Genomic DNA, 57,671 nt, shown 5'->3' with positions numbered 1-57,671 from the left:
GTTTTCTTGGCGGAGCGCTGGCACCGGTCGCGACCGGGTACATTGCCCAGGCTTCGTCGTTCGTGCCTGCTTTGCTGACCGGGGCCGGCATCGCACTCGTTGGTGCAATGGCATACCTTGTTCTGGTCCGCAAACCGATTCCCGAGCGTGAGCCCGAGACCGCGGCGCTGCATCTACCCGCCTGAGATAAACGCGCAAGCCATTGCGCAACCAGGTTTGATTCTGACAATAGAGAGAAAATATGGATACCGTATTAAATCCTGCCACTTCGATAGAAGGTATTGTCCCGGTCATGCTGACACCGTTCGACGAGGCCGGCGCGATCGATTACGCCGGGCTCGAACGCCTGATCGAGTGGTATCTGGCCCATGGCTCGGACGCGCTGTTCGCGGTCGCTCAATCGAGTGAGATGCAATTCCTGAGTCTCGCCGAGCGGGCTGCGGTGGCACGTTTTGTCGTCGATAAGGTCGCGGGCCGCGTTCCGGTCGTCGTGTCCGGCCATATCAGCGACGACCCCGATGCCCAGGTCGAAGAACTCAGCGCCGCTGCTGCGTCAGGCGCGCAGGGCGTGGTGCTGGTGACGAACCGGCTCGACCCTAAGCGTGAAGGCACAGCGACCTTTCTCGCCAATCTGGAGCGCTTGCTCAAACGCCTGCCCTCCGACGTACCGCTCGGCTTCTACGAATGTCCCGCGCCGTATCGCCGCTTGTTATCCGATGAAGAACTGAAGGCCTGCATCGACACCGGCCGCTTCATGATGCTGAAAGACGTGAGTTGCGATCTCGATACCGTCAAGCGGCGCGTCGCGCTCGCCAAGGGATCGCCGCTGAAGATCCTGAACGCCAATGCAGCGATTGCATGGGACGCAATGAAAGCAGGCTCGGCCGGCTTCAATGGCGTCTTCACCAACTTCCACCCCGATCTTTATCAGTGGTTGCGTACCAAAAGCGACGCCCACCCGGCGCTGGCCGAGGAATTGTCGACGTTTCTTGTGGTCGCGGCCGTGTCGGAAGCGTTGGGGTATCCGGCACTTGCGAAGATTTACCACCAGCGCATTGGCACCTTCGGCTCAATCCGCTGCCGCGTGATCGACTACGACGTTCGCGAGCGGTTCTGGGCGCTGGATGCGGTTCTCGACAAGATCGTTGCCGGCACCGAGCATTTCCGCGCGCGGATTGCAGCGCTGTAGTGCGTTGCACTTGAAGACGTTTTTATAAAAAAGAGTAACAGGAGAAGTCGAATGAAAAAACGCAGTCAATATATCGGAATGCTAATCGTCGCCAGCGCTTCTTGTATCGCAAGTTCCGCGTTCGCACAGAGCAGCGTGACGCTGTACGGGATCGTGGATACCGGTTTGGTGTATGCGAACAACCAGGCATCGCTCGGCTCAACCAGCGGCGGTCACTCGGTGACGAAACTCGCGTCAGGGATCTGGGCCGGAAGCCGCTTCGGCTTGAAGGGTGCGGAAGATCTCGGCGGCGGAACCAAGGCAATCTTCCAGTTGGAATCGGGCTTTAATCTCGACACCGGAGCACAGCAATATACGAACGCGGAATTCGGCCGTCAGGCGTACGTTGGTGTTACGAACCCGACCTACGGTACGTTCACGGCCGGCCGCCAGTACACGTCCTACTATTCGCTGCTGTCGCCGTATAGCCCGACCACCTGGCTCACCGGCTACTTCGGTGCACACCCCGGCGATATCGACTCGCTGGATACCGACTTCCGCGAAAACAACTCGCTCGTCTATACGTCGCCGAAATTCTATGGGGTCACCATGAGCGGCTCGTATTCCGTGGGCGGCGTTGCAGGCAGCCTCAATGCGGGCTCCACCTGGAGCGTGGCGTTGCAATACATCAACGGTCCATTCGGCATTGCGGCCGGCCTGCAGCGCATCAACAATTCGACACCGGGCGGCGGCGCCTGGGGAACGGACTCGACGACCAATTCAGGCGGGCAATCGGGCGTGTCGGCCCTCACCAACGGTTATCAGACCGCGGCGGCTCAGCAGCGCGTGGCAGTCACGGGAGGTTATGCGTTCACCCAGGCGCTCGATATCTCGGTGACGTATTCAAACGTCCAGTACATACCGGGTATCAACTCGAAGTTCACTGACGAAGCGGTCTTCAATACCTTTGGCACCGTGCTTCACTATCGCGCTGCACCCGCAATCGATCTTGCCACGGGCTACAGTTATACGCGCGCCACGAAGGCGAACCACATCGACAGCGCGGCTCAGTATCACCAGTTCAATCTGTCCGAGGCCTACAACCTTTCGAAGCGTACGACGCTGTATGCGCTGCAGGCGTTCCAGGTAGCGCACGGCAAGACGCTGGGCACGACGGGATCAGGAAGCATCATCAACGCGACTGCAACGCTTGGCGATGGCTTCCAGAGCAGCCCATCTTCGTCAGGCAAGCAGTTTGCCGCAGGGGTTGGCATCGTTCACCGGTTCTGATCAAGCTGCAGTCTGATCGGCGGCCAGAGGTTTGATTGTGGATCTCTGGAGCCGGCAAACGTGTGACGGGTTGATGGCCCTGTTTGGACTCGTCTACGGCGGTGGGGACTCGCCCGTTCTTCGTGCGCGTCAAGGACGCCTTCTCGTTTGGAGAGGTGTGTTTTCACGTGGCTGCCGGGATCGCGAAGTTCGCTTTTGCCCATGCGGCAAACTTCGTCGGCTGCTGGCCGGCGACTTTGTTGGCGAGTGTGATCGCGCCGCGCGAATCCGAGCCGAGATACGTGTGCGCTTCGAAGTAGGCGAGCATCGCCGCGATACCGTCGGCGTGCGGAAACCAGCCGGCAAATACCTCGCGCGGGACTTGCTTGAACGAGAGCGTGTTTCCTTGTTGATTCAGGGTGGCGATGATCTCGTTGAAGCTCAGGAAATCGCCGACCAGCGCCAAATGTTCGCCGCGCCCCGCGAGTTCCGGCTGCGCGAACGCGCCGACCACGAGGCGACCGAGTTCGGTGATGTCGCCCATATGGATGACGCGCCGCTCCGGATCAAGCGGCAGCGCCCAACCCGCGGTGCCATCCGCTTGTTTCTGCGGAGCCATGAGGCCGATCAGGTTTTGGTAATAGAACGGCGCGATCACGAACGTGTGGTACGCAAATCCGGCTTCGCTCACGATGGGTTCGACTTTCGCCTTCGCCGTGAAATGCGGGACATTGATCGTGCCGCCGCTGATCGCCTCCACATTGGGAAGCGTCGACCAGATGAAGTGCTGTACGCCGGCGTCTTTCGCCGCGTTGACAGCCGCGAGCGCCTGCTTGGGCTCGTCTGCTTGTGCTTCCCAGGAATTGGTCACTAGGAAAACTCCGTGTGCTCCGGCAAATGCGGCTTTAAGCGTTTCCGGACGATTGAAATCCGCCAGAACGACTTCGTCACCCAGCTTCGGGTGCCTGGCCGGATTGCGCGTCAACGCGCGCACTTTGAATTGACCGCTCGCCTGCAGCGCGCGCACAACGGCGCCGCCTTGCTGGCCGGTTGCACCCACGACGGCGATGAGCTTCTGGGTGTTCGACATCATTGTTCTCCAAGGAGTATTTGGTTAGGGCGGTGCTACCTCACGCAGCGAGCGCGGCGGTCTCTTGCTTAGCCGAGGCGATGGCCTCGCTGCGCGCCTCCGGACCCATCGCCACACCTTCCGCGCGAATGAAGGTGATATCCGTAATGCCCAGAAGGCCGAAGGCCGCCTTCAGATAGGTTTCCTGATGATCGAAGACGGCGGCCGGCGAGCCTTCGCTATAAACGCCGCCGCGCGACGAGGCAATGACCAGCTTCTTGCCGCCGCACAGTCCGACCGGGCCGTGCTCCCCGTAGCGGAATGTCCTCCCGGCGACGGAGATACGGTCGATCCAGGCCTTCAGTTGAGAGGGCACGCCAAGGTTGTACATCGGCGCACCGATGACCACGATGCCGGCTGCCAGGAACTCCTCAAGCGCGACCTGGCCCATGGCGACGTCGGCCTTCAATGCATTGTCGACCGGAGCGCCTTGCGCGGCCGCGAGGTGTGCAGCCATCAGATGGCCGATCGGTGTGGCGGCAAGGTCGAGACGAGTGAGCGCAAGGTCGGGATGGCGGCCCCGGAAGGTCGCGACGACATCCGCTGACAGATCACGGCTGACGGAGCCTTCGCCGAGGATGCTGGAATCTACGTGTAACAGTTTCATGAGACTTATCTCCGAACGGGATTACTGCTTCAGTGCTTCGGCCGAGATGAGCAGCCTGGTCTTCATACTGAAGCCGTACACCTTGCCAAAGTCGACGCCGAAGTCACTGCGATCGAATTCGCCCACCGCGTCGACGCCGCACACTTCGCGCTTGAGCATCGGATGTGGCATGCACTTGAACGAGTCGATCTTCAGCGTCAGCGGCTTGGTCACGCCGTGCATCGTCAGATTGCCGACGACCATGGCCGGCTGGTCGCCCTTGAACTTGATCGTGCCCTTGTAGGTCGCTTCCGGGAACTTCGACGCGTCGAAGAACTGATCCGACTGCAGGTTCTGGTCGAGCTTCGTGCTACCCGTGTGGATCGACGCAATGTCGGTCGTGACTTCAACGGTGCCGGTCTTTGCCGCGCGATCGAGCGTCACCGTGCCCTGCGACTTGTCGAACTTGCCACGCCAGACCGACAGGCCGCCGATGTGGTCGGCCTCGAAACTCGGGTACGTGTGGTCCGGATCAAGCTGGTACGTCGGCACGTCCGCGAATGCCGAAAACGATAGTGAGGCGGCGAGTGCACCAGCCGCAATCATCAGATGCTTCTTCAAATCAATTTCCTTGAATCATTAAGTTGCCGCGCCCGTGCGCGGTATCAGGTGATGCAACACCGTGAAACGAGGGAATGGCGTTTTACGGCCGCCTCCTGTGTGACACCTCAAGTATGGGGATCAAAGGCACTTCACACTAGATGGTAAAATAGGATTTGATTAATCCATTTATGGAGAGATGTCATGCTTGATCTGAATGATCTGGCGATGTTCGTCCAGGTCGTCCGTGCCGGCAGCTTTTCCGAGGCGGCGCGGCGTCTGGGCATGCCGGCGAATACGCTGAGCCGACGCATCGATCAACTCGAAGGGCAACTCGGCACACGTCTGCTGCATCGCTCGACTCGCAAGCTCGCGCCGAGCACGGAAGGTCAGGCGCTGTTCGAGCGCTATGCGCCGGCGCTTGACCAGATCCTCGAGATCGGGCGACTCCATGCAGATGAGCAGACACCGTCCGGCTCGGTTCGCGTCACCGCGATGGCCGGCCTGTTCGAATTCTTCCGCATTGAATGGTTGGTCGAGTTCTACGCGCGCTATCCACACATCAGCATCGACTTCCTGCTCGACGATACGCCTACCGATCTGATCGCCGAGCGCATCGATCTGGCCTTGCGCATGGGCATCGAGACCCGTAGCGGCCTTAAGGTACGTCGACTGGCGCCGAGTGCAATGATCCTCGCGGCGAGTCCGGCCTATCTGGAGCGGCGCGCTGGACCACGCACGCTGCGTGAACTGGCCGAACACGACTGTCTGACGATTTCTAATCGCCAGGGTCGCAACACGTGGCGTCTGCAGGGTCCACGCGGTAGTCAGGAAGTGTCGATCAACAGCCGGTTCGCGGTCAACGACATGCGAGTGCTGGCGCAGGCTTGTATAGCCGGACTGGGTATTGCGCTGCTGCCGCAGTTAATAGTTGAGCCAATCATCGCGCAGGGGAAACTGGTCCGTGTGCTGCCGACCTATCGGCGCGCCAGCACCGGCCTCGGCCTGCAGCTCGTCTACACGAGCCGCCCACCGGTACCACCTGCAGTAGCGGTCGTCGCCGAATTTCTTTTGGAGAAACTGGGCGAAGCGATGACAAACCCCTCACAGAACCATGCCATCCAATAAGTTCGTCACCTTACCCAGGGAGGGCGAAGCGTAAGAGTCGACTCACCGCCGAACAGATCATCGCGCGCTCATATCAGCGATACGACAGGTCAAGCTTGTGCCGACCGGTGGTGAGGACTTGAGACAATTGATTGTTCTCCGGGTAGCCTTGGTGAGTTATGCACTTGAGCAATCGATGCCGGACTTGCATGATCAGCAGAAGCGCAACTCGTCCGACGCATTAACAGCCCCTCGACTCACTTTGTCAACGCTATATTTACTGACACACCCGCCGGCAGCTTACATGCCGCCAAACGGTTTCTTCACTGTCAGCTTGTTGGTCACCGACGTCACTCCGGAAACGCCCCTCGTCATCGCCTCAACCTTGCCGATCTGGGCAGCGTCCGTGACCGTGCCATTCAATGTCACTGCGCCGTCTTTCGCGATGACACTGATGTCTCCGGCGCTGATTTCCTTGTCCTTCCCGATGGTGGCATAAACCCTGCGGCGCAGGGCACGGTCCGCTTTCCTGCCTACGGGAGCCACAGCGCCCGATGCCGCCATCTCGGACGCACCTTGCGCACCGGCGGGTGCACTGGCTGCTTCACCGGGCTGGGACCACGCGGTTGCGGACGCTGCAACGAACCATGCGGCGACCGCCAGCTCGAGTGCCTTGTTTGTTTTCATGGATTACTCCGGTTTATGAAGGTGACGAAATCAGAAGCTATGGCGAATGCCGACCATGGCCGCAGTGGTGGAGACACCCGGCGCAACCGGGGCTCCATAGATGATCGTCTGGTTCATCGTCCCCTTGTTGTTGACATACCCGACCTGCGCGTACGCCTTGGTCCTCACGGACAGGTTGTATTCCGCACCTACTGCAAACTCGCTCGAGTGATTCGCTGAATTGTTCCGGTCCTTCAGGTAGTAGTAACCGGACGTGATCTTGAAAGCCGGATTGAACTGGTAGCCAAGGCCGCCCGACGCCATTTCGAAGTCGACGCTATTGCTCTTCGCCGGGTTCTTGCCAATCGCGTACGAGGCGGATACCGAAAAACCGCTGATCGTATACATCGCACCGAAATAGTAGAAGCGGTTATTGGTCGCGCCAGTCGCCGGCGTAGCCGGAACCGCTGGATAAGTCAGCGGATACGGGTTGGTGTCATGCCCGTTGTAGTACACCGCGGACAGGTTCAGACCGTAGTTCGAATACTTGAGTACGGCCGACTCGCGCGTGCCGCCCTGGAACTGTCCCGCGACCCCGCCCGGCGCGTACTCGAGCGCAAGCGAGGTGCCATAGAATTTCGGCGAATTGTAGACCAGCGCGTTGCTGTCATACAGGGCGCCGATTGGAGCGTTCGTGCTGGTACCGGGCCAGCCGGCCGCCTGATTGATGCCCAGCCACGAAGTCAGGATGCTGCCGAAATACTGTGCGCCGCGTACGTCGGTTTCTGCCATCGCGTAGATCATCGGGATGATCTGCCGGCCGGCGTCGAACGTGCCAAACGGCCCGGTTGCGCCGACCGTCGCATACTGGTTGAAGAGCGCGGTCGTGCCCGGCGTATCGGACAGCCCGAACTTGCCGTTCGTAGTGTTGAACGTGCCTTGCAGCTTGAACGTGATCTTGTAGCCGCCGCCTATGTCTTCGGCGCCCTTCAGGCCCCAGTAGCTGGCATAGATACCGCCGTCCTTGAGTTGATAGACATGCCCCAGGTTAGGTGCGGTCCGCTGGAACGTTGCGGCCGAGGTGCTCTGATACAGTAATCCACTGTCGAGTACGCCATAGAGCGTAACCGACGACTGTGCATGGGCCGCCGCTGAAAAAACTATCAGCACTCCAAAGCTATATGATTTGAATTTCATTGCGTCTCCTCCAGGTGTGGGGCGCCCCGGGTGGACCCGGCAGCTTATGATTTTGTTGCTCGAATGAAACTGTGTTGTTGCCTTGCCGGTGTCTCAGGCCGACAGGTAGTAGTCGCCGAACTGATCCCGCAACTGGTTCTTGAGCACCTTGCCCGTTGCACCGAGCGGGACCGAGTCGACGAACACCACGGCCTCTGGCTTCCACCACTTTGCAACCCGGTCGTCAAAGAACGTGAGCAGTTCATCTGCGGCGAGCCCACTGCCGGGCTTCTTCACGATTAGCAGCAGCGGTCGCTCGTCCCACTTCGGATGCCGTGCGGCGATGCAAACCGCCGTCGCGACTTCGGGGTGCAGATACGCGACGTTTTCGATGTCGGTCGAACTGATCCATTCCCCGCCGGACTTGATGACGTCCTTGCTGCGATCCGTAATCTGCATGAAGCCGTCCAGGTCGATCTTTGCCACGTCGCCGGTCGGAAACCAGCCGTCGTGCAGCGGCGATCGGCCGTCATGGCCGAAGTACTCCTGCATGACCCAATGACCGCGTACGAGAAGGTCGCCGGTTGCCGTGCCGTCCCACGGCAAATCGTTGCCTTCCAGGTCGACGATTTTCATGTCGATGCCGAACACCGGGCGCCCCTGCTTCGCCTGAAGCGCGTAGCGCTCCTCCGTAGGCAGAGACACCTGATGTGCCTTGAAACTGCAGACGGTGCCGACCGGGCTCAATTCCGTCATGCCCCATGCGTGCAGGACGTCAACATGATGGCGCTCCTGAAACGCTGCCGTCATCGCAGTCGAGCAGGGAGCTCCGCCGATAATTGTGCGTTTCATCGATGAAAACGAACCCATGACCGCCTCGACATGCGCAAGCAATCCCTGCCAGACAGTCGGTACGCCGGCCGACAGCGTGACCTGTTCGTCCTCGATCAGTTCATGGAGCGACTTACCGTCCAGCGCCGGCCCCGGAAACACCAGCTTCGCACCCACCATGCAGGCGATATACGGCAGTCCCCACGCGTTCACATGGAACATCGGCACGACCGGGAGGATCACATCGCGCGCCGAACAATTCAGCGAATCCGGCAGCGCCGCCGCGTAGGTGTGCAGCAGGGTCGAGCGGTGGCTGTATAACACCCCCTTCGGATTGCCGGTCGTCCCGGATGTGTAGCACAGCGATGACGCGCTGTTTTCGTCCAGCAGCGGCCAGTCGAAAGCGTCGCTGTGACCATCGACGAGATCTTCGTAGCACAGCAGCGTGGTAGACAGGCCGTGGTCTTGCGGCATATGCGCACGGTCGGTCATTGCCACGAAAACCTTCGGGCTCTTGACCCGCGGCGCGACGCTCTCGATCAGCGGGAGAAACGTCAAGTCGAAGAACACGACACGGTCTTCCGCATGCTCGATGATGTACGCGAGCTGATCGACGTGCAAACGCGGGTTGAGCGTGTGCAACACGGACCCGGCCCCAGACACGGCGAAGTACAGCTCCATGTGCCGGTAGCCGTTCCACGCCAGCGTCCCGACCCGCTCGCCCGGCTGGATGCCGAGGCCTGCGAGGGCATTTGCCATGCGGCGCGCACGTTGCGCAAAATCCCGGTACCGGTACCGGTGAATGTCGCCTTCGACCCGTCGTGACACGATTTCCTGTTCGCCATGGTGGCGTTCAGCGTGCGTGAGCAGCGATGCGACCAGCAACGGTTGCTGCATCATCAAACCTTGCATCCTTGTTCCCCTGAATGACTGCATGTTCCCGCGCGGCCCGGATCACGGTTCCGCATTGCACGCCGGTTCCCTTGCGGGACTGGTGGCCGGATGCTCAAGACTCACGACCAGCTTTCCGTCGATGGCCCGAACCGGGAAAGTCGTCAGGCCCAACCCGCCCGCGCCCGGCACGCAGCCGGTGCGCAGGTCGAAGCGCAGACCGTGCGCGGGGCAGCGCAGCACGCGTCCCTCCAGCTGACCGCTTGCTAGCGAGGCCCCGTTGTGGGGACACGCGTTATCGATTGCGTGGATCGTGCCGTCGATGTTGAACAGGACAATGCTGCGGCCATCGACGAAGGCCAGTTTGCGCTGGCCTGGCGCGAGTTCATCGACCGCGCCAACCGGTACCTGATCAGACGAGTTCATGGATCAGTGTCTCCGCCATCGGCCATTCACCAAACCCTGCGGCGGGATTCAGGTGACCGACTTCGCCAAGGTCGACGAGCCGACTGCCCCAGTCTTTCGCCATCGCCGCGGCACGCTCGAACTGCGCGAGCGGATCGTTGCGGCTCGCACCGACGATGCTTGGAAACGGCAGCGGCTTTCGTGGAATCGGATGCCAGCCGTTCTGGGCCAGCACATCGATGCTCGGATAGCCTGCCGGCAACGGCGTCTCGAGGTCGGCAGGAGCGGCGAGCAGTGCGCCGTGAATCCTGCGGCTGTGCTGCTGGGCCCAGTGCACCGTGATCATCACGCCCGCGCTGTGCGCAACCAGGATGACCGGGCCGTCGATTTTCGCGAGGGCTGCATCGAGTGCTGCAATGCGTGCCGCGCAACTGAGTTTGTCGTGCTCAAGCGGCGGCACTGAGGCCGCTTTGGGCATCTTTTGCTCCAGCAGCGTTTGCCAATGCTCCGCGACGTAGTCGCGCAAGCCCGGCACCATCAGGATGGTGGGTGTCATATCGGCTTGTCACCGACAATTCCGGCGCGCTCCATCTTGCGGTGACACGGCGGGTAGTCCATCACGGCATAGTGCTGCGTGCTGCGGTTGTCCCAGATCGCGATGCTGTCGGGTTTCCAGCGCCAACGGACCTGATACTCGGGGATGTAGGCCTGGCTGATGAGATAGCGCAGCAGCTCACCCGCGCCCGGATTGGCGTCCTGCCCGAAGCGCACGCGCGCCGGTGTGTGGTAATTGCTGAAATGGGTGGCGTACGCATTCACGAACAACACCTTCTCACCGGTCTCCGGGTGCGTGCGCACAACCGGGTGCTCCGCGTCCGGGAATTGCGCCTTGAGAGCGAGGCGTTTTTCGATCGGCATTGCGGCACCGAAGCTCGCCTCGATGCTGTGGCGGGCTCGCAGGTCCGCGATCTGGGTCTTGATGTGGTCCGGCAGGTTCTCGTAGGCGAGGACCATGTTTGCCCACATCGTGTCGCCGCCGACCGGCGGGCACTCCACGCAGCGCAGGACAGCACCGAACGGCGGCGCCTCGCGCCAGGTGGCATCCGTGTGCCACGCGTTTTCATACCGGTCGCTGGGCTGATCCGGGTTCTTGTAGATGCGCACGAGGCCCGGATGTTCCGGGTCGCTGCCGGCAACAGGATGACCTTCCAGTTCGCCGAAGCGGCGCGCAAACGCAACATGCTCGGCGCGCGAGATGTCCTGGTCGCGCAGGAACAGCACCCGGTGTTTGAGCAGCGCCGCGCGGATCTCGGCAAACAGGCCGTCATCGTCGATGGCATCGGCGAGATTCACCCCGACCAGTTCGGCGCCGATGGCGCACGTCAATTGTTCGACTCGCATGGCGTTCTCCTCAGATGACGAAGACCGACGAGCCGGTCGTCTTGCGCGATTCAAGGTCGCGGTGGGCCCGCGCCGCGTCCTCCAGCGCGTAACGCTGGTTGAGTTCGATCTTGATGCGTCCAGCGGCGACATGCCCGAAGAGTTCGCCGGCGAGTTCGTCCTTCTCGGCGGGGTCGGCGATATAGTCCGCCAGCGCGGGGCGCGTCAGGTAGAGCGAGCCCTTCATCGCCAGAATCTGCGGATTGAACGGCGGGATCGGCCCGGACGCCGTGCCGACGCAGACCATCAGGCCACGGCGCCTGAGCGAATCAAGCGACGCCTCGAAGGTATCCTTGCCGACGCTGTCGAACACGACGTCCACTCCGACGCCGTTGGTCAGTTCGCGCACGCGCTTCACGACGTCTTCCCGGCTGTAGTAGACGATGTGATCGCAGCCATGCGCACGGGCCACCTCGCCCTTGGCCTCATTCGAAACCGTGCCGATCACGGTGAGACCCAGCAGCTTCGCCCATTGCGACACAATCAGGCCGACACCGCCGGCGGCGGCATGCAGCAGGATGGTGTCACCCGCCTTGAAATCGTGAATGCGGCGCATCAGGTACGACGAGGTCAGGCCTCGCATTGTCATGCCGGCAGCCGTTTTGCAGGAGATCGCATCCGGCAGCTTGATGAGAGGCGCCGCCGGGATCAGGCGTTCAGTGCTGTAAGCGCCGAGTGTGTTGAGAAAGCCGGTGTAGGTCACTCGATCGCCGACCGCGACGTTGGTCACGTCGGAGCCGATTGCCTCGACCACACCTGCAGCCTCGACACCCATGCCTGCAGGGAGCGGCACGGGGTACAGGCCGCTGCGGAAGTAGGTGTCGGCGAAATTCAGGCCCACTGCCTCATGGCGCAAGCGAACCTGTCCGGGGCCGGGGTCGCCCACTTCAACGTTTTCATATCGCAAGACTTCGGGACCGCCGGTTTCATGGAAGCGCACTGCTTTCGCCATGTCGAATCTCCTGTTATTTACTCGAACTGCAAATTTATATTTGGTCGGTGATGGTGCTGTCCGTCCCGCTCTCTGGTTCACTTGCCCGGCCTGAAGCTTTCCGGTGGCCGTTGGGTCAGCATCCGGCCTGTTCACGCAGGGCACTCACGCGATCGAGGTCGACGCCATAGTTCCGCTTGCCGATGAAGAAGGCGACTGCAGCGACCAGGGGTGCAAACGGCACGAGTTGCAACGCGCCGAGCAGCCCGATCCGGTCGGCCACGATGCCCGTCAGGACAGCGGCGGGCGCCAACCCCAGCAGGTTATTCGCCAACGTCAGGGTGGCAAACGCCGACGCATGGATCGACGGCGGGGTGAGGTTCGCCACCATCGCACCCGAGGGGCCGGTCGCGCCTGCGCAGAAGAACATGCCGGCGCCGATCACGACGAGCTGTGCCGGACCCGCCGGCATCCGGAAACCGATCGTTAGCAACACGAAGCAGATCAGGCAGAAGGCGACGGCAGTGCTCCACTTCCTTTCCCGCTCATGCTTGCTGAGCCGGTCAGCCAGAATTCCGCACACCACCATGCCGACAGCGGTTGCCAGCACGAACACCGCCGCACCCATTGCCGCCTTGCCGGTGGACATGTCGTAGTAGCGGTTCAGGAAGCTGGGCATCCACGCCCATACAGCTGCTGGGACCAGTAGATGGATACCGCTGCCGACGTAGGCACACACGACGGACTTCGTCGAAAAAAGCCCTTTCATCAGCGCGCGGAAGCTCATGCATACACCGCGGCCCTGCGCTTGCCTGCTCACACCTGCGGGCTGCAGTCGCGCTAGCTGTTTTTCGGTGACGGCAAACCGGTAGAAAACCAGCAGCACGATCCCCAGGGCCGCCATTGCGCCGAACGCCGCGCGCCAGCCAAGGTGAGCCGCAACCGTACCCCCGAGCGCCATGCCCAGCACTGAACCGAACGCCCCTCCGGCCATAAACGCGGCGGTGAGCGTGGAGCGCAGCCGTACCGGAAAAATGCTGAGGACAACCGCAATGCCCACACTGCCATAGGCGGCTTCACCGATACCGACGAAGGCCCGCGCGAGCAGCATCTCGTTGTAGTTCGTCGAGAGCGCACAGCCGAGCGTCGCGAGACTCCACATCGCCGCCATCAGGACAATGCTCTTCACGCGGCCCCATCGGTCGGCGAGCACCGACAGCGGAAAGGTGAGCACGCCGACCATCAGCGCGACCACACTGCTCAGCGAACCCAGCCGAGTGTCGGAAAGGTTCCACGTGGCCTTGAGCATCGGAAACACCGCGTTCAACACCTGCCGCGACATGTAGTCGGAGAGCAGCAATCCCACCGTCAGGACAAATACCACCCACGCATACGCGCGCACGTCTTTTTGCGTCGTTGAAACATCGGCCGTCGTGGGCTCAGCATGCGTGAACATGAGTCGTCTCCTTCGTGTCCAGCTTGTTGGCGACCGCCTTGCCTTGCAGGACAAAGCGGGCCTTTATGGATACCGCATGGATACCGCGCAACCCTCCCCGGCATGCCGGGGAGCCCTACCTTTGAAACCCGGCATGCGCGAAGCGTCAGCCGCGCTCCAATCCTTTACGCCGCGCGCAACGGCAGGTTCTTCACACCGGCCTTGCGATTCGGCGCCATCCCGTTCGCCGCGAGCGTCTCGTCGGCCGTTTCGTACTGCACGCCAATGCGGTAAATGTCGCGCGCTTCCTTGCCGGAGGCAATCTCGCGGCCCAGTTCGCGCGCCACGCGCACGCACTGTTCGATCTGCTGCACCGAAGTCATCCTGTTGCCGTGCTGGTCGATGATCGTGTCTTCGATGCCGCAGCGAGGATGCAGGCCCATGGCCAACGCCATCATGTTGAACGGCAATACGTTCTTCAGCAGCGACTCGGCCGTGACCGTGCAGCCGTCCGGCGCGCGGTGCACGAAGTTGAAGAAGTTGAACGGGTTCGGGCCGTCAAAGCCCCCGCCGATACCGATCCACGTCAGGTTGAGCGGACCCTTGTAGGCACCCTTGCGCACGAGGCGATCGAGTGTCTCGAGCGCATGGATGCCCGTGAGCTGGAAGTGCGGCTGGATGCCCGAGGCCTGCAAGCGACGCAGGTGTTCCTCAACCCAGGCCGGACCCGCGGGCACCGTCATTTCGCTGTAGGCAGCCATGAGCCCAGGATTGGACAGCGACGTGCCTTCCAGGTATGCCGGATAGAGCAACTCCATGATGTTCATCTGCGTGGTGTTGATCGCGACCGTCACCTGATCGGGCTTCGGGTCGAGATCGGCCAGCATGTGACGCGTGTCGTCGGACAGCCACTTCGCGGCCTGGCCGTCGTCTTCCGGTGCAAACGAGATCGAGCCGCCGACCTGGATGATCATGTCCGGCACGGCTGCGCGCACACCCGCGATGAGTTCGTTGAATTTCGACAGGCGCTTGGAGCCCTTGCCATCCAGTTCACGCACGTGCAGGTGCAGGACGGTCGCGCCGGCGTTGTAGCAATCGACGGCCTTCTGGATCTGCTGCTCCATCGTCACCGGAATGTCTTCCGGAAAGTCCTCGGGCATCCATTCCGGGCCGTACGGAGCGATCGTGATGACAACCTTGTCCTGGTTCTCGGGGTGCAGCGAATCGTCGAGGAATTGCATCGTGTTCTCCAATTAGGGGGACGGTATTCCGACGCTCGCGACACGGCTGGCCGCATGAAAACTGGTCGAAATATGATGAACCGTTGAGACCGCACGATACGGCAATCCTGCGTTACACTTTTATGATTGGGCGCCATCCTTTTAGCATTTCATGCCACTACGCGTTAACACCGGTATTGCGCGCGGGAGGCATTTTCATGACCGGACGGCAAGGCGTTGCCCGTAAGATGCGCGCGGAGGCATGACGATGGAATCGATGCTGCGCTCGGTAGCCATGAGCGGCTATTTCGATGTGACGCGGCGGGTCGGACTGAACCCGGTCGAGCTTGCGCAGCAGGTCGGGATCGATACCGCGGCGCTTGCGAATCCGGACGATCGCATTCAGGCAGCCGCCGCGTGCAGGCTGCTGGAACTGACGGCCGAAAAGGCGTCATGCCCGACTTTCGCGCTGCAAATGGCCGAGACCCGGCAGAAGTTCGGTACCGGTGTGGTCAATGTCCTGCTCGCGCACAAGCGCACGCTGCGCGAGGTGTTGCTGGCCACAGCCGAATACCGGCATCTGCTGAATGAAGCCCTGGCTGTGTACGTCGAGGACGCGGGCGAAACGGTCACCATCCGCGAAGAACTGGTCGTCGAACCGGGTACCCCAACGAATCAGGCGATCGAACTCGCGGTCGGTGTCCTCTGGCGCCACTCCAGCGCCCTGCTTGGTGATCACTGGAAACCACGGTCCGTCCATTTTGTTCATCAGGGACCTAAAGACCTGACGTTTCATCGACGGTTCTTCGGCTGTCCGTTGGAGTTCGGCAGCGATTTCAACGGCTTCGTGTGTGCGGCCGCCGATCTCGATTACCCGAATCCCGCCGCTGACCCGGAACTGGTGCGATATGCCGAGAGCCTCGCGGACTCACTCAACGTGACGGGTGTCGACTCGACCGCGCTGGAAGTGCGCAAGGCGATCTACTTGTTGCTGCCCCTCGAGCAGGCCACCGTCGAGCTGGTTGCCCGCCATTTACGTCTGAGCGTTCGCACCATGCAGCGCCAACTTGAACTGGCGCATACCAGCTTCTCGCGTCTGGTCGAGGAAGTCAGGGGCGAACTTGCCGTGCGCTATATGAGCAACCCACGTTATCCCATCGGGCGGGTTTCCGCACTGCTGGGCTACTCACAGCAGGGCTCCTTCACCAACTGGTTCAGTTCACGCTTCGGCGTGACCCCGCGCGCCTGGCGCAACAGCCATTTGAAATAACGGTGCTGCGCTTTGGGCCCTTCGGCAAATGTTCGTCCAAGGCCGTCATCGTGTAGTTCTGCATCCCGAACTACTTCTCGGCTCATGGCTATACGTGCCCACCGAGCCGTGACCGCGATCTCGCGAATGTCTACTCCCGACAACCGGCACCGATTGTCAACGCGCACGTGATACCAACTTCAACCGCGAGACTCCAACCGCCGTTTGCCGAACATGCCAAAGACCGGAAGTCGGGCCCGAAATCCGGCTATTGCGAGTGGCGTATCGAACCCTCTGAAATTCCACCCTCACCCACCCCACTAATCAACGGTCAGCGTCCCCCATCCCGCGGGCGTGTAAACTAGCGGACTTTTTGACTCTGGTGGTATGGTGCAAGCCCCACAGCGCACAGCTTTCAGCGGCCCGACGCTCATTCGCTTACTTGCTCGCCTGATGGATGTCGAATTTACCGAATCCCGGCAATCGCTTTCGGACCGGCTGAGCCAATGGCTCCACTGGACAGATGCCATCGCGTTGTCGACGGCGCTAAACGGTAATCCGCCTGCCGTACCCTTTGGCGTGCGAGCCCTCGGCAGCGCCGAGGAGAACGAGTGCGCCCGTGTGCGTAGCGCGTTGGCGAATGCCATCGTCGGTAATAACGCCCTCGCCGCCGTCAAGCGGCACGGGCCTGCGCAAGCGCCCTCGCACGGAGCCCCCACGGACGCCGCGGCTGACTACCCGGTTTTTCGTCAGCGCTATCTCTCCATGCAGCAAGCGATGGAAACGGGTATCGGCAACCTGCGCGGCCGCCTGCGGGAAAAGCTGGCCGCCAGGCCGCCTGCCATGACTCGCCTGGCGGAGGTGGATGCGGTCATGGAGCGAGCGTTGAGCCCGCGCGAGCGGAGTTTGCTCGCCGCTGTGCCCGGATTGCTCGGCGGGCACTTCGAGCGTTTGCGCCAGGCCGAGCAGAAGACGCTGGCCGACGCCCAAGCATCGGGGGATGCCCCAGCGATCACGCCGGGCGCATGGCTGGCCGTGTTCCGCAAGGATATGCAGAGCGTGTTGCTAGCCGAACTGGAGCTTCGTTTTCAACCGGTCGAAGGGTTGCTTGCGGCCCTTCGCACCAGCTAACTGGGACGCTATGTCCAGAAATCTTCTTAATCTTGTTGTGTTTTTAGTAGGTCTGGCGGCCGTGTGCTGGATCGGCGCCGGCTACGTCGGCTCGAACCCGCTGGCGCTGGCCGTCACCATGTTGATTGGCGCCTGCTACCTGGCGGGTGCGCTCGAGTTGCGGCGCTACAGCCAAGCCACTTCCACCCTGACGCGTGCCGTCACGGGCCTGTCCGAACCACCACGCAGCCTGGGCGTCTGGCTTGACCCATTGCATCCCAGCCTGCGCAATGCGGTGCGCCTGCGCATCGAGGGTGAACGTGTGGCGTTGGCCGGCCCGGCGCTGACGCCGTATCTGGTCGGCTTGCTAGTATTGCTGGGCATGTTGGGCACGCTCCTGGGCATGGTGGCGACCCTGAGAGGCACAGGGATGGCGCTGGATAGCGCGACGGACTTGCAGGCTATCCGCACGTCGCTGGCCGCGCCGGTCAAGGGGCTGGGATTTGCGTTCGGCACCTCGATCGCGGGCGTGGCTACATCCGCGATGCTGGGGCTGCTGTCCGCGTTGTGCCGGCGCGAGCGGATCGAGGCGGCGCAGATGCTCGACGTGAAGATCGCGACCACGTTGCGCGTCTACTCGAAGGCTCATCAGCGCGAGGAAAGCTTCAAGCTCCTGCAAAGGCAGGCCGAGATGATGCCCACGCTGGTCGACCGGCTGCAGGCCATGATGGCGGCCATCGAGCAACAGAATCTGGCCTTGAACGAGCGGCAGATCGCCAGTCAGGACGCCTTCCACGGCAAGACCGAGGTCGCCTACACTCGCCTGGCTTCCTCCGTGGAGCAGTCAATGAAGGCGAGCGTCGCCGAAAGCGCCCGCGCCGCCAGCGCCGCGCTGCAGCCGGTCATGGAGGCCACGATGGCAGGTCTCGCGCGCGAGGCGACCTCGTTACACGATACCGTCACGCATGCCGTGCAGCGGCAGCTGGACGGGCTGACCACCGGTTTCGAGGCGACGACCACGACCGTGGCGGGCATCTGGAACCAGGCACTGGCAGGACACCAGCGATCCAGCGAGGCGCTTACCCAAGACCTGCGCACCTCTCTGGATCGATTCACCGAAACCTTCGAGCAGCGCTCGGCCGGCCTGCTGGACGGCGTCTCCGCGCGACTCGATGCCACGGCGGGTAGTGTGTCGGAAGCGTGGAAGCAGGCGCTGTCGCAGCAAGAGCGCGTCGGCGAGAAGCTGGCGGGCCACAACCAGCAAGCCCTGGCGGCGGCCGCAGCGACCTTCGAGCTGCACTCGGCGTCGCTGCTGCGCACCGTGGGCCAGTCGCATGCGGACTTGCAAGCGGAATTGGCGTCGCGGGACCAGCAACGGCTGGCGGTATGGACCGAGACGCTCGGTTCGATGGCCGCTACGTTGAGCAGCGAATGGGAGCAGACGGGCACGCGCACCGCGAGCCGGCAGCAGGAGATTTGCGACACGCTGGCGCAGACCGCGCGTGACATCTCGGCCCAGACTCAGGCGCACGCCAGCAACACGATCGCCGAGATCTCCCGGCTCGTGCAAGCCGCATCGGAAGCCCCAAAAGCCGCGGCCGAAGTCGTCGCCGAACTGCGCCAGAAGCTCTCCGACAGCATGGTCCGCGACACCGCGATGCTGGAGGAGCGCAGCCGCCTGCTGGCGACGCTGGAAACCCTGCTCGATGCCGTGAACCATGCCTCCACCGAGCAGCGCTCAGCCGTCGACGCACTGGTCACCACGTCGGCGGATTTGCTGGGTCGTGTCGGCACCCGCTTCACCGACAAGGTCGAGCTTGAGACTGGGAAGTTGGGCGCCGTTGCCGCGCAGGTCACCGGCAGCGCCGTCGAGGTGGCGAGCCTGGGTGAAGCATTCGGAGCGGCCGTACAGGTGTTCGGCGAGTCGAACGACAAGCTGGTAGTTCATCTGCAGCGTATCGAAGCCGCATTGGACAAGTCCCTCGCGCGCAGTGACGAACAGCTTGCCTATTACGTGGCGCAGGCTCGGGAAGTCATCGACTTGAGCATGATGTCGCAGAGGCAGATCGTCGAAGACCTGCAACAGCTTGCCGGCCGCCGGGCTTCTGCCGGAGCCGAAGCGGCATGAGCGAAGAAATCGACGGCGGCGTCGAGCCGACGGCTCCGATATGGCCCGCGTTCGCCGACCTGATGTCGGTGCTGCTGGGCGCCTTCATGCTGATCCTGGTGGGTGTCATCGGCATGCAGCTGGAACTCTCAAGCAGGCTGGAACAGGAGGTCCGGCAGCGGCAGATGGAAACGCAACGCCGCAAGACCCTGGAGCAGGCGCTAGCAGGGCCGCTTGCTGCGGGACGGGTGACGCTGGTCAACGGGCGCATCGGCATCAACGGCAGCGTGTTGTTCGCGCTGAACTCCGCCCAATTGCAGCCGGAAGGCAGGGAAGTATTGAAGAGCCTGGCCGGTCCCCTATCCGCTTACCTCCGGGCCAATGACGAGATCCTCATGGTCAGCGGCTTTACCGACGACCGGCAAGTGCGGGACGGCAACCGTCGCTTTGCAGACAACTGGGAGCTGTCGGCCCAGCGCGCGTTGACGGTGACCCGTGCCTTGATCGATGAAGGTGTCTCCGCCTCCTCGGTGTTCGCGGCAGCGTTCGGCTCCGGGCAGCCAGTGAGCTCCAATGCCGACGACCAGGGACGAGCGAGGAACCGGCGAGTGGAAATTGCGCCTGTCCCGAGGCCGTCGACCGCAACGGTGAAAGCCCCATGAGTAGTAGCGGTAGTGGCGTGGCAAGCGACGCCCGGGCGATGCTCGACGCATGGCGCGAGCGCGGCGCCGATCGCCTGGATCCGGTCCGTTTTCATTTCATCGAGGCACTGGATCGGCGGGCGGCCGGCCACAGCGGCGAGGCGCGACGTATCCTGGACGACAGGCTGTCGAAGCTGATCGAGGCCTATGCCGGCGATATCGAGAGCGTCGCATCCAGAGTTGTCGCGACATCGCCAGACGAGCCCGCTCGCGGAGCACTTGCGGGACTAATCGATTACATGGCTGGCCATGCGCCCTCTGATAGCGAAAGGCCCGCGGCCGCGCCCCGGCCCTCCTCCTATCCAGAACTGGAGGTGCTCGACTACTTCAGGGAAGTCTGGACCAAGCTCAGTACCGAGAAACAGTTTCTGCAGTCGCTTGCGCAAGTGCCGGGGAATGCCGGTCCGCTCAACTCAAGTAGCCTCGTGCACCGGTCGCTCTCGCTGATGCGCGAGCTATCACCGGGGTATCTCCAGCAGTTCTTGTCGTACGTTGACGCGTTGTCCTGGATGGAGCAGATGAACGGCGGCGCATTGGCGGAGAAAGATGCGCCTCGCTCCGGGAACACCCGCAAGAGTGCCCGGGGCAAACCACGTTAGGGCTGTGAATCGTCAACTACAAGGTACCGCTCGCATCAAGACGCCGCCATTGCCCGCAATGCAAAACGCTTTAGCTTGCCCGTCTCGGTGCGAGGCAGCGCATCGATAAATTCGATCGCACGTGGGTACTTGTACGGCGCGATCTGGTCCTTCACAAACGTCTGTAGCTGCACCACAAGCGCATCGCTCGCGACAAACCCCGGGCTAAGAACAACAAAGGCCTTGGCAATTTGCCCGCGCTCGTCGTCGGGCGCGCTGACCACTCCGCACTCCGCGACCGCTTCATGCAGCAGGAGCGCGCTCTCGACTTCCGGCCCGGAAATGTTATAGCCGGCCGAGATGATCATGTCGTCAGCGCGGGACTGATAAAAGACGTACCCGTCCGCGTCGATGCTCACCGAATCGCCCGGAAGGTTCCATCCCTCGCGGACAAACTTTTGCTGCCGCGGATCGCTTAGATAACGGCACCCCGTCGGTCCTCTCACAGCGAGCATGCCGATCTCGCCGGCAGGAACAGGCTGCATGTCGTCATCGACAGCCTGGACCACATAACCCGGCACCGCACGGCCGATCGCACGATCGCGCGACTGTGCATCGGCGCTCGATATAAAGATGTGGATCATTTCAGTGCTGCCGATTCCGTCGATCATTTGCAGGCCCGTGGCTTGTCTCCAGAGCTTGCGTGTGGAGTCAGGCAGCGCTTCACCTGCCGATACGCTTTTTCTCAGGCTCGATAAATCAAACCGCGATGCGAGGCCCGCCATCTGCCGGTAGAAGGTCGGCGCCGTGAACATGATCGTCGCGCGAAAACGCTCGACGATCTGCAGCAGCGTTTCCGGCGTCAGCCGTTCGATCAGCACCACCGATGCCCCCGCGCGCAGCGGAAAACACAGCAGCCCGCCGAGCCCAAAGGTGAACGCAAGCGGAGGCGTGCCGCAGAAGATATCGTCGGCGGTGGGCTTGAGTACATGGCGCGGAAACAGGTCGCACATAGCAAGCACGTCGCGATGAAAATGCACGCAGCCCTTCGGCATTCCCGTTGTGCCGCTGGTGAATGCGATCAGGCAGACGTCGTCGGCAGCGGTGTCCACCGCCGTGTAGTCGGCGGGCTGAAGCGAAGCGAGCGTATCGACCGAATCGGCCCCGTCGTCATGAAAGAGCCTTGTTCGCAGCAGGTTTTCGCAAAAATGCGCGTTGGAGGGATCGCTGCATTGCGCGAGTTCGTCGACCAGTCGCGCATCGCATAACGCGGCCGAAACCTGCGCCTTGTCGATGATCTGCTTCAGTTCCTTTGCCCGCAGCAGCGGCATGGTCGGCACAACCACCAGCCCTGCCTTCAAGGACGCGAGCCACGCGATCGCCATAAGCAGCGTGTTCGGGCCGCGCAGCAAGATGCGGTTTCCCGGCACCAGTCCCATCACGCCGGACAGCACATGCGCCGTCTGGTTCACGCGCGTGCGCAATTCGTTGTACGTGGTTGCATGCGCAACACCATCGACGTCCGACCAGATCGCAGGCCGCGCTCCCTGCCCGCGTTCCGGGTGGTCATCGATTATCCGGTCCAGCAATTCGACCGCGCAATTCAGGCGTGCCGGATAAGCAACATCCGGGTTGTCGAGCAGAAACTGCGGCCACTCGCCGGGCAGCGGCAGGTTGTCGCGGGCAAATGTATCGACGTGAGCCGAAGGTTCCATGGTGAACTCCGATGTTAGTCCGGAATAACGGCAGTGGCTTCGATCTCCACCTTGGCTTCATCTTCAATGAGCGCGGCCACCTGCACGGCGCTCATCGCGATGTCGTAGTCGCCGATCAGTTCGCGAAACGCGCTGCCCACGTCCCTCAGCGAAGCAACATATTCACGCTTGTCGGTGACATACCAGGTCAGCCGTACGAGATGTTCCGGGCGTCCCCCTGCAACGGCCAGTACCGCGACTATGTTGGCCAGCGCCTGCTTTGCCTGCGCGCCGAAGTCGCTGCTCTGGAAGCGGCCCTGCCCGTCCCAGCCTATTTGTCCTGCTATGAAGACTTGCGTACCGCGTGCGGCAACACCGTTCGCGTATCCGCGCGGCTTGACCCAGCCATCCGGGAGCAATGCTTTTTTCACGACCGTGTCTCCTTGATCCCGGCTGACGCAGCCGGATTGAAACGTGTCAGCGCAGCGCGGATGTCGTCGGGAATATCGATCGACACGCCTGATTCAAGCGATGTGGTGACAAGTACCTGCCGCGCATGAAAGCGCGTTTCGCCATGCGACTGCGCTTCTATAACAATGCCGACCGAACGAGCACCAAAGCGTTCGAGCGTGAGCGACAGCATGAGGGTGTCGCTCATCTGGCTCGGCTTCGAGAACGTGCAATCGAGCTTCACGATGGGCAAGCCGACACGGCGTTTGCTGATCATCGCGGCATAGTCGATGTCGAGCGCTTCGTTGAACCAGTCCTCGACCAGCGCATTCGTCATCACGAGATACTGCGGAAAAAATACGATGCCAGCAGGGTCGCAATGCGAGAAGCGAATGCGCACCGGCCGTTCGAAATGCTTCGATGGTCCGCTCATGTTGTTGTCCTCGCAGCGTGAGCCTTGAGCAGATCGCGCCCGACGATCAACTGCTGCACTTCGGTCGCACCTTCGTAGATCCGCAGCGCACGAATCTCCCGATACAGTTGCTCAACCACCGCACCGCTCTGCACGCCGCTTCCGCCCCACAATTGCACGGCAGCATCGATGACTTGCTGCGCCCCTTCGCTCGCGTGCCACTTCGCTAATGCCGCTTCGCGCGTGACCGATTTACCCTGATCGCGCATCCACGCGGCGCGATAAACAAGCAGTGCGGCGCTGTCGATCGTGAGCGCCATTTGCGCGAGCTTCGCTTGCGTCAACTGGAAGTCGCCAAGCGTCTGCCCGAACATCTTGCGCGACGCGGCACGCTCGAGCCCTTCGCTCATTGCACGCCGCGCGAAGCCGAGCGATGCTGCCGCGACCGAGGTGCGGAAGATATCGAGTGTGCGCATTGCAAGCTTGAAACCTTCGCCTGGATTACCGAGCAGCGCGGTACGCGGCACGCGTGCGTGTTCGAATGAAAGACGCGCCAGCGGATGCGGCGCGATTACGTCCAGCCGTTCGGCAATGTGCAACCCCGGCGTATCTGCATCGACGATAAACGCGCTGATGCCACGCGCTCCCGGTGCTTCACCGGTGCGTGCGAACACCACGTAGAAGTTCGCGATGCCGCCGTTCGAGATCCAGGTCTTCTCGCCATCGAGCACGTACGTGTCGCCGTCTTCGCGAGCGCTGAGCGCGAGCGCCGCGACGTCGGAGCCTGCGTCGGGTTCGGTCAGTGCGAAGGCGGCGATGATCTCGCCGCTTGCCACACGCGGCAGATAGCGCTGCTTTTGCGCTTCGTTACCCGCCAGCGAAATAGCACCCGAACCGAGTCCTTGCATAGCGAGCGCGAAGTCAGCGAGACCGCTGTGGCGAGCGAGCGTTTCGCGCAGCAGACAAACGGCACGCGTGTCGATAGTGTCGCCGTGTCCGCCATAAGCCGTGCCGCCGACGCCATATCGCAACCACCCGGCCGCGCCGAGTTCGCGTACCAGCCGACGACAGGTTGCATCGACGTTCGCATGATCGGCATGGGTATCGCCAAGATGTTCCGATGCCCACGCATCGATACGCGCGCCGAGTTCACGATGCCGTGTTTCGAAGAATGGCCATGCGAGGGAATCGTGGAACGCGTCGGAAGTTGTTTGAGGATGTGCCAACTCAATCTCCCTCGAAAACAGGTCGCGTCTTTGCAGCGAACGCGCGATACGCGCGGCCGAAGTCGTTGGTCGCCATGCAGATTGCCTGCGCCTGTGCTTCGGATTCGATCGCTTCGTCGATGCTCATGCTCCATTCCTGATGCAGCATCTTCTTGGTGATGCCATGCGCGAAGGTCGGACCCGACGCAAGATCGGAAGCGAGCGATTGAGCTTCGCGCAAGACATCGCCAGGTTCGCATAGGCGGTTGTAGAAGCCCCATGCGAAACCCTCGCCGCCGCTCGCGGAACGCCCGGTAAAAAGCAGCTCGGCTGCTCTGCCCTGACCGATGATGCGCGGCAGGATTGCGCATGCACCCATGTCACAGCCCGCCAGTCCCACGCGGGTAAAGAGAAATGCGAGCTTGCTGCGCGCGGTGCCCAGCCGCAGATCCGAAGCCATTGCCACGATAGCGCCGGCCCCAGCGCAAATGCCATCGACAGCCGAAACGATCGGCTGCGGGCAATGGCGCATCGCTTTGACGAGGTCGCCCGTCATGCGCGTGAACATGAGCAGCTCAGGCATTGGCAAGTCGACGAGCGGTGCGATGATGTCGTGCACGTCGCCACCGGAGCAGAAGTTATCGCCGGCGCCATGTATCACGATGCTCTTTACGTCGGTAGCGTAAGCGAGCTGCCGGAACAGGTCGCGTAACTCCGCATACGATTCAAACGTCAGCGGGTTCTTGCGCTCCGGCCGGTCGAGCGTGATCGTGCCGACGCCGTTCGTAACAGACCAGCCAGAATGGTTCGCGTGGTAGTCGCCGAGTGTCGTGCGGTTGCCGGCAAAAAGCGCGGCGGTGTTGTCGTTCATCGACTGTCTCCGTATGTGTCCGAGCAAGGCTTCGTCACGAATCCGTACGCTCGCGCAAATGCTGTTTAAGCTTGCCAAGCTTCTGGTGCATACGCGCCTTGTCGGCAAGCGGCAAACCGCCGAACAACTCGACGACCCACTGTTCATGCGCCCGCGCCATGCGATCGAACGACTCGCGGCCGTGCGCAGTGAGGCGCACCGTGAACGAACGGCGGTCATTCGGGTCGATATCGCGCACTACAAGACCTTCCTTCTCCAACTGGTCCGTCAGACCGGTCACGTTGCCGCCCGTCACCATCAGACGCCGTGAAAGCTCGTTCATCTTCAGGCCTTCGGGATGGCGTTCCAGTTGGGCCATCATGTCGAAACGCGGCAGCGTGGTGTCGAATTCGGCGCGCAGGCGCTTGCGCAGTTCGGCTTGCACCAGGTTGGTTGTGGTGAGCATGCGCAGCCATAAGCGCAGTCCCATGTGACTGTCGACGCCGGTGCTCATCTCGAGGTCGACGACGTTGCCGGCGGCCTTGTCCTTCTCGGGCGCGGCGGCTTTAACCGTGCGGGCAGCGGGCTTGTTCACATTACTTCTCCACCTGAAATAGAAATTGTCTGGCCAGTGATCGATCGCGATTCCGGTAAGCAAAGCCATAACACCGAACTCGCGACTTCGTCCGGCGTCACGAAGCGACGTTGCGGATTCGAGCGCAGCAGCGCTTCGCGTGCCTCTTCCTCGCTACGCCCGGTCTGCGCAACGATCTTTTCGATCGACTGGTCGAGCAGCCCGGTTTCGGTATAACCGGGACACACGGCATTGACGGTCACGCCACGCGTGGCGACTTCAAGCGCCAGCGAACGCGTCATACCGATCACGCCATGCTTGGCCGCGCAATAGGCGGCCACGTAAGCGTAACCCACCTGGCCCGCGGTACTGGCCACGTTGACAATGCGTCCGCTGCGACGTTCGAGCATGCCAGGGAGAACAGCTTGGGTGCAGAGGAACACGCCCGTGAGATTCACGTCGAGCATACGTTTCCATAGCGCGAAATCGGTCTTCGTAAACGGTGCGGCTTCGGCTTGGCCCGCGTTGTTGACGAGGATGTCGATGAACCCGTGTTCGCTGGCTGCAGCGAACGCTGTGGCGACGGAATCGGCGGACGTGACATCGACGCTCTGTACATGAACCGTGCCGAGTTGGCTCAATGCTTCGGCCTGATAGGCCAGCCGTGCCGCGTCCCGGCCCATCAGCGTGACCTGTGCTCCCGCCGTTACCAGCATACGGGCGATAGCAGCGCCAATACCGCTGCCGCCGCCTGTAACCACCGCGTGTTGGCCGCTAAGCGTATAAGCGGTAGTGTTCATGCTTCACCCTCCGCACGTTGCGCACGCTCACGTTCATAGCCGCGTTCGAGTTGGGACTTCGCCGCGTAATACTGCTTTGGCCAGGTGATATCGGCGTAACCGAGCTTCGCTGCCTGGTCGAGCGTCCACGAAGGATTCGCGAGATGTGGACGCGCCACGGCGCACAGGTCGGCGCGGCCCGCTGCGATGATGCTGTTCACGTGATCGGCTTCCGAGATCGCCCCGACAGCGATGGTCGCGATACCTGCTTCGTTGCGCACGCGATCCGAGAAAGGTGTCTGGAACATACGGCCATAGACTGGTTTCTCGTCCTTGCTGACCTGTCCCGACGATACGTCGATCATGTCCGCGCCCGCCTCCTTGAACGCACGCGCGATCAGCACGGCGTCGTCGGGCGTAATGCCGCCGTCCACCCAGTCGTGCGCCGAGATGCGCACGGAAATGGGCTTGTCATGGGGCCACACGGCGCGGATCGCCTTGAACACTTCGAGCGGAAAACGCAGGCGATTGGCGGGTGAACCGCCGTATTCATCGTCGCGATGATTCGTGAGTGGAGACAGAAAACCCGACAGCAGATAACCGTGCGCGCAGTGCAGTTCCAGCCAGTCAAAACCCGCTTCCACGGCAAGCTCGGCCGAGCGCACGAACTGCGCCTTGATCGCGCTCAAATCGTCCGCGTTTGCCGCACGCGACCATTGGCTGATGCCTTTCAAGTACTGCTGCCGCGACGCCGATACGATCGGCCAGTTGCCTTCTTCAAGCGGTTTGTCCGTCCCTTCCCAACTCACACGCGTGGATGCCTTCGCGCCCGCATGACCGAGCTGAATGCCGATCTTCGCATCCGTTTCCCGATGCACGAAGTCGACAATGCGCCGCCAAGCGTCACGTTGCGTGTCGTTATAGAGGCCCGGACAGCCCGGCGTGATGCGGCCCTCGGGCGAAACGCAGGTCATCTCCGTCATCACCAGCGCAGCCCCGCCCATGGCGCGCGCACCGAGATGCATCAGATGGTAGTCGCCGGCGATACCATCGACCGCCGAGTACTGAGCCATCGGAGAAACCACCACACGGTTCTTCAGCGTCACGCCGCGTACGGTGAATGGCGTGAACATCGGCGGGACGAAACGCTTGCCGCCGCTATCGATATCAAGCCCCGAGCGCCGTGCGATCCAGTTTTCGAACTCGGCGAGATAGGTTGCGTCGCGTGAGCGCAGGTTTTCATGCGAGATGCGTTGCGAACGCGTGAGCAGCGAGTAAGCGAATTGCTCGGGCTCGAACGACGCATACCGTTCAACGTTTTCGAACCATTCCGTGGAGTTGCGCGCGGCGTTCTGGATGCGCAGGACGTCGACGCTGCGAACCTCCGTGTAGTGATCGAGCGCTGCCGCGAGATCGCCCGGATGCTCCGCGATGCTGTTCGTCAGTTCGATCGCATCTTCAAGCGCGAGCTTGGTACCGGAGCCGATCGAGAAGTGCGCCGTATGCGCGGCATCGCCCATCAGGACGACGGGCGTCACGCTGCCGTCACTGTTCGGGCGGTTATGCACCCACGTTTCGTTCACGATGCGCGGAAACCGGATCCACTGCGAGGAACCGCGCAAATGCAGCGCGTTGGACTTGAGCGCATGACCGTCGAGATACTTCGCAAAGAGCCGTTCGCAAAAAGCGATGCCGTCTTCCTTGCTCATTTCATCCAGGCCCGCCGCGCGCCAGACCCGTTCCGGCGCCTCCACGATGAACGTCGACATATGGTCGTCGAAGCGATACGCATGCGCCTGGAACCAGCCGAACTCCGTCTTTTCGAAGGCGAACGTGAAGGCGTCGAACAGCTTGTCCGTGCCGAGCCAGACGAAGCGGCAGTCACGCAGATCGATGTCGGGTTTGTACGTAGCCGCGTATTTCGTGCGCACGACGCTGTTGGCGCCATCGCACGCGACGATGAGGTCGGCGTCATACGATTCGTCGCTCGCAACTTGCGTTTCGAACACCAGCTTCACGCCGAGCGCTTCGGCACGCGCTTGGAGAATGTTCAGCAGGCGCTTGCGGCCGATGCCGCAGAAACCGTGTCCGGACGAGCGCAGCGTGCGGCCGTTGATATGGATATCGATGTCGTCCCAGTGATTGAACGCATCGAGAATTGCCGTGGCACTCGCCTCGTCCGCGCGACGCAAGTTGCCGAGCGTCTGGTCGGAGAACACCACGCCCCAGCCGAAGGTGTCGTAAGGCCGATTGCGCTCCACCACCGTGACATCGTGAGCAGGATTTTGCTTCTTCATCAGCAAGCCAAAATACAGACCCGCGGGGCCGCCACCGATACAAACGATGCGCATGATGCGCTCCATGCTGAAGAGTCAGTATTAATTTAGGCTTCAATAGTTTAGGTGTCAAGTAAATTTATAAAGGGAGTGTTTCGTGCGTCCGGTCTCTTGATCTGAAAGAATAAAGTCGGTCCGGGGGCTTTTCACGCGAACGTCCGGGTTGTACTTCAGCGAATGCGTACTTTCAACCCACGTCGACCACCAGGTCCAACAGAAAGGAGCGCCCGCTTTCAAGGCCCAACGGACCTCTATGCTGCGCAACTTTAGCGTTGAACCGCGGGCATCGCAGTATGCCTGCGAGAAGCACGAACAGAATCGAGTTTAAGGGCGAGCGGCAGCTACGCGAACTGATTGTGCTGTCTCGCGGGCTGCTCGTTGTCGTCCAATCTGCAACATCGCGATACTGGCAAGAATCAAGGCGATGGCGGTCACTTCCAATACGCCAACCTTTTCCCCGGCGACCCAACCAATTAGAAGCGCAACGGTAGGTGTAATGTAGGTTGAGCCCGAGGCGGCAACTGCTCCGAGCTCCTGCAGCAGGAAGTAGTAGATCAAAAAGGCGATTCCGGTTCCGAGGATACCAAGTCCGACCACAACACCTGCTGCCGCCTGCCAATCGTGCAGTATGTGCCCTATCCCGGTGAAGTCTGTCAGCACGGCAAGCATAAGCAGGGCCAGTCCCATCTGCCAAGCGACCAACGCCAAGGGCGGGAGGTTGAATGGCGATAGAAAACGGCGGACGTAAACATACGACATCCCGAGGATGATCGAACCTGCCAACATCCAGAAGACGCCGGCAAGATCGATGGGGTTGTCTGCACCCTTCCAAGGCCGCGCTGTCAGAACAATGCCGGCAAACCCTAGAACCACACCAACCACCATTAACCCGTTCACTTTCTCTGTTCGCAGAAGCAACAGCGAGAAGATAGCGGTGAATATAGCGATAGAGCCACCCAAAACACCTGCGACGCCTGAAGGGAGCAGCGCAGTGCCTTTCACGATGACAACGTAGTAGAGCACTGTCGCCACAGCAGCCATGACGAAAAAGTGGGGCAGATGACGCAGCTGGCTACGGTTGATCACTCCCTGATGCCATGCCGCAAGCGCCAGTGGCAGGAAGCCGAAAAGTACCCGCAAAAAGGCAATCTGCATTGGGCTGATCAGGGTCACGGCCCACTTCATGTAGATGAAGTTCGATCCCCAGATGAAGCCAAGAAGGACGAAAGCAGCCTTGGTAAGTCTCATTGCATGCCTCGCCGATCTATCAGATTGGTCGTCAGTAAATCAAAGCCCAAAATCCGCTGATAGAACAAAAGCGGCATCGCCGTAGGACGTATTGGTCATGATTCGGCAACCGGATCGGCGACGGAAATTCACGGCACGCGCAGCGTTGGCGGAACTCAGCAAATGACCCGTTCAGAGCAGACCGTGTATGTAAGCGTTAGGCTTCGGCCTGCGAATTGGAAGCGTCCCATTCGTAAATCGGTGGCGAACGAGTCGTTGCGAAGACGACCGTAGTATCTACGAGCAGAACCAAGCCCGGCGGCGCAGGAAACGGCACAAGAAGGTGAGCGTGACAGCGAAGTGCGACGCTAAAAGCAATGGCGCCGCACAAGCAACGACTATGGAGCTTTTCCGTGGGTGTTACCAAAGGTTTGCTGCGGCAGGCTATTCAGGTTTCTTTCAGGCACGCGCTGAATGTCAAACGTTCTCAATTGACCGTTTTGCGCGCCAGTATAGACCGTGTCGACGTCCAGATCGAAGTCGGTGATGATGACAAGGAAGCCGTCCAGTAAGCCCGATGGCTCTTTGCCGGACTGCGGATTTTTGGCGAGGGACCGGATATCGTCGCAGTCAATCTTTTGGACCTGATCGGCGCCGAGTTGCACATAAGTGAACGACGAGACGAAACCTGCGGACTTAGCATCGGCGCCCGCGGTAGCCACTTTCATTTTTAACACCGCCGTCACGTCAGCCGGGTTGTGCACGTTAACCGTGGCGAAGTACTGACCGGAAGCGACGATTCCGTGGCCGCTCTGGGCTTGGTCCGTGTCAGGAGCGCCGCACACAAATTTTTCCGGATACTCGTGGGCGGCCGCAGCGAGCGGATCGTCGATCACACGCAGGGCGAATTCCAGATCCGGACGTGGGGACGCTTTGATGAATGCAATACCACCTGGATAATCATTCGGAGTGCCATAAATACCAAAGCCAGCAACGTTCGGGGGAGTCGGCGTGATCTGGGTCATGACGGCGGTATAGGTTTGCCCGACCGTAACTGCGACACCGCTGAAGTCAAAATTCACGAAGCCGTACAGGCTCTGCGGCGCAACCGCTTGCCTCGTAGCAAGGACGGCGCCGGAGGTTCCGGCGCCCCTAAGCAGGGACAGCTGAAAGGTTATCAAAGGGAGGCAGTTGCAGGTGCTCGTCCACATACCGACAGACTTGAGCACGCTCCTGTCGGCAGTGAAGCTCTGGCCCGTCGGCGCAAAGAGTTGGATGTTGACCGAAAAACTGCTGGTCGAGACGATCGGGTTGCCGATGATGATGTCAGCAAAGGCGAATCGCGTCGCGAGCAAGAACACGATCGAAAGCAATGAAATGCGCTTCATTAATCGAGCCCCCAGCGCAGCAGACCTGATTCGGCACGGCAAACTCCGTGCGAATGGCGCAAGCGCACGCAATCCCTGTTTTATAGTCTACGTTTTCTATCTTAACCAGGCCGATCTGTATTTATGGCGTGATGAAGTGGCGTTATGTCCGCATCGCCAGTCGGGCTCAGCGAAACTCCGTGGCGTCGGCCGCGAGCATCGGTGCAACGTGTGTCTTGAGCAAATCCAGCCATGCTTTGGTTTTTGCGTCCAGAAAGCGGCGGGACGGATAAAGCGCGAAGACGCCGACGTCGGCCGAACGCCAGGACGGCAGCACACGGACAAGACGGCGGCTGCGTATCGCATCAATCACAGTAAAAAAGGGCAAAAATGCGACCCCGCTAGCCTGCACTGCAGCGCTCAGGGGTACGTCCGGGTGGTCTCCGATGACCGGTCCGTCTGGTTGAACCTGATACGACCGCTTACCCGAAGTCAACTCCCACTCCGTCGATGCGGATGGATTGATAAGCCGGATGCACGCATGATTCGCCAGCTCCCGTGGGTGATCCGGTAAGCCCCGTAATTCGAGGTAGGCGGGAGCCGCGCACAACACACTGAATGTCGTGCCGAGCGGCACTGCGACGAGTCCCGAGTCCGACAGATGTCGTGTCAGATAAATGCTGACGTCAATCCCTGCAGCAAGAAGATCTGGCGCGTACTGCGAGGTGCTGTAGTCGACCGTGACTTGAGGATAGCGGGAGCAAAATCCCGCGATCAGCGGAACGACATAGCGATTGCCGAAATTCCCCATGCACAGTACGCGAAGCCGTCCGGAGGGCTCGATCGTCGAGCCCGACGCGACGGCTTCGGCCACGTCGACTCGTTCGAGAATATCGCGGCATTGGATCGCATACGCGTCGCCAGCGCTGGTAAGCGCAATGCGACGCGTGGTTCGCTGCAGGAGCTGCGTCTGCAGGCGTTTCTCGAGTTCGGAAACGAGCCGTGACACCTGTGCCGTTGTCAAGCTCATCTGCTCGGCTGCGGACGTAAATGTGCCGGTGTCGACGACCTTCACGAACGCGTTCATCGCGTGCAGCAATCCATAGTCGAGATTCTTGCGCATGACGTAACTAAGTTTCCAATCGCAGACGATTGTTGCCTAGATTAGTGATGCCCAGAATAGTCGTCAAGCCAGTCCGGCGCCCGTCGAAAGCATAACTTCGGTGACTTACGGCGACCGCGACCTCTCGACACTAAGGAGCATATCGTCATGAACGGTGCAGAAAGCTTGTTGAAATCGCTGGTCGCCAGCAACGTGAATGTGTGTTTTGGAAACCCTGGTACGTCGGAAATGCATTTTGTCGCTGCGCTCGACGCTGTCGAAGGAATGCGGTCCGTCCTGGGACTTCAGGAGAATGTCATAACAGGCGCAGCCGACGGATATGCGCGCATGGCGGGAAAGCCGGCAGCAACGCTGTTGCACCTCGGACCGGGGCTGGCGAACGGGCTGAGCAATCTCCACAACGCGCGCCGCGCATCGAGTCCGGTTGTAAACATCGTGGGCGATCACGCCTCTTCGCATGCCCGCTATGATGCGCCGCTCGCGTCTGATCTTGCCGGGTTTGCGCGCCCGGTGTCAGACTGGATTCTTACCTCCAGGAGTGCCCTTAATGTGGGTGCCGATGCGGCCCGGGCGGTGCACGCGGCGAAACAGTCGCCAGGCCAGATCGCGACGTTGATTCTTCCCGCTGACACCGCGTGGGAATCGGCGGACGACGTGGCGCAGCCCTTGCCGCTCGAAGCGCGTGCCCGCGCGTCCGACGCGACGGTCGATCGAATTGCCAGCATGATGAGCGGCGGATCAAAGATGGTGCTTCTGGTGCGAGGCGAGGCGCTCAGGGGGCGGGGTCTGGTTGTTGCCGGGAAGATCGCGGCGAAGACCGGCGCCCGACTGGTGTGTGACACCTTTGCACCGCGTATCGAGCGTGGTGCCGGGCGCGTTAGCGTTGAGCGGATGCCTTACTTTGGCGAGCACGCGGCGGAGTTCCTTGCCGGAACTGAGTTGCTCGTGCTGGTCGGTGCCCGTCCTCCGGTCAGTTTCTTTGCATACCCGGACAAGCCGAGCTGGCTCACGCCCAACGGGTGTCAGATCGCCGTGCTGACGCAGCCCCAGGAGGATGGCGTGGCGGCCCTCGAAGCGCTGATGGAGGCCCTTGATGCACAGGGGGCTTCGGAGCGGGTCAATGAGGTTCAGTCAGCGGCCTTTTCGCTCGACGGTGCGCTGGATGCACAGGCTGTCTCACAGATTGTGACGAAGCATCTGCCGGCGAACGCGATCGTCGCGGATGAAGGTGTGACCTCGACGATGCCGTACTACGACATGCTCTCGGGGGCGGCGCCGCACGATTTCCTGAACCTGACCGGAGGTGCGATTGGCAGCATGATGGCTGTGTCAACCGGGGCGTCGATCGCGTGTCCGGACCGCAAGCTGGTGACGCTCGTCGGCGACGGCAGCGCGATGTACACGGTGCAGTCACTCTGGACGCAGGCCCGCGAGCAACTGGATGTCGTGACCATCGTGTACGCAAATCGCGGCTACAAGGTGCTCACCAACGAACTCAGCCGCGTCGGTGCACGGCTGGATGGTCCGCGGGCGACATCGATGCTCGATCTGCATAGTCCGTCACTGGACTGGGTCTCCATCGCCCAGGGGCTCGGTGTCGCGGCGATTCGCACGGAGTCCAAACGGGACTTTGAGGATGCATTCATCCGCGCCGTAGGCCAACACGGACCGTACGTCATCGAGGCAATTGTCGACTGACTACGTGATGATCGCGGCAAGGCCGAGTTCGCCTGCGGGAGATTCGGTCGCCATCGATTGCTCCTTGAATCACGGGGTCGAACAATTCATCGAGCATTGTGCTCCAACAGCCTTCCAGCAGCCGAAACGCTAGCGCGCCATGGCCCGTGCGGTGTCTTCGGCCACTGGCGCGGCCACCGCCACAACATCAGGCGCCACGTGAGATAGCTTCATCATGCGCGGCTGGAGCAGCAGCGCGACGAGCCCGCTCCAGCCGGTCTGATGCGAAGCGCCCACGCCGCGTCCGTTGTCGCCGTGAAAGTACTCATGGAACAGTACGAGGTCCTGCGAACGCGGGTCGGCTTGCAGCATCGGATAGGCCGCCATCACGGGCCGCACGCCTTGTGCATCTTTGAGAAAGAGCGTGGTGACGCGCCGTGCAAGGTCGTCGGCAATCTCGCTCAGCGAAAAACTGTTGCTCGATCCCGTCGGATATTCGACGCGAAACTCATCGCCATAGTAACGATAGAACTCATACAACGATTCGATCAGCAGGTAGTTGACCGGTATCCAGACCGGCCCGCGCCAGTTCGAATTGCCGCCGAAAACACGCGAGTCCGATTCGGCTGGCTGGTATTGAATGCGAAGGTTCACGCCGTCATGGTCGAAGACGTACGGTGCGTCGCGATGCACTCGGGACAGCGCCCGCACGCCGTGCTCCGAGAGAAACTCGTTTTCATCGAGTGCGCGGCGCAGCAGCGATTTCATCCGGTGTCCGCGCAACAGCGAGAGCAGCGTGGTGTTGCCCTTGCCGGGTTCGGCCCAGCGCGACACCAGCTTTGCCAGATTCGGCCGATGATCGAGAAACCACGCCAGCCGTTCGCGCAATCCCGGCAGATGGCCATACACCCTCTCCTCAAGCACGTGAACGGCGAAGAGCGGAATCAGCCCGACGATCGAACGAATGCACATGGGCACACGGGTTGCGTCCGGAAGGTGCAGTACGTCGTAGAAGAATTCATCGTGCTCGTCCCATAGCCCTGTGCTGCAGCCTTCGCTACAACCGACCGCTTCCGCGATATACAAAAAGTGCTCGAAGAACTTCACGGCGATCTCGACGTACGCGTTGTTCGTCATCGCCAGTTCGAGGCCGATCTGCATCAGGTCGAGCGCGTACGAGGCCATCCATGCCGTGCCATCGGCCTGATCGATGCGCCCACCGGTCGGTAGCGGCGAAGACCGGTCGAAGATGCCCACGTTGTCGAGCCCAAGAAAGCCGCCCTGAAAGATGTTGCGGTCATCGGCGTCCTTGCGGTTGACCCACCACGAGAAGTTGAGCAACAGCTTGTGGAACATGACTTCGAGAAACGCGTGATCGCCAACGCCCCTCACCTCGCGGTCGAGTTCGTACACACGCCATGTTGCCCACGCATGCACGGGTGGATTCGCATCGCCGAACGCCCACTCGTAGGCGGGCAATTGCCCGTTCGGATGCATATAGCGCTCCTTCACGAGCAGCAACAATTGCTTCTTCGCGAAGTCGGGATCGATCATGGCGAACGCGACCGCATGAAACGCGAGGTCCCACGACGCGTACCACGGATACTCCCACTTGTCGGGCATCGACACGATGTCGCCATTGCACATGTGCCGCCAGTCCGCGTTGCGGCCGCGCCTGCGTGCTCTCGGTGGCTTCGGTTGGCCGGGGTCGCCGTCGTGCCAGCGCGTGACGTCGAACTGGTAGTACTGCTTCGACCACAGCATGCCTGCGAGCGCCTGACGCTGCACGAGGCGTGCATCGGCGTCGGCGATGTCGTGCTGAAGCGCCGCATAGAATTCGTCGGCCTCCGCTTGCCGGCGCGCGAAGAGCTCGTTCATGTCGAGCGGCACGGCATCCAAAGCCGCAGCCGGACACGATTCTGGACGCCAGCGCAGATACAACACCGAGCGCTCATGAGGCCCGAACTGCAAGTACACATGCGCGGCAGCGCGGGTGCCTTTGTCGCGCCGGATCGCCTGCTCGTCGCCGTCAACGAGGTAGTCATTGAAGCCGTCCTTGAATGGCCCCGCTCCATCGATGCCGAAAATGCGGCGTACATTCGTTTCGTTTTCGCAGAAGAGCCACTCGATCGGCTGTTGCGCCGACGCCGTCACGATCATCGTTCCGAGCGCGGGATTGTGCGCGACGACGCGCGCGCCTTCCTGTGCATTCGACTCCAGCGTGAGCGACGGCTTGCCGGGTTTGCCCGACCACGCCCATCTGTTGCGCGCCCAGAATTGCGGCAACACATGAAGCGCCGCGCGCTGATCCGCGCGGTTTTCGACGGTAACGCGCATCACGATATCGTCGGGTGTGTGCTTCGCATACTCGACACAGACGTCGAAGTAACGGTTGTCGTCGAACACGCCCGTATCGAGGATTTCATACTCGGGCTGATCGGCGCCGCGCCGAAGATTTTCGTCGATGAGATCCTGGTATGGGTACGCGTCGTGAGGATACTTGTACAGCATCTTCATGTACGAATGCGTTGGCGTGCCGTCGAGATAGAAGTAAAGCTCCTTCACGTCTTCGCCGTGATTGCCTTGCTCATTCGTCAAGCCGAAGAGCCGTTCCTTGATGACCGGATCGTGCCCATTCCAAAGCGCGAGCGATACGCACCAGTCGAGCGGGTCGTTGCCGAATCCGGCAATGCCGTCCTCACCCCAACGGTACATGCGGCTGCGCGCATGATCGTGTGGAAAATAGTCCCATGCGGTGCCGTATTCGCTGTAGTCCTCGCGAACTGTGCCCCATTGCCGCTCGCTCAGATAGGGTCCCCAGCGGCGCCATCGGTCGAGTTCCGGACCATGGAGCCGGGCACCTTCCTTCGACCGGAGAAGATTGATTGCGCGTAGCGGTGGCATGGAACCTCCCGACCCGACATCGACCATCCAACACGTTCAGTGCATGAACGTCTGTCCTTTTCCATCAGGAGCGTCCGCCTGCACCCAGTGTGCGACCAGGCTTTGACGAACGGCGCCGTCAACCGGGGCCAGACAGCTCGTTAATGATAAGCGCCATCGCGCTGCAGCAGCGATCCGCCGTGCTGGCCGGCGTACTCCGGGTCGACAGGAGCGAGCGTGCGCAGACCGAGCGATGTGAGCCAACTTTCATGCTGACATTCGAACACCGTCAGCGCAGGTCGGCGCGAAGATCGCGCACTCCCCGTCCCAGGCGTTGGCGTAAAAGCGTTCGTAACGTTGCTCCGTCGACGTAACCGACCTCGGCTGCGATGGCGTCAAGGTCAAGGCCGCTGCCGTGAAGGAGAGACTGCGCGCGTTCGACACGTAGATCCTGGAAGTAGGCAAGCGGCGATTTGCCGAGCACCTCCTGGCAACGGCGCTGCAATGAGCGCGCGCTCGTCGCCAGCGCGCTGGCGGCTTCCTGCAGCGAGAACCCGGCCTTGAGATGGTCTCGCGACCACCGTTCGAAGCGCAGAATGAGCGGATCTGCCTGCGCCAGATGATTGGGGATAATGTAAGGGGCTTGCGAGGAGCGTATGTCGGCAAGCAGGTAGCGAGAGACGAGAGCTGCCAGTTCCGGGCTAGCCTTGCGTATTAACCAAAGGGCGAGATCCAGATGCCCCATCGCTGCGCCAGCCGTCACACCCACGTCTGTCGGCACAAGCATGCGAGACTCGTCGAGCAAAACCTTCGGGTAGCGTTGCCGAAACAGCGGACCGAGCCACCAGGTCGTAGTCGCTTCCCGATGATCGAGAAGTCCGGTTTCCGCCACAAGGAACGACCCGATACAGGACGCGGCAATAAGCGCGCCCTCAGCACGCCATTTCAGCAGCTGCGCCTTGGCCTTCGTCACATCCGGTCGTCCGAGAGCCGGCACCAACTGCTCCGGTGACCCGGTATTCAGCGCTGGAACGACCACCCAGTCCGGCTTCAAGTCTGCCGTTACGGCTTGCACGGGTATTGTCAGTCCTTGTCCGGATCGGACCTTCTTCCGCACGCCTACGATCGACACATCGAAATAGGGTGTTCCGCCCATTTGTCCGGCCGAGAATTTATTTGCGAGCGTGAACGCGTCGAGCATGACGGTGAGCCCTGTGTCGAACAATCCCTCAAGGGCGAGTACGGAAATTCGCATGGCGTAAATGACCTCAAAGTTGGCATTTACGACGATACCGGTTTTTGTGTCCGAAGGCTACAGTGATCCCCGTTGCACATCGCAACGAAGATTGACTAAGGAGATCACTCATGAAAGTTTTTGCCATCGCATCCGCGAAATCGACCCTCACACCCGACAAGCTCCAGCAGCACATGCCAAACGAGGTCCCGGCCACACTCAAGCTCTATCTGGAGGGCAAGGTCGAGCAGTTCTGGTTTCGTGAGAAGGCCGGGCCGATCTTTCTTATGAATGTCGAGTCGATCGAGCAAGCCAAGGCGACGCTGGACGATCTGCCGCTGGTGGCTGACGGCCTCATGACCTACGAACTGATGCCGGTCGGCCCGCTTGCTCCACTCGGCCTTCTGATCCAGGGAAAGTAAGCATTGCCAAGGAGGTGTTGACTGCGATGACAACTGGCGCGCCGTTCAACGCGGCTTCAGTTCAACAGGCGGATCGGCGCGATAGCCGCCGCCGAGCGCCTTCGTCAACGCAATCTCCTGGCTGAGCGTCTGACCGTTGAGCGTGAGCAGGGCAACCTGCTCCGCGATCACGGGCTGGCGCGCTTCGAGCGCCGCGAGTCGGCTCGTCAGTCCGCGTTGATAATTTGCTTCAGCGCTGTCCCTCGTGAACGCAACTGATTTGATCCGTTGCTTCTGCAACCCGGTCTGAGCATCGAGGTCCTCCAGACGGCTGCCCGTCTGCGCGACATCGCGTACTGCGTTGAGGACGGCCTGGTTGTACTGCTCGATCAAAAGGTTGCTTCCCTCGCGTGCGCCGCTCAGGTTCGCGTTGAGCCTGCCGCCGTCGAAGATCGGCAGATACAGGCCCGGAATCAGGTTGATCTGCTGGCTTGCATGCGTGAAAAGGTCGGCTAGGTGCAATGCATCGAGGCCGAAGAACGCCTTGATGTCGAAGTTCGGATAGAACGCCGCCTTCGCCGCGTCGATCCGGTCGAACGACGCCTCTACATACCATCGCATTGCCTGCAGATCGGGACGCCGTGCGAGCAGTTCATATGAAAGCGTCGCTGGCAGGGCCGCCTGCGAGCGCGGCAGTGCCACGGGCTCGATCGAGCGCAAGCCGTCGGGGCTCGCACCGACCAGCGCCCGCATCGATTCGCGAAACTGCTTTATCTGCCCTTGCGCCGACACGATCTGCAGTTCGACGGCCAGTTGCTGCGCCCGTGCTTCTTCGAGCAAGGTGCGGGCTTCGAGGCCGCGCGCCGCACGCGCTTCGTGTGCTTGCGCCGCGAACACCGCCACCTCATGCGATTCGTTCAGCAGGTCGATGAGTTGGTAAGTCGTTTGGATGCCGTAATAAAGCTGCGCGACATCCGTCGAGATTTCGAGTTCGACAGCGGACGTTTCGGCCAGCCGTGCATTGCTCACGCCGAGCGACGCGGCGATCTGCGCACGCTGCTTGCCCCAGATGTCGACGTCCAGGCTTGCACCGAGCCCGACGATGCCTTCGGTGTACCACGGGCCCGTCAGCCCCGCAGCCGGTTCGTTCTTCGCGAACGGGCCGAGAAAGCCATTCGCGGAAATATGCTCGCGATCCAGCGACGCCAGCGCGGCCACCTGAAGGTTCGATCCCGCTCTGGCAAGCTCGACATCCGACTTCGCCTGCGCGACGCGCGTGCGCGCAATCACCATCGTCGGCGCATTGGCGAGCGCCTGATCGATCAGCGCGTCGAGTTGCGCATCGTGATAACCCGTCCACCAGCGCGCGGCGGGCCAGCCATCGCGCGCGAGATGGATGTCGTCGGTGAGATTGATCTGCCCGGACGCGATCTCGGTATAGGGCGTGCCGTTATGATGGATCAGCGCGCAACCCGGCAGCACGAACGACATCCACGCGACGCATAAAAAGCATCGCCGCCATCGCCAATCGCGTACACCCGATCGCGCATTCATGATGCCTCCCGCCGGGCCGCCCCAAGGGCGGCATCCGCCCCCCCGGGGGGCAGCGAACGATAGTGAGCGTGGGGGTCGTTCATGTTCTCCCGCCGGGCCGTCCCAAGGCCGGCATCCGCCCCCTCGGGGGGCAGCGAACGATAGTGAGCGTGGGGGTCATTCATGTTCGTACGGCCTGTGATGAGGGTGCCGCGACGGGTGCCTCGACGCGCCAGTCCGGCAACCCCGCGACCTGCCGCGACAGTTCGTCCGCAGCGGCGATGAGCGACCCGTCGGCCGGTTGGGCCGGTTGGGCCAGTTCGACAGCTTGCGCAGCGATCCCAATGCGTCGCGGCGCGCGGGCGGCGGGTGGGTTGGACACAAGTTCATCCGCGTACCGGTTGAGTTCGACGGACGCCTGTTCCTGTGTCGAGCGCGCTGCATCGACCGTTCGTGGGCTCCACGATCCCGCTTGCGCCGCGAGCGTGTTGCGCAACGCATCGCCAGCGAGCATGATCTCGCGCCCCTGCGCGAGGACGGTTTGCGCGCGCAGAGTCAGCTGTGCCTGCTCTACTTCCTGCCAGTCGGGCTCGAGCGCGACGCGCGACAGCGTCGCCTCGCAATCGGCCAGCACGGCCCACGCCTGCAACTGCCGCCGCGCATAAGGCAACTCGTCCCGCTGGTCGACGCCCGGCTGTGGAGCACGCAACTGTGCGGCAATGGCGCGTAGCATCGTGGCGAGTTTCTGCCGCAGCACGTCACCCTCGCCTTCGCGCCAGAACGACATCTGCACGAAGGTCGCCACGCCGACGCCCAGCAGAATGCCGACCATCCGGTCGCGGATTTCAGTGAGGTTGGAGCTTGGGCCGAACTGATTGAGCAACGCGAGCGAGAAGGTGAACATCACCTGGAGGCCAGCATAGCCGATCCTCTCCGAGCCCGCCGATATCCACGCCCCGAGCGCGACGACAGGCAACGCCATCAGCAGCAAGCCGACAATGTCGTCGAGATGCGGAACGATGAACACGACCATGAACAGCGCCAGCGCGCTGCCGACGGCGGCCCCGGACAGCCGCAGCAACGCACGCTGCGTCGATGCACCGAGGCTCGGCAGCGCGACGATCAGGCAGGTCAGCATGATCGTGTGGACGCCCTGCCAGTCCGCGGCGTTGTAGAACACGTAGCAGACGAGAACAGCGAGCAGCGTCTTCAGCGAAAAGCGCGTGTACGCGGGATTGGTCCATGCGTCGGGTGCGACCATCGGCTCGCTCGCGGGCGGCTTGCCGGGCTCCACACCCCTTGCGACGAGATCCGCGTACGCATGCAGCGCCCGCTGCAAATCGCCTGCGGCGGGAATCTTGTCGGCTGCATTGCGCTCTTCAGGTGTCGCCGTACTTACGTAGCGATAAGGCTCGCCCGACATCACCGATTCATCGAGCGCCCGGACGTTCGCGCGCAGCTCGCGCAACATCGCAAGCCGCACCGCCGACGCACCCGGCCAAGTGAGCGGCAGTTCATTTGCGGCGCGATAAAGACGCGACACTGTCGCGATGCATGCAAGCTGCAACGCCTGATGCTCGCGATAGCGGGCGTCGCGCATCGTTGTGAACCGCAGCAGCTTCTGCAGCGCGAGTGCGCCTTGCTGGACGCTTGCCAGCGTGATCGGCGCGGCGCTCGCGGTGCCGTCGATCAGCTGCGTCAGGCGCGTGCCCAGCGCCGCGAGTTGCCGATGGATTTCCGCCTTGAGTTGCAATTGCGGTTCGGCAGGCAACAGCAACGTGTTGACCAGGAGCGTCAGCGCGATCGGATAGTTGACGGCGATCCAGACCCACAACACCGCGCGAATCAGCAGGTCGGCCTGATCGGTCTGGTCCACGAAGCTCTGCACGTAGATCACGACGATCGCGACGATGAAGAACACCACGCCGATTTTCAGCACCCGCATGAGGTATACGCTGCCGCAGAACAGCAGGCTCGCGATGACGATGCGCAGCAACGGATAGTCAAATGTCAACTTCAGCAGCAGGATCGATAGGCCGATGGCGAGCGTCGATCCGACCATGAACATCACGCCGACCAGCCGCGTGACCACCACGTTCGACTGCGTGACATAGAACACCACCAGCAGCGACAGCGCGAGCTCCGGCACTTCGAGCGCCATCGACACGACGATCACGATGGCGCTCGTCAGCATGCAACGCAACATCACGTTGAGACGCCCGGGGAAAGGCGCAAGCTCGCGCTTCAGGAAATCGCCGGCATCGCGCAGCGTGACTGGCAGGTAGTCGGCGGCGGCCATGTGCGCTCCTTAATGGCGCTCGCCGTCGTTGCCGTGCCCGGGTTCCAGCACGGCCACCGCCGACGTACCGACGCGAAACAGCTCCGGATTCGGATTGTCAATCCGGATCTTGACCGGGAAGCGCTGCGAGACATGGACCCAATTAAGCGTGCGTTGAATGCGTGGCAATCCGCCAGGCAATGCGAGGCCGGCTTCATCGGACGCGATGCCATAACTGATCGAATCGACAGCGCCCTGGAAACGCTGGCCTGTATCGCTCATCAGGTAGACCGTGGCGGGGGTGCCCGTACGGACGCCCTTGAGTTCCGTCTCGCGAAAGTTCGCGACCACGTACCAGTGGCGCGTGTCGATCAAGGTGAAGACGGGTTTGAGCGCCGTTGCAAACTGGCCCGTCGATGTCTTCAACGACACAATGCGACCGTCGAACGGCGCGCGCACCGTCGCATACTCGAGGTTCAGTTCCGCAGTCGCAATCTCCGCCATGACGACGGCACGTTGCGCGACCAGCGCATCGACGCCGCTCACAGCCGCTGCCGCCTGCTGCGCCTGCAGTTGCGCGGCGTTGAGTTCGGCCTGCGTGGCGCGTTGTGCGGTGCGCGCACGGTCTACGTCTTCCGCCGACACATAACCGTGTGACAAAAGTGGCTCCATGCGGTGCAGCGTATCGGACGCCTGGCTGGCTGCCGCTCGCGCACGCTCGACGGCCGCACGCACCGACTGCGCGTTGTACTGCTGCGCATTGACCGTGCGTTGGGTCAGCTCGATCTGGCGGTCGAGCGCGACGAGGGACGCCTTGCCCCGCGTCAGCGCATCCTGATACGGACGCGGATCGATACGGAACAGCAGATCGCCCTGCTTCACCGCCTGATTGTCGTGCACGGGCAGTTCGACGATGCGCCCGTTGACCTCGGGCACGACGTCGATCGTATCCGCATAGACGTAAGCGTCGTCGGTGCGCGGCGCGCGGTCCCACAGCCGGATGACGTAGACAAGCAGCAACAGCGTCACCACGACCAGGACAATGGCCGGCCATTTTCTCTTCGATGTCTTGCTGGCTGTCGTCGCCATTCATCTACCTGACAGAGATTCAATGTTGGAACAGCATCAACCAGACGGCGAGCGCGAGGAAAGCGACAAGCGTGGGATACACCACGGCCGAAGGTCCCATCAGATGGTCGGCCTGCAAACGCTTGACGATCAGATAGATGACCACCGTGAGCACCACGCCCGCAACGATACAGAACAGCCAGTCCGGAAAGTACGCGCCGAGCACGCCAATGGATGGCGAACTTGTGCACCCTGAGACGAGACCCGCGGCAATCGCGGCCATCCCGATTGCACGCTTTGGATATCTGCCTCCGGCGAGTGGAATATGTCGTTTCAAAGTCGTCTCTGCGGTTGAAATCAATGTCCCGCCTTGCAGCTACACCGATGCGTTTTGCGTCAAATATCGGGCTTTCGGATCTTCAAGCGATACTATCCAGCAGGTCCAGCAACGCGTCCCCATCGACAGGTTTTCTGAAGAAACCTAATGCGCCTCTGCGCAGATAGTAGTCTTCCGTATGCTCGCTCGGTTTGCCCGTGATAATGATGACCGGCGTTGCTGCGACCGAATGAACCGTTCTATCGAGCACTTGAATGCCGTCAATGGGACGCATTCCCAGGTCCGTGATAATGCACACCAGGCCCGAGTAGCCGTCGGAAAAAAAATCCAGTGCAGACTCGTAGGCCCGTGTTCCATAGCCGCCCGAGGCCAACAGGTTCGCCAGAGACGTCAGGACGCGCCGGTCATCATCAATCACGGCAACGGTTCGAACCGGAGGCGTGGGCATTTTTTTCCCCGGGTCATCGAGTACAACAAGGAATTAGCGTGAGCGTCAGGCATCGAACGTGGTCGTCGACGATGTTTCCAGCTGCAGCTTGCTCGCCTGCCTGACCAGAGTGGCAAATGAATCCGCTTGCATTTTTCTCATTATGTGGCCGCGATGTACCTGCACGGTGTATTCGGTGATACCAAGCACCCCCGCCGCCTGCTTGTTGAGCAGACCGCTTGCGAGTAACGGCAAAAGCTCCTGCTCGCGAGGCGTCAGCGATTGGTAGAGAGCCTGGAGCGCCGCTGCATCTTCCGCCTCCTTGCGAAGAACGTGCGCGCGGGCGAGTGCCGTATCAACCGCGCGCATCAACGCGTCTTCATCGAGGGGCTTTGTGAGGAAGTCGACAGCCCCGCCCTTCATGGCAAGGACCGTGGACGGCACGTCTCCCCTTCCCGTAATGAAAATGACGGGAATCTGTGAGTCTCTGCTGACAAGCCTCTGGACTTCCAGCCCATTCATGCCCGGCATTCTCAAATCCAGGATCAGACATGCAACGACATCTTGACGCGGCGTGTCCAGAAATTCGCCGCCGGAGTTGAATGCTTGGACATCTCTTCCGTTTGCGCGCAGCAGCGCAGAGAGTGCTTCTCGCACCCGTCTGTCGTCGTCGACCACATACACCAGTTCACTTGCAGACCCCATGCCCCCCTCCGTTACCAGGTGAAAGCTTCTCCTAACCTCGGTACAGCCGGTCCGCAATAATCTCGCTGAATGTCCCGCTCACGCGGTCGCACCGACAAAAAATTATAGCCGTCGGATTCGTTGCCCGGAAGCGCGGGCAACGGTGTTTCGCATTACATGATTATGTAATGGCGCCACCTAATATCAAGCTGTAAGTTTATTTTTTGGCCTCCTCGGCCTGACCCGTGGCTCCCGATGCGGTGCGCTCGGACAGGCGTCACTGCTATCAGCCCGGCCATACTACGCTCGACGCGGACGTCAAACTGGCAGTCAGTCTGGCGGCTGTTGGCCCCTTGACAGCTGGATTATCTTCTTCAAAACTGCATCTTCGAAAAAGCTTTGATCCCCCAGATGCAGGCAGCCATTCGCAATGGTATGACATATCTTCCATTGCCCTCGTATTCGATTCGTGTCACAGCGGTGTGCGCGACCAGACCTCGCAAGTGCTACACAAAATAACCGGCGACACTCTCCGCTCAATTTGCAAGCAAGGGCCCGTTGCGCTTGAAAATCCTGCGATTCGCGGGAGAATGTGGAGTACCACTACCCAATGCGCCGACGAACTCCGAGGTTGACATGCTTACCGTGTTGATACCACGCTCGTCTCGGGTTGTCGCCCTTAGCGTCGCCATAGCCGGTGCGTCAGGGCTGGCAGGGTTACTCGAACCGATTACGGGCTGCCTCGGCCTCGTTTTGGTCGTCCTGTTCACGCACTTTTTCGGCCGCAGCTTCGGGCGTCTCGCCGCGAGTTTCACCTCGCTTGGGATCGCCGGAGCAATGTTGGCTTCCGGTCACCCTCTTCTAACCTCTGACTCTGTCAGCCGTTGCGCCGTCGCAATCGCCGCGGCATGGCTTTGTGCCGAGCTGGTCTCCCGGCGCCCCCGGCAGCCAGGCTCAACGGCCCGATTGAAGGATGACCCGTTTGACCTGCCGATTGACCAGCTCAGCCGGAATATCTGGTCCCGAACCGGAGATGGCGAACTTGAATATGTCAGTCAATCAATCCTGGACTATTCGGGGCAAACGTTTGAAGAGCTGCGCTGGCCTTATACGCTTACGCATCCGGACGACGTAGGGATCCCGGCGCAAGCATTTGATCGAGCGAAAGAAACGGGAGAAGCCCAGGAATTCCAGTGCCGCTACAGGTCGGCGGCCGGGACCTACGAGTGGTTTGCAGCAGTGCTTCACACACAACGCGACCGGAACAACAAAGTCTTCCGCGTGTATGGCATGCACTGGAACATTAACAAACAAAAAAATGAGGAAGAGCAACTCCGCGAACGAAACAACGCACTTCAAAGCATCAGCAATCTCTTTCCCGGCCATGCATGGACTGCGCTGCCTAATGGCTCTATCGAATACCTCAGTCCTAGCCTATGCGAATACACAGGCATAAAAGAAGCACATGACTACGACTTTTTCCGAGCGGCAATCCACCCGGATGACAGCCAGGCAAACGACCGATATTGGGACGCGCTTCGTGCCGGAAACGACCAGGGAGAGCTCGAGTTTCGACTCAGGCGGTCCGACGGCATTTACCGGTGGTTCCTCTGCCGTGTCAAAGCCATAAGAAACGACAGTGGACGGCTACTGCGATGGGTCGGTGTGGGCTGGGACATAGACGACCGGAAGACTGCAGAATTTCTTCTTCGGACCGAAGAGGAAACCTATCGGAGAATTGTGGATAGTGTGCCGGCATGCGTATGTGTTGGTGGGCCCACCGGTGAGATTGTCTACGTGAATAAAGTTGGTCTTGCCGCGCTGGGAAGACCGATGGACGAAATAGTCGGCGACCAATGGATGACTTACATTCACCCCGATGACGTGCAGGCCGCACGACAGCAATGGAAAGCGCACATTGCCGCGCAAAAACCGGTCGATATTGCCGTGAGGATGCTGCAGCACGATGGCGTATACCGCTGGCAGCATCTTCTAGCCGAGCCATCACGCTGCTCAAACGGGGACGTCATCAACTGGTACCTCATCGGAATAGATATCGAAGAGACTATCAAGGCTCAACAGGCACTAGCGGCAAGTGAGAGAGAAGCCAGAGAGCTCCTCGATCGATTGCCAGGCCGTTTCGCTACCAGGACAGATCAAGATTTCGACTTCGTCAATCAGCAGATTCTTGAGGAAACCGGAACAACTCTTGAAGGCATGCAGCATCTCGGTTTTTTGCGATTTATTCACCCCGACGACCGCGACAGAGTAAAGGAGGGCTATTTTCGCTCTGTTCGCGAAAAGAGCACATACGATACAACCTACCGATGGGCAGACCGCGATGGTGACTATCGATGGCGTCACTCGCGCTCTGTTCCTTATTTTAACGATGACGGAAGTGTCTACAAATGGTATGCCGTGAACATGGACATTGATGATCTTTACAGGTCCAAAAAGGTTATCCATGAACGTGAAGTTCAACTGAATTGGCTAACGGAGACTGTTCCTAGCCTGCTCTGGCGGACGGATTCCCATGGCCGTCTGGAATATGTGAACAAACGCACTGAAGACTACACCGGACTACGGCTCGATGATTTGACAGCGAACGGCTGGTTTCACCTGGTGCACCCAGATGACTCTGCGGCAACAATTGAAGCCTGGCATGATTCCATCGGTAGCGGGAGACCTTACGACTCAGTCCATCGGTTTCGCGGGGCCGACAACACGTATCGCTGGTTTCAATGCAAAGCCACACCCATGCGGGATGCCCACGGCGATATTGTGAATTGGTATGGTCTTTCGACGGATATCCACGAGCGGCAGTTAGCCCAGGAGGCTCTTCGCAAGGAAGAGCTCAATTTGCGAAGGCTCGTAGACGTCATGCCCGCGATGATCTGGAGGGCCACACCGCAAGGAGATGTCGACAGATGGAATCCGCAAATGCTGACGTTCATGGGAAAGAGCGGAGAAGAATTCGACAGAGAAATGTTACTTCGCCTCATCCCGGAAGCTGACCGCCTTCGTGTCCGCTCACGCTGGAGGCGAGCGGTCCAAGAAGGTGCGTCTTATCAGGACACGTACCAGGTTACTAGCGTCGATGGGAAACTGCACTGGTACCTCGCTCGCGGCGAACCGTTTCGCGACGAAAGCGGGCAGATCCTGCACTGGTACGGCGTATGTACGGACATCAACGACCTCAAGCAAACCGAAGCGGCGCTCGAACAGCGGGAGCACGAGCTACGCGAGCTTATCGAGACCATCCCCGCCATGCTCTGGTGCAATAATCCACGGGGGGAGCTCACTTACATCAATCGGAAAACCTCCGAATTTGTTGGCCTCGATATTTCGCAGATCACGGACCTCCGCTATCAAAACACCATCCATCCCGACGACCTGGACAGCCTGATTCAAGCGTGGACACACTCGATCGAGACTGGTGAATCGTACAGCCACGTTGCCCGGCTTCGCCGAAAGGACGGGGTTTACCGGTGGTACCGGCACACCGCTGAAGCAATGAGAGACTCCGACGGCAACATTGTCCAATGGTACGGACTCAGTCTGGATATTGACGAACCGAAGCGTGCAGAGGACCGACTCAGACAGACTCAGGCCGAACTCGCTCGGGCAACCCAGATTGCCACGGTCGCAGAACTCTCGGCGTCCATCGCACACGAACTCAATCAACCCCTCACGTCCGTTATCGCTAATGCGCAGGCTTGCAAACGGTGGCTCGCAGCGTCTCCGCCAAATTTGAGCGAAGCCAGGGCTTCCGTGGAAAGCGTAGTTCGAGATGCCCGTTCCGCTGACGAGACGATGCAAAGCATCCGCGCACTGTTCAAGCGGCAATCAGTCCAGAAGCGGAAACGGAATGTGAAAGACATGGTCCTCGAAGCCGTACGGCTGCTACGGGAAGACGAAACCAAGCGTACCGTCGACATCGAGTTCGACTTGCCCGATGGCCTGCCCCCTGTGTTCGTCGACCAGATACAGATTCAGCAGGTCCTTCTTAACCTTGTTTCGAACGGGATAGAAGCCACGGAAAACTCCGGACGCACACCTAAGATTCTCATTACCGCAAGCCCCCTTGACGACCAGTCCGTGCTGCTCGAGGTCATCGACAACGGTTCGGGCATCGTTGGTGGCGACAGCATATTCGACGCATTCGTCACGACCAAGAGCAAGGGAATGGGCATCGGGCTTGCGGTGTCTCGCTCCATTATCGAAGCTCATGAGGGTCGTCTTACTGCTTCCAATAATGAGGGCTACGGAGCAACCTTCAACGTTGTTCTGCCAGTCTTGCCTGTGCAGATTTCCCAACTGGAGGTAGGCGCCAAATAATGCATCCGGGGCGACTTTTGCCGGTCGCCCGCCGGCTACCCTGTCACCATCCGAACTGCGCTTCGACGCCCACATAATCCGCATTGCGCGCCCCCAGCGCGGACCGAATCGCCGACTTCGACGTGCACCGCTTCCGGCGCGAGCCCTTCCTTGCCGTGCCGGGCACCACAGCTATCCCCTGACTATAAATCGCATCGGCTACCATCGCGCGCCACTGGAAACCGAGCGCCGTAAGTAACGTGAGCTTAGGCGACACCCTGAACTCGACTCTTTCGTCGCAGCAACATATGACGTTGTGCTCGGCCGAGACATTGCATGTTCATGTAATCAGAGACATGTCCAGGTGCCTGGCCTCGCTGCTCAACAGACGTCGAGCGCCAATAGCCTCACCAGGCTGATTCCAGATTCATGTAATAGCCGTCCTTCGCCACGCTGATTACCATCAATAACATGGCATTACGAACCATTCGATTCAGTCACTACGGCTTGATGATTGCATCCGACCTGTCGTAATTCTTTAACTTATGGAGATGTGAAATGGCGACGATAGCTGCGGACTACATGGTGGGTGCACTAGTAAATGCCGGAGTGAAGCGTGTGTTCGGTGTGGTGGGAGATTCGCTTAATGGATTCACGGATTCCCTGCGCCGGGATGGTTCGATTGAATGGATTCACGGATTCCCTGCGCCGGGATGGTTCGATTGAATGGATTCACATGCGGCATGAGGAAAGCGCGGCTTTCGCCGCTGGCGCCGAGGCTCATCTCACGGGGCAACTTGCAGTCTGCTGTGGGAGCTGCGGTCCGGGGAATCTGCACCTTATCAACGGCTTGTTCGACTGCCAACGCAGCGGTGTTCCTGTTCTTGCTATCGCCGCGCATATCCCAAGTACGGAAATCGGCCTCGACTATTTTCAGGCTACCCACCCCGAAGTGCTGTTCAAGGAATGCAGTCACTACGTCGAACTCGTCCACAGTCCCGACCAACTACCGCAAATTCTGGCCCGCGCCATCCGTACGGCAGTTGCGCGTAAAGGCGTCGCCGTTGTCGTCGTACCTGGAAATGTGGCACTCGGACCTCTCACAAAACCTGCGCCGGTCTGGAGCGCGCCTTCGGCCCCGGTGATTCACCCAACGAACGACGAAGTCACCGAACTCGCACGTCTGTTGAACCGGTCGTCGCGAGTGACATTGCTTTGCGGGGCGGGTTGCAAGGACTCCCACACGGAAGTCGTGGAACTCGCCCGCAAGCTTAAAGCGCCAATCGTGCACTCGCTGCGAGGAAAGGAGTACATCGAATACGACAACCCGTTCGATGTGGGAATGACGGGCCTCATCGGGTTCGCCTCCGGTTATTCCGCGATGAAGAGTTGCGACATGCTTCTGATGTTGGGTACCGACTTCCCTTATCGACAGTTCTATCCGGAGAAGGTGACCATCGCGCAAGTCGATACAAGGGCCGAAGCACTCGGCAATCGATGCCCGATAGAGCTTGGCGTATTGGGAACAGTCAGGGACACGCTCAATGAACTTCTTCCAATGATCCAGGAGAAAGCGGACAGCAGCTTCCTGAATCGCGCGCTCGACGACTATCGCAAGGCTCGCGAGAGTCTGGATGAGCTGGCGGAGCCGGAAGCGGGCAGCACCACCATCCATCCGCAATACGTGACCCGGCTCGTCAGCGAACTAGCGGACGAGGACGCGATCTTCTCTTGCGACGTCGGCACCCCTGTCGCGTGGACGGCCAGATATCTGAAGATGAACGGCAAACGACGACTGGTCGGTTCGTTCAATCACGGCTCGATGGCCAACTCTCTGTTGCACTCGATTGGCGCGCAGGCCACTTTCCCGAAGAGACAGGTGATTTCGATGTCAGGCGACGGCGGCTTCACCATGATGATGGGTGAGTTTTTGACGCTGATTCAAACAGGCTTGCCGGTCAAAGTCGTCGTGCTCAACAATGGAACGCTGGGCTTCGTGGAAATGGAGATGAAGGCCAGCGGGTTCGTTGATACGGGATGTGATCTGAAAAATCCGAACTTTGCCGCGATGGCCAATGCGATCGGAATCAAAGGCGTGCGCGTCGAGCACCCTGCGGAACTGGAAGGAGCCCTACGCGAAGCATTCGCCCATCCGGGCCCGGCTCTCGTCGACGTAGTGAGCGCACGCCAGGAGCTCGTGATGCCTCCTGCGACCACCGCCGACCAGACTTACCACTTTGGGCTGTTCATGCTTCGCGCCGTCATGGACGGTCGAGGCAAGCAGCTCATTGACCTCGCAAAGGTCAATCTGTTCCGGTAGTGCGGTCCGAAAAACTCTATGGAAATGAAATCGAACCATGTCCAGCAAGGTCGTAAGCACTGTCAATATTCCGGCAGGCCGCGAGTCCATACACATGGATTTCGTCATCGCCTGGCTTTTTTGTGCCGCGTTCTACTTCATGCAGTACATGCTGCGTTCCGCGCCGGGCGTGATGGTGCCCGAGTTGAGTGCGGCGTTTGCGCGCGATGCGCTGGGCGTGGGCACGCTCGTCGGCCTGTACTACTACACCTATGCGCTGTTCTCGATCGTTTGCGGTGCGTTGCTCGATCGGCTCGGGGGCAAGGCCGTCATTCCGGCCGGCATCGTTCTCGTTGCCGTCGGGGCCGCACTGTTCGGCCTGGGCAGCATGGAGGCCGCGCAGACCGGCCGCCTGCTGCAAGGCGCGGGTTCGGCGTGCGGGTTCATCGGCGCGGTGTATCTCGCCACGCACGGTTTTCCCCCGCGTTCTCTCGCGACGGCGGTAGGGTTCACTCAATGCTTCGGCATGCTGGGCGGCTCCGCGGGTCAGTTCGCCGTTGCGCCGCTCATTCACGGCCTCATCACGTGGCAGCAGTTCTGGCGGCTGTCTGGCCTCGTCATCTTCTTGATCGCCGGGCTGGTGTTCTTCGCGACGCCGGCAGGCCATGACGACAGCCCAGCCAGCCAGGGCTCGTGGATGAAGATGTTCGCGCCGTACAAGGAAGTGCTGTCCAATCCGCAGTCGTATCTTTGCGGTTTCTGCGCCGGCCTGCTGTTCTTGCCGACTACGATAGGCGACATGATCTGGGGCATTCCGTTCCTGCGCAACGGTCTCGACGTCAGCTATGCGGAGGCTGTCAATCGCGCGAGCATGGTGCCGCTCGGCTGGGTGATTGGCTGCCCGCTGTTAGGCTACTTGTCCGACCGTCTGGGCCGCCGCAAGCCGGTGTTGATCGCCGGCGCGCAGCTGATGCTTGCGGCGGGCGCAGGCATTTTCTATCTGCCGGCCGGTGTGGCGCCGCCTTACGTGCTCGGCCTGCTGCTCGGCATCGGCTCCGGTGCGGCAATGCTGCCCTACACGGTGATCAAGGAAGTCAATCCGGACAACGTGAAGGGCAGCGCCAGCGGCGCGATCAATTTCCTGGTGTTCACGTTCAGCGCGTTGCTTACGCCCGCGTACGGCAAGCTGCTCGCCCACGTCGCCAACGGCGGCACAGTGAACCTGCCGGTGTTCCGCGCCACCGGCTCGTGGCTGCTCGGTGGCATCGTGCTCGCCATGGTGCTTGCGATGTTCATGCGCGAGACCGGACCGCGTGGACGCACGAACGCGTGAGGCTGACCGTCCCGGTCGGCGTTTGAGGATGCCTGTCCAAAGGTGTGGGCCACCGACATCCAATCGTACGGTGGCTGAAAGATTCTCGTATAGGGCCGGTGCGCCTGCGGGCCCCCTACATTCTTGATTTCCTCTTCTTGGTCAAACCCGGACGCACTCCACATTCATGTAGTAGCGGCCCGAAAATCTGCTACCTATCATCAAGCCAAGGTCGATCGCCGGAACTCATTTTGTCTAACGAGAATCGAGGAACCGCATCATGCAAGCTCCCTTTGAAGCAGACAGAACGTGGCAGTCAATGATCGCGCTCCTCTCGAGCGAAGGCGAAATGCGGTTGCCCATTGTGTCCAGCGGCGTCCGCCCGATGTACGGCGAAAACTGCTTTTCGAAATGTGCCATCCGGGTTCTGGGGCGCAATAAGCAGACCTCGGCAACTGTTGTGTGGAGCGACCCGACCTCCTGCTTCTACGGCGAACAGCTATGGCGGCGCTGCATCGCGAAGAAAGCAGGGGTTTGCGTCCTGAGTGGCCAGGCCATTGCAACAGGCGACGCCGTGTATCGACCCAGGCTCGCTCAACCTGTCCCACGAAACATCGAAGCGATGATTCTGGCCACAGTCATGGAAACTATCCCCGTGGAGGACGGTGTCTGACGGTTCAGATCCGGCTATTCGTCAACGCCGTCGTGTCTACCTTGCATCACGATGCGCGAAAGCGTGCTGGCACTTCAGATTCGATCGAGGCGTTGAGCCCTGGCCGGAGTCAAGAACCCCTGTAAAGGTCGTTATCCGTTGGCAAGGGCTTGGTCACGTAAGGGTCGGACGGCGTCGTCGGAAGGTTGCGTTCATGCAAGTCCTTTTGCACAAGCCCAATCGCACGATCCAGTGCTTCGGATTTGACAAGCCATACCCCCAACCCCGAGAGCCATCGTTTCCATCCGCTAATCCCCGCCATCGCCAGCGCTCCGTTCACCACGCTTCGTAGGCGCTTGTCAGCTTGGGATTTCAGCGCCTTAAGGTCGACTGGCTTGGTCGGCCAGTCCGGCAGGGGCTCATCGAGCGCAACTGCGCCAACAAGGGGAATGATGGGAATTTCCACTGTCTGATTCCCCGTCTGAGGCAGCGCCCATTGTTGGCGAAAAGCTGGATCGTTGGGAAATAATGGATTCGAAGCGGGCAACGTGAAGTGCTTCGAAAGGAACTGCTGGCAGTTTCGGCGCCCCAGGAGATAGTCATGGTGGCGATAACTTTCCGCCAGAAATCCACTGAAGCCACCAAGCGCGCCGCTGGCGAGATCGTAGCCGTTGCTTGCTTCCTTCTTGTCATCGGGACTCGTTTTTCTGCTTGGCGCGATCAGGAAGCGACTGAAGACGTTGCCGTCAAGAGCGAGCGCCAGGTCGACCGGATTGAATCGCGCCTGGTTCTTCCAGGCGCCCAAGAGGTCCATGCCTGCCGAGATGAGATTACCGCTTCTCCCCGTCTTTTGTTGGTTGAAGTCGGTAATCAACGCATCCGGGAAAGGGTCGACCATGATCATGGCTCGCTTGGCTCGATCTCCGCTACGCTCATTTCTCGCGGCGGTGCCAGCCATCTCGGCTCTGGCGAAGTCCAGTGGCTCGTTATCCATCGTGCCGCCATCCACAACGAATTCGTCGAAACAGGGTGAGGGCGTAGTGGGAAGTGTCGCGCCAATTTGTGCGGCCCATGCAGGCTTGAGCCAGATAGGCTTCTCTCCAGGCATCGTGACGTAGCGATAGTTCAAGTCGGCCACATTGCGCTTCTCCAATCTCGGTGCAAGCCCGATTGGGAAAGCACCAGAGCCCAGCGCGGCGTTGCCTAAAGACTGCCAACCGGGGTCAGTGGACTTCGACTGCTGGATGCTTGCGGTTAATGGCAAGTCGTCAGGTCTGCGCCGAACCGGCTTGCCGTTATAACCGATGGAAAAGCTCCGGTAAGCCTTATGGAGAGACATGGAAAGTCCATCGCCCGTATTCCCTGTCAGCTTTAAATAGTACGGAATTCCCCGCAGGCCACCTTGCGTAAAAATATACCGGACCCGGCCGTCAAGGTATGGGCGGGGCTTTATGGGACCTTGATAGTCAAGCGCCTTGTCCGTAATGGTCTGAAGCACAGTGGAGTCCAGCACGGAGCGAATCACGGCTGATGATCCTGCGAGATCCTTTACAGCCAGCAACTCCTTGATGTTGATGCTTTTGACCCATGAATCGTAGAACGGATTCGTTGGGCTTTTTTCGGACCGAACGTGAGGGAAATCGTACTGGAGAGCCACCGATGCGATCGCCCCATTCATGCTTCCGGCTGAGGCGCCTGCTATTACTCGAATCCGCACCCGGTGCATCGGTACAGCCTGGTTCTCCGTCTTGGCGTCCTCCCAGGCATCGAGCGCTTCAATGAGAAAGTCAAGAACGCCGGCACTGTATGCCCCTGCCGATATTGCACCCGCCAACACAAGGCCAAGCTCGAACACGCCCGCTTCGGGTTCTGCTTCCTGTTCGACATAAGGATCGATTTCGAGTACCGCTTCTTCAGCGCTCGAATCACCATTTGCGCTCGCTTCTGAATTTTGCGTGTCTTGCTCAGCCATTTTTTGACCTCCGAGACAAATCTAGCGGCTGACTCAACTCGACATAGGAGCGAGATCGCTCGTCAGTCGAGGTCGCAGCAATCACTTTCTTTTAGTCGAGATAGAACATTCGCCCAATGAGTGTCTGCATCAAGACTTGGCCGAAGCTCACTGGCTGCGAACGTTTCTGTACGGTCATGCGAAGGCGGTTGTGACTCTTGAGATGAAAAACGTTCGCGTTGAATGATAGGTTGCTCGATGCATGCCGCTGCGGATTTTCCGGCCAGTGCGTGCGCTCCGCCACATAGTCGGACGGTAACGCGTCCACGCGGAGCCTTTTCGGAGGGTTCAAAACGGTTGCGGGGGCGAAGCAGATAACACCAGAAACGAACGAGGTTCGCCGGTTGCCTTTTGTGGTCACGTCCTGCTTGCCCCATCAACCAGCGACGACCGGAATCTTGCCGATCTTCGCCTGCCATTCCTTCGGGCCAGTCTGATGCACGGAGGTCCCGGTCGAATCGACCGCGACGGTCGCCGGCATGTCTTGCACGTCGATCCACGCCAAGGCCGCGATTCACCCGTCGCACATCCAGTCGATCAATGCAACGTTCACGCCTTCAGCCGAGCGAATCGCATGGGCGCAGCGCGTTGTCGACGCCGTCCGGGAAGGGGCCGGCACCGTCGATGGACGCATGGTGGACGAGGCAATCGCCCGCGAGGCTCGCCGCGTGCTTGCCGCCACCTGATATGCATTGACCGTGCTGCGGGCCTGGTCTCAATCGTTCTTGCGAAAAAAACGTTTGCGCTTTCTGGAATACCTCGTCAAGCAAGGTGTTATGGAAGTTACAGCTCCGACGAAACTCCCTTCGTCGCACGACCTGAGGCTCCCATGCGCGATCACTACAACCTGCTCATGTACTACGATGGATCCCCTGAATCAAGATCAGCACTGCTGCGCGTGACCCGGTTGGGGTATGCGTTGACCGCTACTGTTCATATACTGTCGGTAGTGGACATTGGTTCCGCTGTCGGCTCCAGTCTCGGATACTTATCGGACGTGGCGTGCCTACAAATCGAAGGCACGATAAAGCAGACCCTGGATGAAGCGCTGGATCATTTGAGAGAGAGCGGAACGGTTGCCCGCGGGTATGTCGCAGCCGGCAACGTGGTTGATAGCATGGCCAGGTATGCAGAGATACTCAACGCGGATCTGCTGGTGCTGGGTCATCGGAATCGGCGTGGACTGGCAAGGTGGTGGGACCAGCCATCCAAGCATGCGGAACTTGTGAAACGCGCCGCCGGGCGTGCTGTCATTACCGTGCCGTTGGACTAGCTAATGGCAGCCAAGGCTGCGTTGCCTATATCGGCAAGGTCCAAAGGGCGCGCGATTCACCACTGGGGTTTTCCTGAAGACCGTACCGGAGCGAATCGTGCCCGACGATCTTGCGCAGCTCGAGATACTTCCTATTACTGGCGCCGGTAGCTAGTGGGTGTAGTTTGCCAACACCGCACGGATAGCCGGATCATTCATGTTTTTGGGCGTCACCGTTACCACGTCGACGAACACTTTGACTTTGGAGCTGGGTGGATGGCCCCGCAAGGCTCCAACCAATGCTTCCACCGCCAGATAACCCATGCGGTAAGGGTCCTGCAGCACATCAGCATAAACGACGCCACGCTTGAGTCCATCCATGAATTCTGGACGCCAATCGAATACGACCAGGCGCGGGCGATCGCCGGTCGCCTTGGCGCCAATGACCCGCAGGGCGCCGTAGGCCACCGGTTCAGCCGGCGCGAAAACGGCATCGAGGTGACCCGGATAGGCGTTCAAGGCCTTGGTGATCAATCCCTCCGCATCACGAGGCCGATACCCCACGTAAGTATCGACAACCACATCCCATCCCTGTTCCCGTGCGACGTTCAGGAACCCGTTTTCGCGCTCGGTCGTGGAACTGATGTTTGGCGCGAGACGCAGCACTGCTATCTTGGCGCCCTTTTGCAG

Annotated in this window: 49 protein-coding genes and 4 pseudogenes (2 of these 53 cut by a window edge); 17 read left to right on the top strand and 36 right to left on the bottom strand. The window is 60.6% G+C overall.

From position 1 onward, the window contains the following. The 3 genes in view from M0D69_RS17580 to M0D69_RS17570 are tightly spaced (at most 56 nt apart) and all read left to right on the top strand, a layout consistent with a single transcriptional unit that may run on beyond the window. On the top strand, positions 1-185 hold the 3' portion of the coding sequence (locus M0D69_RS17580; protein ID WP_301783233.1) for an MFS transporter. 1,144 nt of this gene lie to the left of the window's left edge; 185 of the gene's 1,329 nt are visible here — the last part of the coding sequence; its start codon lies off the left edge, out of view; its stop codon occupies positions 183-185. 56 nt (positions 186-241) lie between these two features. Further along, complete coding sequence (locus M0D69_RS17575) at positions 242-1,189, top strand: dihydrodipicolinate synthase family protein (RefSeq protein WP_301783232.1); 948 nt, start codon at positions 242-244, stop codon at positions 1,187-1,189. A gap of 51 nt (positions 1,190-1,240) precedes the next feature. Further along, the gene (locus M0D69_RS17570; protein ID WP_301783231.1) at positions 1,241-2,458 is read left to right on the top strand and encodes a porin; all 1,218 of its coding nucleotides are present in this window, start codon (positions 1,241-1,243) and stop codon (positions 2,456-2,458) included. Between the two features lie 163 nt (positions 2,459-2,621). On the opposite strand, the gene M0D69_RS17565 is transcribed toward M0D69_RS17570, so the two are convergent. Genes M0D69_RS17565 through M0D69_RS17555 form a run of 3 tightly spaced genes read right to left on the bottom strand, consistent with a single transcriptional unit; the run spans position 2,622 to position 4,773 of the window. After that, positions 2,622-3,530 (bottom strand): NmrA/HSCARG family protein, encoded by a 909-nt coding sequence (locus M0D69_RS17565; RefSeq protein ID WP_301783230.1) that lies wholly within the window; start codon positions 3,528-3,530, stop codon positions 2,622-2,624. 37 nt (positions 3,531-3,567) lie between these two features. Continuing rightward, positions 3,568-4,173 (bottom strand): FMN-dependent NADH-azoreductase, encoded by a 606-nt coding sequence (locus M0D69_RS17560; protein ID WP_301783229.1) that lies wholly within the window; start codon positions 4,171-4,173, stop codon positions 3,568-3,570. Positions 4,174-4,194: 21 nt separating this feature from the next. Continuing rightward, positions 4,195-4,773 carry a YceI family protein gene (locus tag M0D69_RS17555; RefSeq protein WP_301783228.1) on the bottom strand — a complete coding sequence of 193 codons (579 nt, stop codon included), beginning with the start codon at positions 4,771-4,773 and terminating at the stop codon, positions 4,195-4,197. 183 nt (positions 4,774-4,956) lie between these two features. Between M0D69_RS17555 and M0D69_RS17550 the strand changes: the two genes are divergently transcribed. Beyond that, positions 4,957-5,880 (top strand): LysR family transcriptional regulator, encoded by a 924-nt coding sequence (locus M0D69_RS17550; RefSeq protein WP_301783227.1) that lies wholly within the window; start codon positions 4,957-4,959, stop codon positions 5,878-5,880. A 279-nt stretch (positions 5,881-6,159) separates the two neighbouring features. Here M0D69_RS17550 and M0D69_RS17545 read toward each other — a convergent pair whose 3' ends face one another. The 9 genes from M0D69_RS17545 to M0D69_RS17505 all read right to left on the bottom strand — a co-directional run bounded on the left by M0D69_RS17545 (position 6,160) and on the right by M0D69_RS17505 (position 14,875). Further along, positions 6,160-6,546 (bottom strand): BON domain-containing protein, encoded by a 387-nt coding sequence (locus tag M0D69_RS17545; RefSeq protein WP_301783226.1) that lies wholly within the window; start codon positions 6,544-6,546, stop codon positions 6,160-6,162. Between the two features lie 30 nt (positions 6,547-6,576). Further along, positions 6,577-7,722 (bottom strand): porin, encoded by a 1,146-nt coding sequence (locus M0D69_RS17540; protein ID WP_301783225.1) that lies wholly within the window; start codon positions 7,720-7,722, stop codon positions 6,577-6,579. Between the two features lie 93 nt (positions 7,723-7,815). Further along, positions 7,816-9,444, bottom strand: coding sequence for a 3-(methylthio)propionyl-CoA ligase (locus M0D69_RS17535; protein ID WP_301783224.1), 1,629 nt, complete (start codon positions 9,442-9,444; stop codon positions 7,816-7,818). Positions 9,445-9,486: 42 nt separating this feature from the next. Then, on the bottom strand, positions 9,487-9,849 hold the full coding sequence (locus M0D69_RS17530) for a Rieske (2Fe-2S) protein (protein ID WP_301783223.1): 363 nt from the start codon (positions 9,847-9,849) through the stop codon (positions 9,487-9,489). Beyond that, the gene (locus tag M0D69_RS17525; protein WP_301783222.1) at positions 9,836-10,384 is read right to left on the bottom strand and encodes an alpha/beta hydrolase; all 549 of its coding nucleotides are present in this window, start codon (positions 10,382-10,384) and stop codon (positions 9,836-9,838) included. The genes M0D69_RS17530 and M0D69_RS17525 overlap by 14 nt, the downstream gene beginning before the upstream one ends. Next, a complete protein-coding gene (locus M0D69_RS17520) occupies positions 10,381-11,229 on the bottom strand; it encodes a TauD/TfdA family dioxygenase (RefSeq protein ID WP_301783221.1) in 849 nt (282 codons plus the stop codon). Before M0D69_RS17520 ends, M0D69_RS17525 begins: the two co-directional genes overlap by 4 nt. Positions 11,230-11,239: 10 nt before the next feature. Next, positions 11,240-12,220: a quinone oxidoreductase gene (locus M0D69_RS17515; RefSeq protein WP_301783220.1), complete on the bottom strand. Its 981-nt coding sequence runs from the start codon at positions 12,218-12,220 to the stop codon at positions 11,240-11,242. A gap of 115 nt (positions 12,221-12,335) precedes the next feature. Further along, positions 12,336-13,655 (bottom strand): MFS transporter, encoded by a 1,320-nt coding sequence (locus tag M0D69_RS17510; protein WP_301783219.1) that lies wholly within the window; start codon positions 13,653-13,655, stop codon positions 12,336-12,338. Between the two features lie 164 nt (positions 13,656-13,819). After that, positions 13,820-14,875, bottom strand: a complete 1,056-nt coding sequence (locus M0D69_RS17505; protein ID WP_301783218.1) for a 3-keto-5-aminohexanoate cleavage protein — start codon at positions 14,873-14,875, stop codon at positions 13,820-13,822. Between the two features lie 247 nt (positions 14,876-15,122). Between M0D69_RS17505 and M0D69_RS17500 the strand changes: the two genes are divergently transcribed. The 5 genes from M0D69_RS17500 (at position 15,123) to M0D69_RS17480 (ending at position 20,620) form a co-directional block, all read left to right on the top strand. After that, a complete protein-coding gene (locus M0D69_RS17500) occupies positions 15,123-16,124 on the top strand; it encodes an AraC family transcriptional regulator (protein WP_301783217.1) in 1,002 nt (333 codons plus the stop codon). A 366-nt stretch (positions 16,125-16,490) separates the two neighbouring features. Beyond that, positions 16,491-17,234, top strand: coding sequence for a DUF3348 domain-containing protein (locus M0D69_RS17495; protein WP_301783216.1), 744 nt, complete (start codon positions 16,491-16,493; stop codon positions 17,232-17,234). A 10-nt stretch (positions 17,235-17,244) separates the two neighbouring features. Then, positions 17,245-19,341, top strand: coding sequence for a DUF802 domain-containing protein (locus M0D69_RS17490; RefSeq protein WP_301783215.1), 2,097 nt, complete (start codon positions 17,245-17,247; stop codon positions 19,339-19,341). Next, positions 19,338-19,982: an OmpA family protein gene (locus tag M0D69_RS17485; protein ID WP_301783214.1), complete on the top strand. Its 645-nt coding sequence runs from the start codon at positions 19,338-19,340 to the stop codon at positions 19,980-19,982. The genes M0D69_RS17490 and M0D69_RS17485 overlap by 4 nt, the downstream gene beginning before the upstream one ends. Beyond that, a complete protein-coding gene (locus M0D69_RS17480) occupies positions 19,979-20,620 on the top strand; it encodes a DUF2894 domain-containing protein (protein WP_301783213.1) in 642 nt (213 codons plus the stop codon). Before M0D69_RS17485 ends, M0D69_RS17480 begins: the two co-directional genes overlap by 4 nt. Positions 20,621-20,655: 35 nt before the next feature. Here the strand turns inward: M0D69_RS17480 and M0D69_RS17475 are convergent, their stop codons facing one another. From M0D69_RS17475 to M0D69_RS17425, 11 genes are all read right to left on the bottom strand, one after another. Continuing rightward, positions 20,656-22,314: an AMP-binding protein gene (locus M0D69_RS17475; protein WP_301783212.1), complete on the bottom strand. Its 1,659-nt coding sequence runs from the start codon at positions 22,312-22,314 to the stop codon at positions 20,656-20,658. A gap of 14 nt (positions 22,315-22,328) precedes the next feature. Beyond that, positions 22,329-22,724, bottom strand: a complete 396-nt coding sequence (locus tag M0D69_RS17470) for a RidA family protein (RefSeq protein ID WP_301783211.1) — start codon at positions 22,722-22,724, stop codon at positions 22,329-22,331. Further along, the gene (locus M0D69_RS17465) at positions 22,721-23,176 is read right to left on the bottom strand and encodes a thioesterase family protein (protein ID WP_301783210.1); all 456 of its coding nucleotides are present in this window, start codon (positions 23,174-23,176) and stop codon (positions 22,721-22,723) included. The genes M0D69_RS17470 and M0D69_RS17465 overlap by 4 nt, the downstream gene beginning before the upstream one ends. Continuing rightward, complete coding sequence (locus M0D69_RS17460; RefSeq protein WP_301783209.1) at positions 23,173-24,381, bottom strand: acyl-CoA dehydrogenase family protein; 1,209 nt, start codon at positions 24,379-24,381, stop codon at positions 23,173-23,175. Before M0D69_RS17460 ends, M0D69_RS17465 begins: the two co-directional genes overlap by 4 nt. A 1-nt stretch (position 24,382) precedes the next feature. Beyond that, on the bottom strand, positions 24,383-25,231 hold the full coding sequence (locus tag M0D69_RS17455; protein WP_301783208.1) for an enoyl-CoA hydratase family protein: 849 nt from the start codon (positions 25,229-25,231) through the stop codon (positions 24,383-24,385). A gap of 34 nt (positions 25,232-25,265) precedes the next feature. Next, on the bottom strand, positions 25,266-25,805 hold the full coding sequence (locus tag M0D69_RS17450) for a MarR family winged helix-turn-helix transcriptional regulator (protein ID WP_301783207.1): 540 nt from the start codon (positions 25,803-25,805) through the stop codon (positions 25,266-25,268). Then, positions 25,802-26,584 (bottom strand): SDR family NAD(P)-dependent oxidoreductase, encoded by a 783-nt coding sequence (locus M0D69_RS17445; protein ID WP_301783206.1) that lies wholly within the window; start codon positions 26,582-26,584, stop codon positions 25,802-25,804. The genes M0D69_RS17450 and M0D69_RS17445 overlap by 4 nt, the downstream gene beginning before the upstream one ends. Continuing rightward, positions 26,581-28,914: a bifunctional salicylyl-CoA 5-hydroxylase/oxidoreductase gene (locus M0D69_RS17440; RefSeq protein WP_301783205.1), complete on the bottom strand. Its 2,334-nt coding sequence runs from the start codon at positions 28,912-28,914 to the stop codon at positions 26,581-26,583. The genes M0D69_RS17445 and M0D69_RS17440 overlap by 4 nt, the downstream gene beginning before the upstream one ends. 309 nt (positions 28,915-29,223) lie before the next feature. Next, complete coding sequence (locus tag M0D69_RS17435) at positions 29,224-30,147, bottom strand: DMT family transporter (RefSeq protein WP_301783204.1); 924 nt, start codon at positions 30,145-30,147, stop codon at positions 29,224-29,226. Between the two features lie 377 nt (positions 30,148-30,524). Beyond that, positions 30,525-31,514 (bottom strand): hypothetical protein, encoded by a 990-nt coding sequence (locus tag M0D69_RS17430; protein ID WP_301783203.1) that lies wholly within the window; start codon positions 31,512-31,514, stop codon positions 30,525-30,527. A 166-nt stretch (positions 31,515-31,680) separates the two neighbouring features. After that, positions 31,681-32,616, bottom strand: coding sequence for a LysR family transcriptional regulator (locus M0D69_RS17425; RefSeq protein WP_301783202.1), 936 nt, complete (start codon positions 32,614-32,616; stop codon positions 31,681-31,683). A gap of 147 nt (positions 32,617-32,763) precedes the next feature. On the opposite strand from M0D69_RS17425, the gene M0D69_RS17420 reads away from it, so the two are divergent. Continuing rightward, entirely contained in the window at positions 32,764-34,314 is a 1,551-nt protein-coding gene (locus tag M0D69_RS17420) for an acetolactate synthase large subunit (RefSeq protein WP_301783201.1), read from the top strand. A 129-nt stretch (positions 34,315-34,443) separates the two neighbouring features. On the opposite strand, the gene M0D69_RS17415 is transcribed toward M0D69_RS17420, so the two are convergent. The 3 genes and pseudogenes from M0D69_RS17415 to M0D69_RS17405 form a co-directional block, all read right to left on the bottom strand. Continuing rightward, a complete protein-coding gene (locus tag M0D69_RS17415; RefSeq protein ID WP_301783200.1) occupies positions 34,444-37,197 on the bottom strand; it encodes a glucosidase in 2,754 nt (917 codons plus the stop codon). A 143-nt stretch (positions 37,198-37,340) separates the two neighbouring features. Next, a pseudogene (locus M0D69_RS17410) lies at positions 37,341-37,436 on the bottom strand (amylo-alpha-1,6-glucosidase); the annotation flags it as partial. 29 nt (positions 37,437-37,465) lie between these two features. Continuing rightward, on the bottom strand, positions 37,466-38,431 hold the full coding sequence (locus M0D69_RS17405) for a GlxA family transcriptional regulator (RefSeq protein ID WP_301783199.1): 966 nt from the start codon (positions 38,429-38,431) through the stop codon (positions 37,466-37,468). Between the two features lie 110 nt (positions 38,432-38,541). On the opposite strand from M0D69_RS17405, the gene M0D69_RS17400 reads away from it, so the two are divergent. Further along, positions 38,542-38,832 (top strand): hypothetical protein, encoded by a 291-nt coding sequence (locus M0D69_RS17400; RefSeq protein WP_301783198.1) that lies wholly within the window; start codon positions 38,542-38,544, stop codon positions 38,830-38,832. 45 nt (positions 38,833-38,877) lie between these two features. On the opposite strand, the gene M0D69_RS17395 is transcribed toward M0D69_RS17400, so the two are convergent. The 6 genes from M0D69_RS17395 to M0D69_RS17370 all read right to left on the bottom strand — a co-directional run bounded on the left by M0D69_RS17395 (position 38,878) and on the right by M0D69_RS17370 (position 45,138). Continuing rightward, positions 38,878-40,365, bottom strand: coding sequence for an MdtP family multidrug efflux transporter outer membrane subunit (locus tag M0D69_RS17395; RefSeq protein WP_301783197.1), 1,488 nt, complete (start codon positions 40,363-40,365; stop codon positions 38,878-38,880). Between the two features lie 160 nt (positions 40,366-40,525). After that, entirely contained in the window at positions 40,526-42,643 is a 2,118-nt protein-coding gene (locus M0D69_RS17390) for an FUSC family protein (RefSeq protein WP_301783196.1), read from the bottom strand. 9 nt (positions 42,644-42,652) lie between these two features. Beyond that, complete coding sequence (gene mdtN, locus M0D69_RS17385) at positions 42,653-43,711, bottom strand: multidrug transporter subunit MdtN (RefSeq protein WP_301783195.1); 1,059 nt, start codon at positions 43,709-43,711, stop codon at positions 42,653-42,655. Positions 43,712-43,730: 19 nt separating this feature from the next. Continuing rightward, entirely contained in the window at positions 43,731-44,027 is a 297-nt protein-coding gene (locus tag M0D69_RS17380; protein ID WP_301783194.1) for a YtcA family lipoprotein, read from the bottom strand. Positions 44,028-44,109: 82 nt separating this feature from the next. Continuing rightward, positions 44,110-44,475: a response regulator gene (locus M0D69_RS17375; protein WP_301783193.1), complete on the bottom strand. Its 366-nt coding sequence runs from the start codon at positions 44,473-44,475 to the stop codon at positions 44,110-44,112. Between the two features lie 45 nt (positions 44,476-44,520). Continuing rightward, complete coding sequence (locus M0D69_RS17370) at positions 44,521-45,138, bottom strand: response regulator transcription factor (protein ID WP_301783192.1); 618 nt, start codon at positions 45,136-45,138, stop codon at positions 44,521-44,523. Between the two features lie 636 nt (positions 45,139-45,774). Here M0D69_RS17370 and M0D69_RS17365 point away from each other — a divergent pair. Continuing rightward, on the top strand, positions 45,775-49,476 hold the full coding sequence (locus tag M0D69_RS17365; RefSeq protein WP_301783191.1) for a PAS domain-containing protein: 3,702 nt from the start codon (positions 45,775-45,777) through the stop codon (positions 49,474-49,476). A gap of 43 nt (positions 49,477-49,519) precedes the next feature. On the opposite strand, the gene M0D69_RS17360 is transcribed toward M0D69_RS17365, so the two are convergent. Further along, on the bottom strand, positions 49,520-49,765 hold the full coding sequence (locus tag M0D69_RS17360; RefSeq protein ID WP_367619724.1) for an alginate export family protein: 246 nt from the start codon (positions 49,763-49,765) through the stop codon (positions 49,520-49,522). Between the two features lie 248 nt (positions 49,766-50,013). Here M0D69_RS17360 and poxB point away from each other — a divergent pair. The 3 genes and pseudogenes from poxB to M0D69_RS17345 all read left to right on the top strand — a co-directional run bounded on the left by poxB (position 50,014) and on the right by M0D69_RS17345 (position 53,739). Next, positions 50,014-51,775: pseudogene (poxB, locus tag M0D69_RS17355) on the top strand (ubiquinone-dependent pyruvate dehydrogenase). Positions 51,776-51,812: 37 nt separating this feature from the next. Continuing rightward, the gene (locus tag M0D69_RS17350; RefSeq protein ID WP_301783189.1) at positions 51,813-53,087 is read left to right on the top strand and encodes an MFS transporter; all 1,275 of its coding nucleotides are present in this window, start codon (positions 51,813-51,815) and stop codon (positions 53,085-53,087) included. A gap of 298 nt (positions 53,088-53,385) precedes the next feature. Continuing rightward, on the top strand, positions 53,386-53,739 hold the full coding sequence (locus M0D69_RS17345) for a DUF3331 domain-containing protein (protein ID WP_301783188.1): 354 nt from the start codon (positions 53,386-53,388) through the stop codon (positions 53,737-53,739). A gap of 109 nt (positions 53,740-53,848) precedes the next feature. Here M0D69_RS17345 and M0D69_RS17340 read toward each other — a convergent pair whose 3' ends face one another. Both M0D69_RS17340 and M0D69_RS17335 read right to left on the bottom strand, forming a co-directional pair. Then, positions 53,849-55,690 (bottom strand): patatin-like phospholipase family protein, encoded by a 1,842-nt coding sequence (locus M0D69_RS17340; RefSeq protein WP_301783187.1) that lies wholly within the window; start codon positions 55,688-55,690, stop codon positions 53,849-53,851. A gap of 415 nt (positions 55,691-56,105) precedes the next feature. Further along, positions 56,106-56,222 (bottom strand): annotated as a pseudogene (locus M0D69_RS17335) (hypothetical protein); the annotation flags it as partial. A gap of 10 nt (positions 56,223-56,232) precedes the next feature. Between M0D69_RS17335 and M0D69_RS17330 the strand changes: the two are divergent. Beyond that, a pseudogene (locus M0D69_RS17330) lies at positions 56,233-56,415 on the top strand (citrate lyase); the annotation flags it as partial. Between the two features lie 143 nt (positions 56,416-56,558). Further along, positions 56,559-57,002, top strand: a complete 444-nt coding sequence (locus M0D69_RS17325; RefSeq protein WP_301783185.1) for a universal stress protein — start codon at positions 56,559-56,561, stop codon at positions 57,000-57,002. Positions 57,003-57,152: 150 nt separating this feature from the next. Here M0D69_RS17325 and M0D69_RS17320 read toward each other — a convergent pair whose 3' ends face one another. Further along, positions 57,153-57,671: the 3' portion of a substrate-binding domain-containing protein gene (locus tag M0D69_RS17320; RefSeq protein ID WP_301783184.1), read on the bottom strand. The gene runs 423 nt beyond the window's last position; the window shows 519 of its 942 coding nt (coding positions 424-942); its start codon lies off the right edge, out of view; the stop codon is at positions 57,153-57,155.

Source organism: Caballeronia sp. SEWSISQ10-4 2 (assembly GCF_030464885.1).
In the GTDB taxonomy this organism is placed as follows: Bacteria; Pseudomonadota; Gammaproteobacteria; order Burkholderiales; family Burkholderiaceae; genus Caballeronia.
Note: the sequence above shows the minus strand (reverse complement) of the source record. Positions and strands in the feature narration are given on the sequence as shown.

Bases quoted from the DNA above. Each gene is read 5' to 3' on its own strand.
- M0D69_RS17545 (WP_301783226.1), bottom strand. From the start codon at position 6,546: ATGAAAACAAACAAGGCACTCGAGCTGGCGGTCGCCGCATGGTTCGTT.
- M0D69_RS17565 (WP_301783230.1), bottom strand. From the start codon at position 3,530: ATGATGTCGAACACCCAGAAGCTCATCGCCGTCGTGGGTGCAACCGGC.
- M0D69_RS17325 (WP_301783185.1), top strand. From the start codon at position 56,559: ATGCGCGATCACTACAACCTGCTCATGTACTACGATGGATCCCCTGAA.
- M0D69_RS17560 (WP_301783229.1), bottom strand. From the start codon at position 4,173: ATGAAACTGTTACACGTAGATTCCAGCATCCTCGGCGAAGGCTCCGTC.
- M0D69_RS17570 (WP_301783231.1), top strand. From the start codon at position 1,241: ATGAAAAAACGCAGTCAATATATCGGAATGCTAATCGTCGCCAGCGCT.
- M0D69_RS17465 (WP_301783210.1), bottom strand. From the start codon at position 23,176: ATGAGCGGACCATCGAAGCATTTCGAACGGCCGGTGCGCATTCGCTTC.
- M0D69_RS17395 (WP_301783197.1), bottom strand. From the start codon at position 40,365: ATGAATGCGCGATCGGGTGTACGCGATTGGCGATGGCGGCGATGCTTT.
- M0D69_RS17485 (WP_301783214.1), top strand. From the start codon at position 19,338: ATGAGCGAAGAAATCGACGGCGGCGTCGAGCCGACGGCTCCGATATGG.
- M0D69_RS17420 (WP_301783201.1), top strand. From the start codon at position 32,764: ATGAACGGTGCAGAAAGCTTGTTGAAATCGCTGGTCGCCAGCAACGTG.
- M0D69_RS17440 (WP_301783205.1), bottom strand. From the start codon at position 28,914: ATGCGCATCGTTTGTATCGGTGGCGGCCCCGCGGGTCTGTATTTTGGC.
- M0D69_RS17480 (WP_301783213.1), top strand. From the start codon at position 19,979: ATGAGTAGTAGCGGTAGTGGCGTGGCAAGCGACGCCCGGGCGATGCTC.
- M0D69_RS17345 (WP_301783188.1), top strand. From the start codon at position 53,386: ATGATCGCGCTCCTCTCGAGCGAAGGCGAAATGCGGTTGCCCATTGTG.
- M0D69_RS17540 (WP_301783225.1), bottom strand. From the start codon at position 7,722: ATGAAATTCAAATCATATAGCTTTGGAGTGCTGATAGTTTTTTCAGCG.
- M0D69_RS17365 (WP_301783191.1), top strand. From the start codon at position 45,775: ATGCTTACCGTGTTGATACCACGCTCGTCTCGGGTTGTCGCCCTTAGC.
- M0D69_RS17515 (WP_301783220.1), bottom strand. From the start codon at position 12,220: ATGGCGAAAGCAGTGCGCTTCCATGAAACCGGCGGTCCCGAAGTCTTG.
- M0D69_RS17390 (WP_301783196.1), bottom strand. From the start codon at position 42,643: ATGGCCGCCGCCGACTACCTGCCAGTCACGCTGCGCGATGCCGGCGAT.
- M0D69_RS17535 (WP_301783224.1), bottom strand. From the start codon at position 9,444: ATGCAAGGTTTGATGATGCAGCAACCGTTGCTGGTCGCATCGCTGCTC.
- M0D69_RS17425 (WP_301783202.1), bottom strand. From the start codon at position 32,616: ATGCGCAAGAATCTCGACTATGGATTGCTGCACGCGATGAACGCGTTC.
- M0D69_RS17455 (WP_301783208.1), bottom strand. From the start codon at position 25,231: ATGAACGACAACACCGCCGCGCTTTTTGCCGGCAACCGCACGACACTC.
- M0D69_RS17400 (WP_301783198.1), top strand. From the start codon at position 38,542: ATGAAAGTTTTTGCCATCGCATCCGCGAAATCGACCCTCACACCCGAC.
- M0D69_RS17490 (WP_301783215.1), top strand. From the start codon at position 17,245: ATGTCCAGAAATCTTCTTAATCTTGTTGTGTTTTTAGTAGGTCTGGCG.
- M0D69_RS17340 (WP_301783187.1), bottom strand. From the start codon at position 55,690: ATGGCTGAGCAAGACACGCAAAATTCAGAAGCGAGCGCAAATGGTGAT.
- M0D69_RS17475 (WP_301783212.1), bottom strand. From the start codon at position 22,314: ATGGAACCTTCGGCTCACGTCGATACATTTGCCCGCGACAACCTGCCG.
- M0D69_RS17530 (WP_301783223.1), bottom strand. From the start codon at position 9,849: ATGAACTCGTCTGATCAGGTACCGGTTGGCGCGGTCGATGAACTCGCG.
- M0D69_RS17550 (WP_301783227.1), top strand. From the start codon at position 4,957: ATGCTTGATCTGAATGATCTGGCGATGTTCGTCCAGGTCGTCCGTGCC.
- M0D69_RS17510 (WP_301783219.1), bottom strand. From the start codon at position 13,655: ATGTTCACGCATGCTGAGCCCACGACGGCCGATGTTTCAACGACGCAA.
- M0D69_RS17525 (WP_301783222.1), bottom strand. From the start codon at position 10,384: ATGACACCCACCATCCTGATGGTGCCGGGCTTGCGCGACTACGTCGCG.
- M0D69_RS17350 (WP_301783189.1), top strand. From the start codon at position 51,813: ATGTCCAGCAAGGTCGTAAGCACTGTCAATATTCCGGCAGGCCGCGAG.
- M0D69_RS17430 (WP_301783203.1), bottom strand. From the start codon at position 31,514: ATGAAGCGCATTTCATTGCTTTCGATCGTGTTCTTGCTCGCGACGCGA.
- M0D69_RS17375 (WP_301783193.1), bottom strand. From the start codon at position 44,475: ATGCCCACGCCTCCGGTTCGAACCGTTGCCGTGATTGATGATGACCGG.
- M0D69_RS17495 (WP_301783216.1), top strand. From the start codon at position 16,491: ATGGTGCAAGCCCCACAGCGCACAGCTTTCAGCGGCCCGACGCTCATT.
- M0D69_RS17445 (WP_301783206.1), bottom strand. From the start codon at position 26,584: ATGAACACTACCGCTTATACGCTTAGCGGCCAACACGCGGTGGTTACA.
- M0D69_RS17575 (WP_301783232.1), top strand. From the start codon at position 242: ATGGATACCGTATTAAATCCTGCCACTTCGATAGAAGGTATTGTCCCG.
- M0D69_RS17405 (WP_301783199.1), bottom strand. From the start codon at position 38,431: ATGCGAATTTCCGTACTCGCCCTTGAGGGATTGTTCGACACAGGGCTC.
- M0D69_RS17500 (WP_301783217.1), top strand. From the start codon at position 15,123: ATGGAATCGATGCTGCGCTCGGTAGCCATGAGCGGCTATTTCGATGTG.
- mdtN (WP_301783195.1), bottom strand. From the start codon at position 43,711: ATGGCGACGACAGCCAGCAAGACATCGAAGAGAAAATGGCCGGCCATT.
- M0D69_RS17505 (WP_301783218.1), bottom strand. From the start codon at position 14,875: ATGCAATTCCTCGACGATTCGCTGCACCCCGAGAACCAGGACAAGGTT.
- M0D69_RS17520 (WP_301783221.1), bottom strand. From the start codon at position 11,229: ATGCGAGTCGAACAATTGACGTGCGCCATCGGCGCCGAACTGGTCGGG.
- M0D69_RS17435 (WP_301783204.1), bottom strand. From the start codon at position 30,147: ATGAGACTTACCAAGGCTGCTTTCGTCCTTCTTGGCTTCATCTGGGGA.
- M0D69_RS17415 (WP_301783200.1), bottom strand. From the start codon at position 37,197: ATGCCACCGCTACGCGCAATCAATCTTCTCCGGTCGAAGGAAGGTGCC.